Raw genomic sequence first — 57671 nt, 5'->3', positions numbered from 1 at the left:
CGGCCAAACCCGTGCCGGACCCCGACCGGCCGGGGGCGTTCCTGCCCAACGGGGCAGCGGCCAAGTCCGGACTGAACCGGTCCATCCTGGACAAGGGCTGGCACCGCATCGAGCTGGCCACCCGCAGCAAGGCCCGCTACACAGGCACCCGCGTGATCACCGTTGATCCGGCGTACACGAGTCAGACGTGCAACATGTGCAAGGCGGTGGACTCGAAGTCCCGCGAGAGCCAAGCGGTCTTCCGGTGCACTTCTTGCGGACACACCGAGCACGCCGACGTGAACGCCGCCAAGAACATCCTCACCGCCGGGAGGGCGGAGTTCGCGCAGCCCAGACCGGGGGCGTGGGCTGGGGCGCGCAAACCACGCAACCGCGTGGGCCGGAAGGCCAACCGCCAAGCAACAGCAGCCCAGGCCACCGCGCAGACGGAGCCCGAGCTGGCTGGAATCCCCCGACTCTAGTCGTGGGGAGCGCTTCAATGAAGGAGTGCGTCAAGTCGTGACAGAAAAGCAAGATCTCCCCATCATCGCCTTTCCCTCCCCGGCCGCGTTCGAGAAGTGGCTCGAAACCGAGCACGACGTGTCGCCGGGGCTTTGGCTGAAGATCGCGAAGAAGGAATCCGGCATTCCCTCTGTCAGTTACTCCGAGGCACTCGACGTGGCGCTGTGCTTCGGCTGGATCGACGGGCAGAAGGACAAGTTCGACGCCGAGCACTGGCTGCAGCGGTTCACCCCGCGCCGGCCCAAGAGCAAGTGGTCGAAGGTGAACTGCGGCCGGGTTGAGCAGCTCATCGCCGCCGGGGCGATGCGCCCGGCCGGCCTGACCCAGATCGAGAAGGCGAAGGCCGACGGCCGATGGGAGGCGGCCTACGCCTCGCAGAAGACCGCGACCGTGCCCGACGACCTCCAGGCGGCGCTCGACGCCGACCCGGCCGCAGCGGAGTTCTTCGCCACCCTTAACAGCACGAACCGCTACGCGATCCTCTACCGCGTCGGCGACGCCAAGAGGCCCGCGACCCGGGCGGCGCGGATTGAGAAGTTCGTCGCGATGCTGCGGGAGAACAAGAAGATCTATCCTTGAGTCGCAGAGTCCGGGTCCCGCGAGCGGGGGGAGATCATCCGATCAGCGGGAACTCGGCGCATTGGTGCCATCGGTCGCCGTCGCTGGCGAAGAGGCTGATCGACGCAACGTGGGCAGTGAGGGGTAGTCGTGTGGTCAGTACGGCTTCCACCTCGTCGTACACGTGCGCCTGCTGGCCGTGGGCGACGGTCAGATGCGGGATGATATCCGTGAATTGTCCCCCGTAGGGTGGCGCTTCGGGCCACCGCGCCGCGACGGCCTGGGTCAGCGCGCGAAATGGCTGGTCGGGCGTCGGCGCAAGGTAAAGCACGTCAGGGAAGCGCCGGCACTCGTCGAATCGGACGGTGAACGGCCCGTGCTCGCCGATCAGGGCTCTGAGATCGTCTGTCACCGCAGCGTCGACGCGATCGATGTCCAGGAACGGCACGAGCACCGTCACGTGTGCGGGAACCCCGGCCGAGGCGGCGGAGTCGAAACGTCGCCGCCAGCGCCCGACCAATGGCTCAGCTTCCTTCACCACGGCCAGCAAGGCTGTCTCGCCTGCTCGGTACTGTCCTGAAGTGCCGTCCGACATGGCCGGATGATCTCAAGCTTCGGGGCGGACCTGCTACCCGTTCATGCCGCGGTCGCGTCTCCATACCCCACGGCCCGGGCCGCTGCCGGCGCCCTCTGGCCCGGGATCGGCCTGGGCGACGTAGTGGTGGCGGCGGGCCATCCAAACGTTCCGTTCAGTCACGGGAGCGGCGGCGCCGTACAATAGCGTCGCTGATCTGCCGTGCCGCTTCGAGCTCGGGCGCCACCCAGCGCAGGCCGGTGTCCCCCACCTCCGCCGGCTCAGCGATTGCCTGCGGCAACGGCCTCTCATCCAGATCAGAACGCCACGTTGCCGGGTCCGGCCGCTCCGGCAGATACCGGAACCGATCGTTCTGCGCCTTATCGCTCATGTTATGAGAGACGCCCAATCCCCCGCCGAAGTTCCCCCCGCAATCACGACCCCGGTGGACGGCGAAGAGAGCGCTGGTTTCCTCCAGCCGAAGCCCTTCGGCACGGCCGGCGCGCGAGTCAGTCCCGACACGGCACTGTGAGGCGGTGCGTGCGCAGGAGGTTCGTCGCGATCGTGGCGGCCTCCTGCACTGCGGCGACCAACTCGCGCTGAGAGGTCCTGAACCGCGTCACGGGTACCGAGACCGTGTACGAGCCGGCGGGAGCGCCGGCATGCCGGCACCTGTGGGCCGCTACAGCCATCTGGCCGAAGTGCCCGAGGGCTGTGCGCTGGTTTTCGTATCAGGGCAGGTGGGCAATCCGCCGGACGGCTCGCTCGCAGGCCCAGACGCTTTGTCTCAGACCAAATATTCGCGAACCTGCAGGCGGCCTGCGAGGAGCTCAGAGCGACACCGCGTGATCTGGTCAAACTGTTGACCTTTGTGGCCGGCAGCCACCACCTGTCCGGCTTCTACGCCGCCCGGGAGGAGGTCTTCGCGGAATGGCATCCCGACGGCGACGTCCCGGCGCACTCCCTTGCCGTCGTCTCCGCACTCGCCACCCCCGAGCTCACCGTGGAGGTCGAGGCTGTCGTAGCCCTGGGGAAGGGTAACGCCTTCCAGATGATCTGAGCCATACGGAAGACCTGGTCCCGGCACATCCCCATAACGAGTTCCACAAGCGATCAGCCCCTCTCCGCCAAGCTGCTCGGCGCGCCTTCCACTGGCGCAGTCGCCGATTGCCTAGATGGCTCAGGAGTGCAGCCGTGCCGTGCGCCGCTCGATTTCCTTCTCGCTCGCGCCGGCGAAGGAAAGGATGTCGGCCAGCCGGAAGATATGGCCGGCGCCTCCCCAGTTGCCGTCGGCGATCTCGTTGATGATCACCCAGACGCGGAAGCCGTCTTCGGGCGACGGGTCCTGTCCATGTTTCTCGGCGCGCAGGACCTGCGCGGTCACCTCCGCGACCAGGCCCGCCTTGGCGTCGTCGTCGAGGGTCGCCTGTGGCACCCCGATCACGACCCGGTATCGGGGCCGTTGCGGGGGCCTGCCTGCCACGGTGACCAGCGCCGGCTCATGCAGGAACGTCCAGGCGATCGACTCGGCCGCCTTGTTCCCCGGCTCGGCGCCTTCCCACTTCAGGAGGGTGCGGGTGAGCGTCTCCATCAGCTCGGCCTTGGCGTCGTCCGAGAGTGCGCCGCTCGTCAGCGTGAGGTCGATCATCGGCATAGTCCGTGCTCCCTTGAGTCAGTGAGTTCACTAGAGATACTGACCATAGAGCGAGTCGGTTCAATAGAGCAACTAACATGGGCATCATGCGTCGTACCCGCTTCGACACCTGGCCCTGCTCGATCGCTCGCACCGTTGATCTCGTCGGCGACTGGTGGACTCCCCTCGTCATGCGCGAGGCGTTTTATGGCGCACGCCGATTCGCGGAATTCCAGCAAGGCCTCGGCCTCAGCCGTAATGTCCTCACCCAGCGACTCGACCGACTGGTGGAGGAGGGCATGTTCGAGCGCGTCCCCTACCAGAAACGCCCGGTACGCCACGAATACCGGCTGACAGACAAGGGCCGCGACTTCTTCACGGTCCTGGCGGCGATGATCCGATGGGGAGACCGCTGGCTCAGCGACTCCGGCGGACCTCCCATCGAACTCCGCGACCGCGAGACAGGCCTGCCGATCGACATCGACGTGGTCGACGCGAGAACAGGCCGCCCGATCGACGTCCGCCAGATCGTCGTGACACCAGGCCCAGGACTGCCCGAGGAACTGGGCGAACTGCTTCGAGAAACCATCGCCTCCCGTTCCCGAAAGGGTGAAGATTCGCGCTAGCCCGCGAGCCGGGCAAGCTCTTGTGGCGGGTCGAAGGGGCAGCCGCCGCGAGCGGTGGGCCGGCCGTGCGGTGTGGGGAAAGACTGGGTCATATCGGGTTGTCATCTTCTGGATGGGATGTCAGGTAAGGTCGCGACGCCTGAACGTGACCAGGCCGGCGCCGGCGAGCGCGGCCGCCAGGGCGGTCAGGATGATCAGGGGGACGGCGGTGAACTCGGCACCGGTGAGGATCTTCGGGACGTGATGCATGGGCACGACTGTGTTGGCGATCCAGTAGTCGATCCCGAGGGCCGGGCCGACCGACTCGCCGAAGACCTGCTGGAACAGGAACACCACCCATACGGCGGCAACGGCCAGCCGAGGGATGACGCCGAAGGCGAGCATCCCGATCGCGCCGATGACCCACACGGCGGGCACCAGGGCCAGGGCGGCGGCCAGCACCCGGGGAAGCTGCGTCCCGACGTCGCCGACGGCGAGGCCGTAGACGAGGCCGGACGCCAGGCCGCTGGCGCCCATGGTGGACACCGAGCCGATGGCGGCGATCATCAGATGGCCGGCGGCCCACTGAGTCCGCTGCACGGGCGTGGACAGGAGCAACTCGGCTCGGCCGCTGCTCTCCTCGCCGCGCAGGCGCAGGGTCGCCAGCATCGGATAGAGCGTCGCGATCCCGGCGAGGCTGAGGATGACCATCCAGATGAAGGTGTGTGACATGTTGGCGTCGGGCGATGCGGTGTAGCGGCGGAAGAACTCCTGGACCTGGGGTCCACCCTGCTTCGCCACCTCGGGCATGCCCTCGGCGATGCCGGCGGTGGCGGCCGAGAACGCGGCGTAGGCGGCGGTCCAGCCGAGGAGCTGACCGCGGTGCAGGCGCCAGGCCAGAGCGAAGGGGCTCCTGAGGTTCGGGGCCGCCACGTCGCGGCCGGCCCGTGCGGGAAGCGCCCCAGCGCCGAGGTCGCGTCTGGCCGCCAGGCGGTAGGCCACCGTGCCGAGCGCGGCGGCAAGGGCCAGGTGCAGGAGGGCCGGCCACCACCGGTCGCCGCCGAACGCCTCCATCAGGTGGCTCCACCCGAGGGGAGTGAGCCAGCGCAACCACAACATCGAGCCGCCGTCGGCCAGAAAGCGGATCAGGTAGGCGGCGCCGAGTGCGGCGAAGGCGATGGCATTGGCGGTGCGGGAGCGCTCTGTGAGCTGGGCGGCCACCGCGGCCACCATTCCGAAGACGAACCCGGGGCCGGCCATGGCCAGCATGAGGGTGAACGCTCCCCCGGCGTCCAACCCACTGGCCATCATGCCGAGTGCGGTGAGCAGACCGGTGGCCAGACTGACCGTGAATGTGACCAGCGAGGCAGCGGTGAGCTGGGCGAAACGGCCGATCACCCCTGCACCCACCAGTTCGGCCCGCCCGGACTCCTCCTCGGCCCGGGTGTGCCTGATCACCGACAGCACGGCCATCAGGGAGACCAAGGTGAAGCCGATGTCACCGATCTTCCATACGGCCAGGTTGCCCAGACCGTGGCCGGTGAGTTGGCCGCTGAACGCACTGAGCGCGTCGTTCATGCCGATCTCAGTGGCGAACTGCAGCCGGGCCTCCTCGGTGGTGAAGATTCCGCCGTAGTAGGGGACCATGCCCGCGACCAGAAGCGCCAAGAACAAGGCCCAGCTTGTCGCCGTGATCCGGTCGCGCCGCAGGTAGAGCCGGAAGAGTTGGCCGGTGCCGGCGAAGGCGCTCATCGAACGCTCCCCAACGCGTGCTCGCCGCCCTGCGCGGTCTCGTAGTGGCGCAGGAACAGCTCTTCCAGGGTGGGCGGCTGGGCGGTCATGCTATGGGCGCCCGCGCGGCCGAGAACCTCCAGCACGGCCGCCAGGGCGTCGGAATCGACCTGACAGCGGATCCGATCGCCGTGCACGAGGACATCGTGCACACCGGGCAGGCGGTTGAGGCCGGGCACGTGCCGGGAGACCTCGGCGGTGATGGAAGTGCGGCTCAGGTGGCGCAGGTCGGCCAAGGTGCCGGTCTCCACGATCCGGCCGCTGCGGATGATGCTCACCTGGTCGCACAGCGCTTCGACCTCGGACAGGATATGACTGGACAGCAGCACGGTCCGCCCACGAGAGCGTTCTTCGCTGATGCATTCCTGGAAGACCGCCTCCATCAGCGGGTCCAGGCCGGACGTGGGCTCGTCGAGGATGAGCAGCTCGGCGTTTGAGCTCAGCGCGGCGACCAGGGCGACCTTTTGCCGGTTGCCCTTGGAGTAGGCGCGGCCCTTCTTGCGCGGGTCGAGTTCGAATCGCTCCAGCAGCTCGGCACGTCGCTTGGCGTCATGACCGCCGCGCAGCCGGCCGAGCAGGTCGATCACCTCTCCCCCGGACAGGTTGGGCCACAGCGACACGTCGCCGGGAACGTAAGCCAGGCGGCGGTGCAACTCGGCCGCATCCTTCCAGGGGTCGCCGTCCAGGAGTCTGACCTGCCCTGAGTCGGCGCGCATCAGGCCGAGCAGGATGCGGATCGTCGTGGACTTGCCGGCCCCGTTGGGGCCGAGGAAGCCATGGACCTCACCGGTGTGCACGGACATGTTCAGGTCGTCCAGTGCGCGAGTCCGGCCGAAGGTCTTGACCAGACTACTGATCGTGATAGCCGTTGTCATGCTTCAGAACATACTCACGTTTCACGTAGTTGTGAAGCTAGTGAATCTTATAAAGTGGGCGACAGAGCGCGCAGGGACGGTACGCCAGCGAGGAGTGTGGATCCGTGGCCGATAGAGACGAGCAAGCCGTAGGCCAGTTCATCGAGAGCACCGCGAGACTGCTTGCGGACTGGGGCTTCCCCCGCATGTCCGCGCGCGTGCTGCTGACGATGATGAGCGCCGATGAGGACACCCTCACCGCAGGAGAACTGGCCGACCGGCTCGGGGTCAGCCCGTCGGCGATCTCAGGAGCGGTGCGCTACCTCATCCAGGTCGGCCTGCTGGAGCGGCGCCCGGTTCCCGGGTCACGCCGCGACCTCTATCGCATGCAGGGAAACGCCTGGTACCTCTCCTCCACCACCACGGGCGGGGTCTACAAGGTGATCGCCGATCTCGCCAACGACGGAGTCCAGGCACTCGGCGGCCCGGACACGCCCGCCGGCGCCCGGCTCAGCGAAATGCGAGACTTCTTCCGCTTCATCCAAGACGAGCTGAGCGGAATCCTCGACAAGTGGGAGAAGTCCAGAGAGGCTCTCGCGAAAGGCGAGCCGGGGAAGACCACCTGAACTAGCGGCGGCTCACCGCGATTCCTCATCACCAGCGTGTTCCTGCTGGTCTTGTCGATGGCCGGAGCGGCGATCGGCGAGGCCCCGCCCCCGAGTTCCACGTTCCCCTCGGTGTGCTGCTGTTCGGCGGGAGCGTCGTGTTGCTCTCGCAGGTCGGGTCGCCCGCGCCCGCTACTGTCTGAGGCTGCTGAACGGCTCCGACGCCCGGGCCGTACGAGCTGGCGCTGTCACCGGGCGGGACGATCGTGCAGATTTGCGGCGACGGCGGGTTGAAGACGCTGCATCAGCTGATCCCGGTAAGTTTGTCGGGATTGGTGACCGAGTAGATGCCGGCGATCCGGTCGCCGCCGGGCGTGAGATCCACGATGACCACGCCGCGCGGGCTGTCGCCGAAGAAGATGAGCGCGCACGGGTCACCACCCGCCCGCCGGTAGCGGATCTCCAGCCCGTCGGCGGGCAGCGTCGCGGCGACCGACATGAACAGCGCAGCCACCTGGTCGCGGCCGTGCACGGGCCGCCGGCTGGTGGCGGGTCCCTTGCCGCCGCCGTCGGTCCACAAGGTCACGTCCGGTGCCAGCACCTCGAGCAGGGCCCGCAGGTCGCCGCCGAGGGCGGCCGCGGCGAACCGCTCGGTGACCTGGGCGTGGATGTCCGGCTCGGCCCGGTGACGGGGGCGGCGCGCATGTACGTGGCGGCGCGCGCGGGCCGCGAGCTGACGGACCGCCGCCGGCGTACGGTCGAGGATGCCCGCGACCTCCGGATGGCCGAAACCGAACACCTCATGCAGCACGAACACCGCGCGTTCCAGCGGTGACAGGCTCTCCAGCACCACCAGCACCGCCATCGACAACGATTCGGCGCGCTCGACGGTGCCGGTGACGTTGTCCTCGGCCACGACCAGCGGTTCCGGCAGCCAGGAGCCGACGTAGGTCTCCTGGCGGCGGCTCAGGTCCGCGCGGCGGGCCAGCGCCTGGTTCACCGCGATCCGCACCAGATAGGCCCGGGCGTTCTCGACCGGGCCGGCGTCCTGCTTGCGGTGCCGGGCGGACCAGGCCAGCCACACCTCCTGCAGCGCGTCCTCCGTGTCGGCGACGCTGCCGAGCATGTTGTAGACCACCGAGAACAGCAGCTCGCGATAACCGAAGAACTGCTCGGTGGCGGCGTCGCCGGTCGCGTGCGGTGGGGTCGACGTCATGGCATGCCTCCTCATCTGTCGCGACCGAAGAGTCCCGTCACGTCGGGAGTGTGACATGAACGCCTGAGATGTGATCTATGCCACGGCTCCTCGGGACGATGTCACAGCCGGCGGCCGGCATCCCTCTTTGGTGGCGTCCAGGGATCTACAGCTTCAAGGGGAGAAATTCGATGCGTACACTGATCCGCGGCGTCCGCGTGTTCGACGGCGAGCAAATCGTCGCGAAGGCCGATGTGGTCATCGAGGACGATCTGATCGTCGCGGTCGGCGCCGACGGCGGCCGCCGGGCTGACGTCGAGGTCGCCGGGGCGGGCAAGACGCTGCTGCCCGGGCTGATCGACGCGCACACGCACGTGTTCGACGGCAGCCTCGCCCAGGCGCTGCGGTACGGGGTCACCACCGAACTCGACATGTTCTGCCTGCCGCAGATTCTCGCGGGGCAGCGGCGGCTGGCCGCCGAGAACGACGATGTGGCCGATCTTCGCAGCGCGGGCACCTTGGCCACCGCACCCGGCGGGCACCCGACCCAGCTGCTCGCGGCCCTGTCCGGCACCGTCCTCGACGGTTTCGACCCCGCGACGATCGACTTCGTCTCCGATCCCGCGCAGGCGCCGGCCTTCGTCCAGGCCCGGCTGGACGAAGGGGCCGACTATATCAAGATCGTCATCGACGACGGTGCGGTGCACGGCGCCGACCTTCCGGTCATGACGCCGGAAGCCGCCGCCGCCCTCGCCGCCGCGGCCCACGACGCCGGATTGCGGGTCATCGCCCATGCGATCACCGCATCCGAAGTGAAGATCGCACTCGATGCCGGCGTCGACGGTCTGGCCCACGTGTGGACCGACCTCGCCCCGGACGACCCGGCCTCCCATCAGTTGGCCGAGCGGGTCCGGGCCCAAGAGGTCTTCGTCGTGACCACGCTCGCCTACTTCGAGGCGATCACCGCTCACCACGTCGAGACCGCCGACTGCGCCCGCCCCGGCAGCTCCGTCAACGCCGTCGGAGCGGTGCAGGCCCTGCGCCAAGCCGGTGTGCCGCTGCTCGCCGGGACCGATGCCACCCCGTTCGTCCCCGCCCACGGCGCCGGGATGCACCGCGAGTTGCAGTTGCTCACGGAGGCCGGGATCAGCGCCGAAGAGGCGCTCGCCGCCGCGACCAGCCTGCCCGCTCGGCACTTCGGGCTGGCCGACCGCGGCCGCGTCATCCCGGGACTGCGCGCCGACCTGCTGCTGGTGGACGGTGACCCGACCCGGGACGTCACCGCCGTCGGCAACATCGCCGACGTGTGGCGGCGCGGCGTCCGGCAGACTGGCCATGCCCGTTCCCAGGAGATGGCGGCCACGTCAGCTCGGTAGAACAACCCCCGCCAGGATGGTCAGGGCGCGCTTCGGTTGAGCCGCGAGCTCATGGCCTCGCGCCCACGCCGGCGCTGCCACTCGCGAGACCCGCTTGGCACCAGCCGATCTACGCCCAGGGCCGGGGGAAGGTGTCGCCGTCCAACCTGTCGCCCACGGCGAGTCCGAGAGGATCGGTCACGATGTGCTCGGTCCCGCTGTAGCGGGTCGCCTCGTCCATGTAGATGGTGACGTGCGCGAGCCGGGCCTGGTCGGTGCGGTTGGGCAGCGCCATGTGGCCGGTGTAGCCGCTGTGGAAGGTGCAGTCGCCGGCACGGAGCGGCACGGTGACGCGGGGGATCCAGCGCAGGGACGGGTCCATCGCGAACAGGTCTTCCTCGCGGTGGAGGTCCTGCGGGCGCAGGCCGGTTCGCTGCTGGGTGCCGGGCAGGAAGGTCATGCAGCCCCGCTCCGGGGGAACGTCGACCAGCGCTATCCACGCCGACAGCGGGAGCCGGTCGCCCGCATGCGGCCAGTACGGGCGGTCCTGGTGGAACTCGGTGGCGGCGTTGTTGTGCGGCTCCTTGACCAGCATCTGGTCGTGCCAGAGCCGCAGCGAGAACCCGGCGAGCTGTTCGGCGATCCGGCCGAGCCGCGGGTCGAACGTGAGCTCCCGCAACGTCTGGTCGTGTTGCCAGACGTTGACCAGCTGGCTGAAGACGCCTTGCTTCTCCAGGCTCTCCGCGCGATGCGCTTCCAGGAACACCTCGGCGCTGGCCCGGAAGCGCTCGATCTGGTCGGGCTCGAGAACGCCTCGTACTCGAACGAAACCGTATTCGCGGTACGCCGCCACGAGCTCGTCCGGCACCCGGCCGTCGGGACCGACGTCGCTGCCGGACTGCCCGGTCGTGGTCGTTGTCATCGCTGACCTCCGAGGTTCTTGCCGTTGGGATACTGCAAGCGTCGTCGTGGTGTGCCGCCATGGGCTAGGCCGATCTCGGCGAGTAGTCGTACGATCCCGACATGCCTGCCACGCTGCACGAGCACGCGCTGTTCGCCGGGGACCCGGTGTTGGCAGGTGTCCACCACTTGGATCTCGACATCGAGCCGCACGCGCACGACTTCCTCGAGATCGCCGTGATCGGAACCGGTCACGGTCGGCACGTGACCAGCCGAGGCGAGCACCCGCTGCGGCGCGGGCAGGTCATCGTGCTCCGCCCCGGCGCCTGGCACGGGTTCCGGGACTGCACCGACCTGACCGTCGCCAACTGCTGCCTGTCCGCCCAGGCGCTACGAGCCGAACTGGCGGCGCTGTACGACATCCCGATGCTGCGCCGGATGCTGTGGACCGATCCGGTGGCATCCGGCACGCATGGTGTGGCGGTCACTGCCGTCGATCCGGCCGCCGCCGAGGAGGCCATCGCGGAGATCGGCTTGCTCGAACGGGACCTCGGAGCCGATCAGCGCCGGCCCGGCCGGGTGCTGGGCCGGCTGATCACCGTCCTCGGCGTCCTGGCCGACGGCCGTGACCCCGAACGGCAGACGATTGAGTCCACCATCCACCCCGCGGTCGCCGCCACCGTCGCCCGGCTCGAGGCGACGCCCGCCCATCCGTGGCGGCTGGATGATCTCGCCCGGGCGGTCAACCTGGATCCCGCCTATCTCGGCCGGCTGTTCAGGCGCTACGTCGGGTTGACGCCGTTGGGCTTCCTCGCCCGGCTGCGGGCCGAGCGCGCCGCCACGTTGCTGGCACACTCGGCCCTGCCGGCTGCTCGGGTCGGCGCCGCCGTCGGCTGGGACGACCCGACGTACTTCGCCCGCCGCTTCCGGACGCTGGTCGGGCTGACGCCCACCGAGTACCGGAGACGTAGCCGATCAGCCGCCCATACTCAGTTCAGCGCCCCGGCCGAGTCGACGGGCGAGCAGAAGAGCACCGTCGCAGTGTCGAAATAATCCACCCGCCTGTCGATATATGATCTTTTCATCTCATATTCGCCCGATTGTCGGAAAGGCCTTTATGACCCACCCCCTCAGTCGGCGGTCCGCCCTGCTGAGCGCCGCGGCCGTGGCCGGCCTCGCCCTGTGGGACAGACCGGCCGAGGCGGCCGGCACCGCCGCGTTCGACGCCGCGCGTGAGCGGTGGGTGAGCCTGCTGGCCAGCGGGTCGTACGACTCCGCCTACACCGACAAGACGCAGGCGGTCGAGGGCTCGGCCAATGCGGTGCTGCGCAAGCTGAAGCCCGCCCCCGGCCGCCCGAGCCTGTGGCCCGACCTGCCGCTTGATGACCCCCGGACGGGCAACTTCAACCGCGCCTACAACCGCATGCGCACACTAGCGCTGGGCTGGGCCACGCCGGGCACCGCCATGCACCGGGACAGTCAGGTCGCCGAGACCGCGGTCAGGGCGCTGGACTTCCTGTACGAGCACGCCTACCACGAGGGGCTCGACCGGCGGGGCAGCAACTGGTACTGGTGGGAAATCGGCGTTCCCCGCTCGCTGACCGACACCTGCGCCCTGCTGTACGACGGCCTGCCCAAGGACCGCCTCGAGCGCTGGCTGCGCCCATTGCGCCACTGGTGCCCCGACCCAGAGCGCCGCGTCAGCCACCCCGGCGTCGTCGAGACCGGCGCCAACCGGGCGGGCAAGGCCATGGCGGTGGCGATGCGCGGAGTGCTCACCCACGACGCACGCCTCATCAAGCGGGCCAGGAACGCGGTCTCCGACCTGCTGCGGCCGACCGCGGGCCCAGGCGACGGCTTCTACCGTGACGGGTCGTTCATCCAGCACGACGTGTACCCCTACACCGGCAGCTACGGCGTGGACTACCTGGAGAGCGTGGCCAAGCTGATCGCCATGCTCGCGAGGTCACCGTGGGAGATCACCGGAATCGAGAACGTCTACGACATCGTGGACCGCTCGTTCGTGCCGTTCGTCTTCGACGGGCTGATGATGGATTGTGTCCGCGGCCGGCAGATCTCGGTGCAGGGCCACCGTGACTACCACTCGGGGCAGAAAGCGGTCGAGGCCATCCTCACCTTGCTGGAGGCGGCACCCGAGCGCCATGCCCGGCGCTGGCGACCGCTGGTGAAAGGCTGGCTCACCCGCAACCAGGCCATCCCCTACGGCACGCTCGCACCGCTGGCGAGCGTCGCGAGGGCCAAGGCCCTGCTGGAGGACCCTTCGGTGCCGGTCGGCCCGCGCACGACGGGCACGTACGTCTTCGCCGACATGGACCGGATCGTGCACCGCCGTCCCACCTGGGCCTACGCGATCGCGATGAGCTCGGAGCGCATCGGCGCGGCCGAGGCCATGAACCGGGAGAACCTGCACGGCTGGTACACCGGCGACGGCATGACCTACCTCTACACCGGCGACCTCACCCACTGGAACGATGACCTGTGGCCCACGATCGACCCGTACCGGCTGCCGGGCACGACGGTCGACACCCGCAGACGCGCCAATCTCCCGCACGACAAGCGTCGCCTGCCACCCACCCCGTGGGCGGGCGGCGTGGCACTCGACGGCGAGTACGGCGTGGCAGCCATGAAGCTGATCGCCGACGGCTCCTCGCTGCGGGCCAAGAAGGCGTGGTTCCTTCTCGATGACGCGGTGATCGCCCTCGGCACCGGCATCGCCGCCTCCGATGGCCGCCGCATCGAGACCATCGTGGAGAACCGCAACACCCACGACAGGCATCCGCCGCTGACCCGGGGCGACGGCTGGGTCCACCTGTCCGGTGTGGCCGGCTACGCGCTGCTCGACGGCGCCGACGCGAAGGTGATCCGCAAGAAGCGCACCGGCCGCTGGCGGGACATCGACAAGGGTGCCACCACCGGAGGCGACAAGACCCCCGTCACCAGGCACTACACGACGATCCTCATCGACCACGGCGTCGATCCGCGCAAGGCACGCTACGCCTATGCCGTACTGCCCGACGCCTCCATCGCGCAGACCGCGGATTACGGCCGGCGGATCGAGATCCTCGCCAACTCCGGAGCGGTGCAGGCCATTTCCCGCAACAACGTGCTCGCCGCCGTCTTCTGGCGCGCGGGGACCGTCGAGACCGCGGATGGACCGCTCGCCGCCGACGGCCCATGCACGCTGCTGATCCGCCGCGACCACAAGCGGGTACGGCTCGCGGTCTCCGACCCGTCGAGGACCGCCGACGAGTTGAAGATCACGCTGCCCTGGCCAGTGAAATCGGTCGAGGAAAGCGACCGCAGCGTGCGCAAGGCCAAGCGCGCGGTCAAGGTGGAAGTCGGTGGCAGCCGCGGGCACGCCCACACCGCGGTGGTGCGCGTCTGAACTTGAGGCTTCCCGGGTGCGCCGCCAGGAACGAAACCCGGGACCCGCTTGTTAAGGGTCTCGCCCATGACGCCATGCCTGCTTCTGCCCACTGCCGCCGCGCGCCGCTCTGGTGTGTCCGCGATCTTGCCCCTACCACGTTCCGTGGTCAAACCGCGCATCAAGCACCCTGCGCTCAGTCATGGAGCGATACAGGGCGGCGGGACGGGTCTACTACCCGGCGTAGGTCTCGAACTCGGCGACCTTCGGCGTGCCGGTCGAGCTGGCGATCTTGAAGGTGATCTTGCTCAGCGAGGTCGGGGCGAAGGTGATGTCGCCCGCCCCGCTGCCGGATTTCAGGACGGCGCCAGTGCTGCCGTTGATGACCTGCCAGGACCCGATGGCGCCTGCCGAGCCTGACGCCTCACGGATGATGATCCTGGACACCGTCTTGGCGGAGCTCCACTTGATGGAAATGTCACCGGTCGAGCCGGCTGGTGACCAGTAGGTGCTCATGTTGCCGTCCCGCACGTTGCCGTAGCTCGTACCGTCGGCCTTGCTGGAGCCGTCGGAGCCGGCCCCGATGCTGAGGTTGCTCCCGCCGGGCGTGGGACTGTTCGTCGGGGTGGGGCTGGCCGTCGGGGTGGGGCTGGTTGGTGTCGCTGTCGGTGTCTGGGGCGAGCAGTTGCCGTTCGACACCTGCAGGCCCTTGTTGGCGCCCGCCGTCTGGCGGACGATGCTCGGCACGCAGCCGGCCCCGTCGAGGCTGTAGGAGTACGGGATGCTGACGGAGGTGTTGGACTGCGGGTTGGGGCCGGCGGGGTTGTTCTCGCTGCCGGGGCTGGACCAGGTCACGTTGTCGAAGATGTTGCCGCTGACCTGCCAGTAGCCGGCCTCGCTGGTGTAGAAGGTGCCCAGGACGTCCTTGGAGTCCTTGAAGTAGTTGTTCTCCACCTTGGCGCGAGCGCCGGCCCGGGAGTTGATGCCGGACTCGTGCAGGCTCACGTAGGAGTTGTTGTAGATGTGAGCGATGCCGCCACGCAGCAGGGGCGTGCGGGAGTCGATGTTCTCGTACAGGTTGTGGTGGAAGGTGATGAAGCCGTTCGAGAGGTCGCTCTCACTGGACCCGATGAGCCCGCCGCGGCCGGAGTTGCGCAGGATGCTGTAGGACAGGGTCACGTACTGGGTGTTGTTCTTCATGTCGAAGAGGCCGTCGAACCCCTCCGGCTCTCCACCGGAGGCTTCCAGGGTGACGTGATCGACCCAGACGTTGCGGACGTTGCTCTCCATGGAGATGGCGTCGCCACCGTTGGACGTGGACGAGCCAGACTTCTTGACGTTCCGGACGGTGACGTTCTGGATGATGATGTTGCTGGCCTCGCGGATGTGGATGCCCAGCTGGTCGAAGACGGCCCCGTTGCCGACACCGATGATCGTGACGTTGCTGATCTGCTTGAGTTCGATCAGGCCGTCGGCGGTGTTGCAGCTTGCGCCCGACACCTTGCTGGTGTTGCCGTGATTGATGGTCCCCTCGACCTCGATAGTGATCGGGGTGCTGCTGCTGGCTCGGCTGCACAGGGCCGCATGGATCGCGGTCCCCGTGGTGGCCCTCACCGTCTGCCCGCCCGCGCCGCCGGTGGTCCCACCGTTGCCGGTCGCGTAGCCGGTGGCGCTGCCGGACGCTGCCGACGCCTGGATTGCCGGTAGAGCCACCGCGACCGCGGCCGCAATGGCCGCCGCGGTCAGCGCCGCCTGGAGTCGCAATGCGACTGCTCGTCTCATGCTTGTCTCACCTTCGCCTTCGAATGCTGGGTGCTTTCTGCTCTGTCCGGTCGATGCGGCGGGCCTGCTGCAGGGCCCGCACCAGCGGGCTTGTTACGGGTCACGTCAGCGCCTGGGATACGGGCTCCGGCCGCCGACGGGATGGTGAACATCACCTACCGGCCGATCACGGTCAAGGGCGTGCCGGCGATGTTGTCTCTGGGGCGGTCGAGGAGCGAAGTCGTACTGAGAGATGTGGATCCGCAGAGGTTGAATCCGTGCGCCGGCGTCGGCGCCGTTGGACGGGCGCAGGAAGGCGGAGGACGGGATCGAGTCGTCTGCCGACGCGGCCGGCCACTCAAGCTCCCTTCGTCAGACAGGCGGGCCTGCCGGACACCAAATCGCTCACCTGCAACGGGTAAGCGCTTTCCCAAGTGCGCTTGGAGTGAAGCACAAGGTGGCGGAGATGAGAAGTCCCGGACAGGCGGAACACCCCCTCGGCTCGCCATCCGGGCAGGTCAAATCGCCCTCTTGAAGGCAGCCCGAGTTGCAGCGTCCTCTGAAACTTTCATTTGCGGCTTGGTGAAGCTCGAAGGTGGAACCGTTCCGATGGCTTTCAGTCAGCGGCGGCGTCGAGGTGTTCACCGCACCACAGCACTGGCGCAGAGGTATGCCGCCGGCGGAGGCTCAGGCCCACGCACTGGACGTGGCCGGCACGCGGGTGGCATCACATGCTGAGGCCTTGGCACCGCCCCTGGTCGACATGGTGACAGGCAAGGTGATCACACCGGCGACTCATACACGAGTATCTGCAGGTCGCACGACGTGACCGAGTTCTCGGCACCCACAGCCGTCGCAACAAGTTGCGACGACGTGCACGTCAGCCGCGCCGGCCGTCGTGCTGGTGGCCCGTAGTCAATGTCTTTGTATCGAATCCTCTTGTGATCAGCCACATGGCCAAGACCAAACTCTGTAGGGCCAGTGGTGCATTTATGGCTAGGTAGAGTGGCGTGACGACATCAGCCAGGCGAAACAGTACCAAGAAGCTTGCCAACATAGCTGATCCGACCCCGACAAGTCCCCACGCGGATAACCAACGAGGGACAAATCTCGACCGATATAGAATACAGAAAAACAGGAGATCCCCGAGGCTCAGCGAGATGATCAATGCGACATGATTAACCAAGTCGCGCGCTGTCCGCAGCAACTCACCCAAGGCCGCCAGGTGGGATGCACCCAAAGCGCCGGCTTGGGCATTTTCCTGACCCAACACAAGAAACAAAGGCAAGAAAATCACGCCTATGAAATGGAACGTCGCCGCGATCAGTCTGAATCCAAGGAAGCCCAGACTGAGCGCTTCATTCTCCATCCTCAATGTCGGATACAGGCACAGTGCAAACCCAACATAGGCGGGGATCATGATGAACTGAGAAATTGCACCGACGATGACCTGGCCCTCATGTGCAGAAATGGCATCGAGATAGTTCGGCTCCTCAAGAGCGGGAACCACACTTAGCACACCGGCGATCATGCCCACGATGACCAGTGCGCCCGCAATTGCGGTTGCCCGCCTGCTTGTATTCATGAACACTTTTCCCGTATCCGTCGGCGCGGGCCGGCCTCGCTCTCCCTTACGCCTGTAAGGACGCTGTCGACGCTACCCTTACAAGCGTAAGCCTGCAAGGGGTCTGCTGCAGAAAGAGGTCCGGGTGCCGGAGCGTCGACACCCCTCCCACCCACCGCTCAGCCGACAGCGCGTGATCAAGGCAGCGGTGGCCCACGCCGACGAGCGGGGCGTCACGGCGGTCAGCATGCGCAATGTCGCAGAGCGAGCAGGTCGGTGACGTTCCTGCTGTTCAGGCCGGTCCGCCTCGATCCAAAGTCGTCCGTACCAGCGGCTCCCCAGAACGGCCTTCCGTAGACGCCGACGAGAAGCCAGGACCAGGGCAAACAGGCACGACGGCCGGAAGCACGCGCTCCGAGGGCCCGGGCCTTACAAGTCATAACAGAATGCTTGCGTGGGCGGCTCCCGCCCTTGGTTGTGTGTAGACGCGGCTACGGGGTTCCCGGGCTTGTGATTGCATGATCACCCATGAACGCAGCAGCAACGACCGTGCGGAGAAGATGGCTCAAGCTTCTTGCGGCTCTTCTCGCCATCCTCCTCCTAGGAGCGATAGGCCTGTATCAGCTAATGAACGCGCGGACCTTACAACTGGCAGGAGACCTGATCGACCGCGTAGCCACCGACGAGAAGGTCGTCGCCCTGACATTCGACGACGGCCCTGACGAGCACACCCCCGAGATCATCGACATCCTTGCCGAGCAGCGTGTCCGCGCGACGTTCTTCGTCATCGGCTCCCAGGTCGAGGCTCGGCTGCAGGACGCGCAGGCGCTGGCCGGCAAAGGGCATGAGCTCGCCAACCACACCTACACTCATCGGCGGATGGTGTTCGTCTCCCCATCCACCGTGGCGAGCGAGATTGAGCGCACTGATGCGGCCATCCGGATGGCGGGGCAGCGCGGCGAGATCCTGTTCCGTCCGCCGACGGGCAAGAAATTGCTTGTCCTACCGCTGTATCTGGCCGACAACCAGAGGCACACGGTCATGTGGGACGTGGAGCCGGACTCCGGTACGACTCCCACCGCCGCCGAGATCGTCACAGCTGTGCGCGAGGAGACAAGGCCAGGATCGATCATCTTGCTCCACCCTTGGTACGCGAGCGGGCGGAACACTCGCGAGGCCATCAAAGGCCTAGTCGTGGGCCTCCGTGACCAGGGATACCGATTCGTCACGGTCTCAGAGCTGCTCGCTTTGCAACGTCGTTGATCTGCGATCTGGCCCTTCGTCTCGTTGCATGGCCTCGTTAAGGTCCTAATACAAAGATCAGCGAACGAGGCGGCGCCAGCAGATGATCGCGGCGGCGAGGGTCATGAAGGCTTCGTGGATGTCGTCGCGGACCTCCCAGCGGATACGCAGGCGGCGGAACAAGTGCAGGAGCGCGATCGTGCCAACCCAGCGGTGGCGCAGCCGCCGCCAGCAGGTCATCCCGGAGCCGAAGCCCAGCTCCTGGGGTCCGGCACGATCCACGGCAGCTGCTCGCCCTTCTTCACACGAAGATCAACGACCAGTGGCCGCACGAGACGGGGTCCCCGCAGCAAACGGCGAAAATCCAACGGATTAAGGTCTGACCTGCGGGTTCTCGCGTTCTACGATTCTTGTTGATCATCTCCGCTACGGGGACCGAGAGAAACACGTGAAGCGCTAGTCGAAGACGCGGTCGACGACGGCAGCTTGCTCGGCTGTGCCGGCGCGGAAATACCGAGCCGAGGTGTCGAGGGAGGCGTGGCCGAGGAGGGCCTGGACCTGAGCGACGTCGGCACCGCCTTCGCGGAGCCTGGGCGTCGATCTGCTCCAGCACGCGCCGCACGTCGACTCATCCGGTGGTTGCCAGTGCCCGCTCAGTGGGTCACGCCGGACTCCCCGGACGGCCATGACCTGGGCGGGTGCCTCGGCGATCCACTCGCCGATCGCGGCGAACGATCGCGATCCGGCCAGCACGGCCACCGAGGCGAGGGCCAAGAGCGAGGCCAGCGTGTGGCGGACACCGCGCGGGCCGCGAGGATCGGAGATGCGCTGGAAGGCGTTCCAGCAGGCTGACGCAGTCGGCGGCCGAGGCGGCCATCGGCGCCTGTTCGACAAGGTGGCAGAGGACATCACTGAACGGCGATGATGACGGAGCAGGTACGGTCTTCTCAGGTGATCATCTGGCGTAGAGAACCTCATGATCTCGAAGGTCGTGCATGTTCACTTACCCACCTGCACTCCCAAACGGCCCGCGGCATTGCCGGACTGCCACTCCTTGAACACGGACACCCATGCCGTCAACATCACCTCGCCGGGGCCCTGCTCCGTCAGCAGCTATCGCGATGCCCTGCCGCCAACTGGCCTGCTGATGCAGCGTGTGCGTACTGTGCGGTCCGGTGAGGAGCCCGGCCGACGATCCGTGCAGTCTCGTAGGGCGTCAGTGGAGGACGCGGTGGAGGGCGTCGGCGAGCTGAGCCCCAGGGTCGGCCGTAGCGCCCTCGGTGCGCCAGGCCACGTAGCCGTCCGGACGGACCAGGACCGCGGCGGCGTCGCCGTAGCGCTCCCGCCAGGCGTTCTCGAGGTCGATCAGGTCCGCGCCGACGCGGTACGCGCGCAGGCCCTCGACCTTGTCCGCTGCTCTCGCCCAGGCCTCGCCGCTTGCGGGCCCGCACAGCAGGACGAAGGAGTCGTGGAACAGGTCGTGCACGCCGATCCGACGCCCGTCCAGGTCGAGCCATAGGTGTGGGGCTCGGACCCCGGGCTGAGCGGGCTGCTCCACGGTGTCGCCGAACACCGTCTCGTGCTCCGCCCCGAGCGTCGCCGTGGACCGGTATCGCTGGCCCAGGATGCACAGGATCGCGTCCATCGGATCATGCTCGGGAGGGGAGCTCAGCCTAGCCGCCTGGCTGCGTACGGTCAGGTCGGCCAGTTCCAGCGCGACGGGACGACGCTCGGCCTCGTAGGTGTCGAGCAGTGCGTCGGAGGCTCGGCGGGCGAGCACGGCGGCGAGCTTCCACGCCAGGTTGTGCGCGTCCTGCACCGCGGAGTTCGCGCCCATGGCGCCTGCGGGCGGCCACACGTGGGCGGCGTCGCCGACGAGGAACACACGGCCGTCGCGGAACCGGTCGGCGACGCCCACCGACTCCGTCCACGCCGCCTTGCTGACGATCTCCACCGGCACGTCGCGCCCGATGAGGGCTTTGGCTGCGGCGGCGCAGCGCTCGTCGGAGAAATCGGCGGGCGACTCCTCGGCGGGGTCGTAGCTCAGGGCCACACCCCAGTGATTCGGCAGGGCATGGGAAATGAACCCGCCTGAGGCTGCGGTGCCGGGGCCGCCGATGATCCAGAACAGTGCTCGCTTGGTGATGATGCCGGACAGATCGGCGCGGATGACGAAGGAGATGTTGTCGCGCAGGCGACGGAAGCCGCCGCGGGGGATGCCGAGCCGTTCCCTGATCGTGCCGCTGTAGCCGTCGGCGGCGATCACGTAGCGGGCTCTGAACGTGTGCCGCTCTCCGGTGGCGCGGTCCTCCGCTTCTACCGTGACGCCGTCGGCGTCGGAGGCGACGGCTGTGCACTGGGTGTTGAACAGGAGCTCAGCGCCGCGGTCGCGAGCGGCCGCAGCCAGGATCGGCTCGACCGAGCTCTGGTCGGCCATGCAGAACTCGGCCGCTGTCAGCTCGGGCAGCGCCCTGGGGAAATCCTCGGTGATGATCCACTGCCACTCGTCTGCGAGCGTGGTGCAGCGGGCCACGCCGCCTTCCTCCGCGAAGGGGCGGCCCGCCTCCGTGACGGCCTGCTCCAGGCCGAGCGGCCGATAGATCTCCATGGTGCGCTGGTTGATGCCGCGGGCGCGGCCCAGGATCGACGCGCCTGGGTGGCGATCCACCAGCACACACCGCACGCCCTGGTGCGCCAGGAGCAGGGCGGAGGCCAGGCCGGCGTAGCCTCCGCCGACGATCAGAACGGGTGTCTCTTTCAAAGTCGCCATGGCGGCATAGTTGCATTGCAACTAGTCTCAGGTCAACTAGTTTCTGTGAGGCTAGAATCAGGCGCGTGGCTCTCGATCGCGGCTCGCCGCTCGCTCTGACCGTCCTGGCCCTGCTGCTGTCCCAGCCGCTGCATCCGTACGGCATCCAGCGGCTGCTCCGGCAATGGGGCAAGGATCAGGTCGTCAACGTGGGACAGCGAGCCGGGCTCTACCGCACCATCGACCGGCTGGTCGCGGAAGGCCTGGTCAAGGTCCGCGAGACCGGGCGCGACCAGCAGTACCCCGAGCGGACCACGTACGAGATCACCGACAAGGGCCGGGCGACGCTGCACAAATGGCTGGACGACATGCTCAGCACGCCGAAGCAGGAGTTCCCGCAGTTCCCCGCGGCCCTGTCGAGCGCGCTGATGCTCCTCCCCGGCGAGCTGAGCGACGCCCTTACCCGGCGCGAGCAGGCGCTTACCGAGACACTGGCGAGGCTCGACGCGAGCCTGGCGGCCGGTGCCGGGCTGCCGCGCATCACGATCCTGGAGATCGAATATCTGCGTGCGGTGACCGCTGCGGAGGCGCAGTGGGTCCGCGCGGTCGTCGACGACCTCTGCGCGGGACGCCTCACCTGGTCGCACGAGGAACTGGCCGCGCTCGCCGCCGTGCGTGACCGGTCAGGCGGGACCTCCATCCGTTAGGGATCGTGACGAACCGTAGCGGAGATGATCAACAAGAACCGTGGAACGCGAGAACCCGCAGGTCAGGCCTTAATCTGTTGGATTTCCGCCGTTTGCTACGGGGACCCGAGACACGACCCTAGATCATTTTGTTAGTAGCTCTTAGGCCTGTCTCGTGGGTCTTGCCGGCTGAAGAACCGCTCTTCCAGCAGATGGGAAGATCTGAAGATCGTCCCCGCTCAACGGAAGAGAATCCTCGGCATGGCCGTCATCCACCACACCGCCCTCAAGCCGACCAAGCTGGAACTGCTCACCTCCTGGCTCCCCTCCCGGCCGTGGTACCACGGCGGCACGGGCGGACCAGAATTGGCCAAGGCCGGCGGCTTCCGGCTGGACGACCCCCAGGGTGAGGTCGGGATCGAGTTCATGGTGGTCACCGACACCTCCGGCACTCACTCGACCAGCTACCTGGTGCCGCTCACCTATCGCGGTGCCCCGCTCGACGGGGCGGAGCACGCCCTCGTCGGCACCATGGAGCACGGGGTGCTGGGGCGGCGCTGGGCCTACGACGGCTGCCACGACCCGGTGCTGGTCGCCCAGTTGCCGGCCCTGATCGAGGGCCGGGTCCAGGCCCAGGACCAAAACACCAGCGACACCCCCGACCGGGAGGTCACCCGCTCCTACCTCGGTGACGGCCTCGCCCCCACGAACTTCACCACCACTGCCACCGACGACCAAGAGGGCACTGAGCTGCCTGCACCGCATGATACGGCCCTCCGCTTGCACCGGATCCTGCGTCCCGCCCCGGGCAACGCGCCACTCCTTCCACCGGAAGCGATTGGCCACGTCGCCGGCTCCTGGCACATGCCGGATGGCACCCGCGCGCGGGGGCTGTTCGTTGTCTTGCACACCGGCCCTCGTGCCTAGGTCTCAGCGAGGGGCGAGTCCATGGACCAGATGATGGACGGCTTCGCCACGGGCATTGGATAGCTGGTCCTACAGCATGTTCCTGATCGGCCCCGGCAGTGCGCCTGCCGGTAATTTCATCCGCCCAGGCCATGGCATTGTGAGAGCTTCGCGTGGCGTGCGCGAGCTCCAGCCACCAGGAGAGGCAAACGCAACCCCACTCCACCTGTACCGCGTCAGAACGCCATCGCGATCGCCACACCGGTGAGTTCCCCCGCGGCGCGGTCCGTGGCCAGCTCGGCAAGGGCGGATGGCAGGCCGCACGAACGGTGATTGACCAGGAAGTCGACCGACCGCCGTACCGTCGCCGAGACCTACTCAGCGCTCTAGGGAAGGGCTGGGACGGCGGGCTGGGAGTTGGTCCAGCCGACCTCGACCAGCGTCTCGTTGTAGGTTTTGCCCCCGAGCGTCTTGCCGTTGAACGTGACCGTCTGGTCCCGCGAGAGCAGCACCATCTTGCCGGTGTCGACGATCAGTCTGATCTTGGCCGAGCCCTTGTTCTTCTCCTTGCCCGTCCTGTCGATCAGGATGGCGGCGCCGGATCTGCCCAGGGTGTCCTTCGCGTTGCCGTCGGCGCGGACGTCCGGCATCGTCAGCAGCGCCTGGTAGGCGGCGGCGCGGACCTCCTTCGGCGCGGGAATGTCGTGCAGGATCTCCGGCAGGGTGTTCGTGACCCAGCCGTCGAGGGAGCCGACCGGCACGCGGCTGACCTGACCCGCCCTCTTGAGCCAGTCCTTCAAATTGTTCGGGTCGGCGGGCAGGCGCTGGACCTCGTCGTACGTCAGCCGCTGCATCGCGAGGTGGAACGAGTTCTCATTCCGTACGGGGCTCAAGCTGCCCTTGGAGGGTTCGGTGGACAGCTTCACGGTCTTGCCGTCGATCGATTCGCTCCACTTGGCCGGGGAGCCGTCACGCTGCCACGCCTTCTTGTCCGCCGCGGTCTTCGGCAGCGTCCCGAGCTCCCGGAACCCGACCCACGTCCTGCCGTCGGGCGCGGTCCAGCGTTCCAAGATCCGCCGCTGGACCAGCGAGTAGGGGTCCGGCTTGGAGCCGAACCGCCAAGGGTGGGTGGTCGTCATCAGCGCCCTGGAATGCCAGTAGGCGCCCTCGGGCGGAGCCGCCGCGGCCGCCGCCGGCGCGCCCAGGAGAGCGGTGGCGCCCACGACCAGGCCGATGCCCAGGGAGATCAGCGGCCGAATCGGTGCGATCGCGAACTTCATATGGTTCCTCCGTGGATTCGAAGTGACGATCTGCAATACGCCTGGGACCGCCGGATGGTTGCCCGCGAAATGTTCTTCGCCGGCGGGCAACGCTTGGGACGGCCGAGGCGTATTAGGAGGCGTGAAATCGGACAGACAGCCGTGAGCGGCGTGGAACACGACTTCGGCGCCTTCGTGGCCGCACGTGCCACGAGCCTGCTGCGGGTGGCCTATCTCGCCTGTGGTGACGAGACAGAGGCCGAAGACCTGCTGCAGACAGCGCTGGAGCGTACGTACAGGAACTGGGACAGGGTGCGCCACGACAGCCCCGAACCCTACGTGCGCCGTGTCATCGTCAACGCCGCCATCAGCCGCGCCCGACGCCGGGCGATCCTCAGCATCATCCCGATGAACAACCCGCCCGAGACGTCCGCCCACGCGACCGACGCCGACCTGCGCCACGTGCTCATGGAGGCACTGCGCGCCCTGCCTCCCAGGCAACGCGCGGTGATCGTCCTACGGTACTGGGAGGACCTCAGCGAGACGCAGACCGCCGAGGTGCTCGGATGCGCGGTCGGCACGGTCAAGAGTCAGGCGTCGAAGGCCATGGCCAAGCTCCGTTCGGCGCTCGGCCGGGAATCAGTGGAAGGAGTGATCAGGAATGCCCACGCTTGAGGAGGAGATCCGCCGGCTCATGGCGGACGAGACCGCGAGGCTGCACGCCGCGCCCGACCTGGCGGAGCGGGTGATGCGCTCCTCCCGCAGCAAGCGGAAGAGGGCCAAGGCCGCGGCGGTGGCGGCGTCGGTGGCCGTCGCCGCCGCCGCGCCCATCGGGTACCTGACCATCGGCTCGGTGGCCACGACCGGGCAGGAGCCCACGATCACCGCGGCACCGGAGCCCACGACCTCTACGGTGCTGGAGCCGCCCGCCATCGATGACACCCCGCCGGTGCCGTCCGACCCGCCAGAGCTCGGCGACCTGGGCGACGGGAAGGCGTTCGGGCACGTCAAGGTGGGGTACCTACCCGAGCGGCTGCAGTGGTCGAACTGGTCGGTGGACTTCGGCGACCGCTACTCGACCTCGTACAACTTCGATGGCGACAAGAACGGCTCCTACTGCGTCCAGATCTACATGTACGAGGAATCGGCCGTCCAGGAGGTCGACGACCGGATCCAGCAGTACCGCGACGAGGGTGACGGCGAGGAGGTGACCATCGGCGGCCAGACCGGCTACCTGGTCATCCAGAACGTGGGTGAGGACGGGATGAAGGGCACCCCCACGCTCTTCCTCAGGATGGGCGACAGGCAGCGCGCCGAGATCATGTTCAGCCCCACGTACGCCAAGGAGTTCTCCGGCGCCGAGGCCGTCAGCGCCGAGCTGAAGAAGATCGCGGAGGGGCTCACCTCCACCCTCTGACCTCCCTCAGAACGCCGGCCGTCTGCGCCTCGTGCCGCCGTCGCGCAGGTGGCCGTCTTCCCTACGCTCCTGGCCCATGACCAGATCTCGCCGAGGCACCGCAGCCGTCCGCCTGACCCGGACACCGTCTCCGTGGGGCGTGACGACCGTCGCGACATCGTCTCCGCCTCCCGGAGGACTCCGGCCAGACCTTCTCGATCCCCCGCCCCACCCGGCGGTACGCGGTCGGCCGGGACGTCTGCAGCTCTGCCGGCTCCGTGTCCGCGCCTCTGGTCAGTGCCGGCGCTCACGCCGGATCCACGGCCGATCGGCTGCCGTGGTGAGGTCACGGGTGTTCGAGATCGCTGATGCGGACGGGGCCGCTGGTGGTGACCGACTCGACGGCGGCCAGGGCGATGGACAGGGCAGCGCGGGCGTCCTCACCGGTGACCGAGGGGGTGCGCCCGCTGCGGACCGCATCGGTGAAGTCGGCGAGTTCGGCCACGTAGGCGTCGCGGAAGAGGTCCTGGTCGTAGGTGACGCACTCGGCGGCGACCCCGTCCGGGCCGTACGCGGTCAGGTGGCTCCTGCGGATGTCGCCCACGGTGAGCATGCCGGCCGACCCGAGGACCTCGCCGCGTACGTCGTAGCCGTAGACGGCCTGGAAGCTGGCCTCGGCGGTGGCAATGGCGCCGTTGTCGAAGCGGATGGTGACCACGGCGGTGTCGAGCAGGCCGCCGGCTTTGAAGTCCGGGCGGATCAGGGCGTCGGCCATGGCGAAGACCTCGACGGCCACGGCGCCGGGGTTGAGGTAACGCAGGGTGTCGAAGTCGTGGATGAGGGTCTCCAGGAAGATCGTCCACGGCGGGATGCGGGCGGGGTCGGCCAGCTTGGGGTCACGGGTGAGGGAACGCAGCAGTTGGGGCGTGCCGATGCCGCCAGTGGCGATCTTGTCGTGGGCGGCGCGGAAGCCGGGGTCGTAGCGGCGATTGAAGCCCACCTGCAGCGGCACGCCCGCCTTGGCGGCGGCGGTGATGGCGCGGTCGGCCTCGGCGAGGGTGACCGCCATGGGTTTCTCGCAGTAGACGGCCTTGCCCGCCTGAGCGGCCGCTTCGACGAGGCCGGCGTGGGTGCGGGCTGGGGTGACGATCACTACGGCGTCGATGTCCGGATCGCGGAGCAGCTCGCCTACGTCGGTCGTCGCCTTGGGGCAGCCGAGCCGGTCGCCGAGGCGCTGCGCGGCGCCGGGGACCGGGTCGGCCAGGGCGGCGAGCCGGACACCCGGGAGGCGGTGGGAGAGGGTCTCGGCGTGGAAGGAGCCCATCCGTCCGGTGCCGAGGAGGCCGACGGCGAGAGGCTGCCGGGTAGTCATGCGCATGTCTCCGTACTGTCGTCAGGGGTGAAGGCGGAGCGGAAGCGCTCCAGGGCGAGGTCGCTGTCGCCGGAGGCCCACGCCTCCATGGCGACCGTGCCGTCGTAGCCGAGGTCCGCCAGGGCACGGGCGACGGCCGGATAGTTGATCTCCCCGGTTCCCGGCTCGCGGCGGCCGGGCACGTCGGCCACCTGGATCTCGCCGATCAGGCCCGCGGCGTGGGCCCGGCGGACCAGCTCGATGAGGTTCCCCTCGCCGATCTGCGCGTGGTACAGGTCGAGGTTCATCCGCAGCCCCGGCCGGTCCACGGCCGCGACCAGGGCGAGGGTGTCTGCGGCCGTTGCGAACGGCACGCCGGGGTGGTCGACGGCGGTGTTGAGGTTCTCCAGCGTGAAAACCACTCCCGTCCGCTCGCCCAGCTCGGCAAGGCGGGTGAGCGTACGGTGGGCGGCGACCCACATCGGGCCGGTCGCCTCGGCCACCGGCACCACCGGCAGACCCTTGCCGTCGAGGCCCGTGCCGTGCAGGTTCAGCCGGGGGCAGCCCAGCCGCTCGGCGGCCTTGACCGACTCCTCCGCGGTGCGCAGCAGCTCCGCCGCCCCCTCCTCGTCGGTCAGGCTGCCGCGGAGGTAGCCCGTCATCGAGGAGAAGACCGCCCCGGTACGCTCCAGGGCCGCCAGGTCGTGCCGGCTCCAGTCCCAGATCTCGACCTGGAAGCCGACGTCGTGGATGCGCCGTGCCCGCTCCTGGATCGGCAGGTCGAGGAAGATCATCTCGGCGCAGGCCGCCAACGTGTACATCGTCACCCGCTCGTCTATAACGTTCTAGTCTTTCAGAAGTAGGCCAGCAGGCAGAACGCCTTGTCAAGGGGTGCGGCGCCGGTGATTAGAACGTTGCAGTATGCTGCAGCAGCGCCTTCATAGGACGGCTCCACCAAGGAGGGCAGCAGTGCCACGAACCCCCGCGCGCTCGGAGGGGAAACGACCAACCCTGGCCGACGTCGCGGCACGGGCGGACGTGTCCACGGCGCTGGTCTCCATCGTCATGCGCGGGGCCAAGGGCGCCAGCCCCGGCACGCGCGAGCGGGTGCTGCAGGCCGCGAGGGAGATCGGCTACCGGCCGGACGCGCGGGCGCGGCTGCTGCGCAGCAACCGCTCACGGCTGCTCGGAGTGCAGTTCGGGCTCCAGCACCCGTTCCACGCCGACCTGGTGGAGGGCATCTACGCCGCGGCCGAGCCGGCCGGCTACCAGGTCGCCCTCAGCGCCGTCACGGCCGCCCGCAACGAGCGGCACGCCGTCGAGACCCTGCTCGCCGATCGCTGCGAGGCCCTGATCCTCCTCGGCCCGCAGGTCCCGGCCGCGCAACTGGCCGAGCTCGCGGCCCAGCTGCCGGTCGTGTCCGTGGCCCGCCGGCTACGCGGGACGGCGGCGGAGGTGGACGTCGTACGGACCGCCGACGACGAAGGCGCCCGTCAGGCCGTCGACCACCTGGTGGCCCTCGGCCACCGCGACATCGCCCACATCGACGGCGGCCGGGCGCCGGGCGCCGCCGAGCGGCGCCGCGGCTATCGCACCGCCATGAGCCGTCACGGCCTGTTCGGCCAGGTCCGGCTCCTGCCCGGCGGGCTGACCGAGGAGGACGGTGCGGCGGCCGCCCGTGCCCTGCTCGACGGCAGTCCCCGGCCGACCGCCGTCCTGGCTTTCAACGACCGCTGCGCCACGGGCGTCCTGGACACGTTTCTCCGTGCCGGCCTGGCCGTTCCCGGCGAGATCTCGGTCGTCGGCTTCGACAACAGCCGCCTGGCCCGCCTGGCCCACATCGACCTCACCACCGTCGGGCAGGACATCCCGGGCCTGGCGAGACTGGCAGTGGAGCGAGCCATCGCGCGACTGGAGGGCGAGCCGGTGGCCGTCAAGGAAATCGTCATCGCCCCGCGTCTCATCGTCCGCGGCACCACAGCCGCCGCTCCCGGTGTCCCGGCGAGCAACGACCGCGTGTGATGGTCAACGGTCGTGATCAGCAGCCGTTCCCGGAAGCCGCCGGGAACGAACATGTGACCGCCGCCGCCATATGCGCGTGGGCTCCAGATCGCGAGCGGGCTACACCCCGTCCAGGTCGGCCGCGTCGTGCCGCCCGGCGACGACGAGACGCAGGCGGACGCCACCCCCGAGACGCCGAAACCCCGCGCAAGACCGGCAAAGACCGGACGGTCAACATGAGGTCGGGCGCCGCCGCGTCGGCGTCCGGGCCGACAGCATCGTCGGCGACATCAACATCCAGATGTGAGACGGACAGCATGCGCACATACCCGCATCCCGACGTGCTGACTAAAGGCGTCCGCGAGGCTGGGCTGACCCGTGCGACGACACCACCCAGATAGGTAACGCGTTCGAGGGCGTGCCCGGCTCCGATCTCAGGTGCTTACGTTGACGCGAAATAGCCGGTATATGCCCTCCTAGCGCCCTGTTCTCGGACTGCGTGCGGCATGAGGATGAAGCGCGTACGCCAAGCTGAAAGGCACAAAAGGAAGCGCAGTGGGCAAATTCACAAGGACTCTGGTTGTGGCAGCAGCCGGCGCGCTGGTCCTCACAGGTACTGCCACCTCGGCGCACGCCGAAGTATGGAATTGCGCAACGGATATCGCGGACAACAACGTGGCTTGGGGATCGTGCGGGAGCGGGTTCGGGACCTACCGCGTCGCCGCTAAGTGCAACTCCGCGCACTACCCCTACACGCGAACGATCGTTGGCCACTGGGTGAACAAGGTGTCTGGCTCGCCAGGACCAGCGTCTACCGCAAGCGGCGACGCTCAGGGCTGCCATGTCGTCAAGGCTTGGGTCCAGGTGGCGTAAAGCCCCACACGCCCGCACAATGCCGAGGGTGGCCGGGGCTAGTGTGGACCCGGGCAAACTGCGCTGACCGCGCCGAGCCCCGGCCGCGAATGAAAGCGGCGAGGGCTCATTGCGGCCTTCTGATCCCCCGTTCCTTTCCGGGCCGCTTGTCGATACCCCGCGCTCGGGGGCGCACGGGGGATCGCCGATCTTGGGCCTGGGCGTACAGGGAACGGGGGAGAGGATCGTTTCGCGCCGTATTGGAACGGTACGGGGCAATGGTGGCATATGGCTCGAATTTTAGAGCTCTTGTGCTCGTTGAAGTGCTGTCTCCACAAAGGCGTAGTGCTCTTCGAGGTCCATAGACCGTTCCTTGTGGGCTCGTGGGTCTGCCTGAGGAGTTGGTGCAGCTTGGTCTTCACGTCAGCGCGGCGACCGTACGGCGGATCCTGCGATGCCGAGGAGATGAAAGATCACTGTGAACATCCACGCCCTCGCCGGACGAACGACGATGCGCTGCCGCGCCGGTTTGTCGGTGGGGCGATCTATCGTCCCGGCCATGACTTCAGCGACGCAGGCGTACACGTACGCCGCGCCCTCCTCCCTTGTCGACGGTCGTCTCGGATTGGCGACCTCCGGTGGGCGGGCCCTGTCCGGCCCGGCCGTGGCCCCCCGGTTCTTCAGCGGCGTGGTGACCCAGGCGGCCCCCGCCGCGGCGGGCCTGCTGGGCATCGCCGATGTGGCGCTGGCCCGCTACCACCAGCCGCAGGCGCGGCCCGGCTGGGTGCGGGACCCGGTGGTGACGTGCAACGGAGACCGGTTGCGGTTTGAATCGTTCTCGGCCTGTGGCGGCGTGTATGCCCGGCTTGATCTGCTGAATGGCACGCTCGACGGCGAGGTGTTCGACCGGGGCACCACCAACGTCGACGTGAACGCGCCGCTCCGGGAGGCGCTGGCGCGCATCGGCGCGCGTGACCCGTTGCACCTGGGGGTAGGCCTCGACGAGCTGGTCGTGACCACGATGGACGGCGCGGTGGTGGAGAAGAAGGTGCCGCTGCCCGAACGCTGGTTACGCGGATTCGCCGAGGTGCAGGTCATCGCCTCGGGCATGGACCAGCGCGGTGAGCTGACTGGCATGGCGGCGGTGCGGTTCCTGCGCGGGCTGCCCAAGAAGGGCACGGTGTGGGTGGCGCAGGCGGGGCGGGAGCTGAAGGTCTCCGCTCGTCAGGTTCCGGGCTCGGTCCAGCTCGCCGGCCCCAACCGGCTCGGCACCCTCCTGCCGCTGCTTCGCTTCGCGAAGTCCCTCCGGGTGTACGGCCCGGCCGACGCCGCCTCCAGCGCCTGGGAGCTGGAGCTTCCGGGCATGCGCTACACGCTCACCCTCTCGCCCGAGCGCTGGCGCGGCTTCTCCGGCGAGGGCGCGGTGCTCGACGACCTGGCCACCGACGAGGCCGAGAACGACGCCGACGTGGTGGGGATGCTGCTCAACTTCGAGCCCGAGGTCGAGATCGGCCTGCTGGCCGGCCGAGCGGGCATCCCCGCCGACCGGGTGCGGGCCGCGCTGACGCAGCTCGGCGTCGCCGGCCGGGTCGGCTACGACCTGTCGGAGGCCGCTCACTTCCACCGTGAGCTGCCCTATGACAAGGACAACGTGTTCCTGCTCAACCCGCGGCTGGCCAAGGCGCGCAAGCTCGTCGACGCGGGCGCCGTGCGCCTCGAAGGCGAGTTGGCCACCGTCCGCACCTCGGGCGGCGCGCGCCGGGTCTCGCTGACCGACGGCTCCTGCACCTGCGAGTGGTGGTGGGACCATCGCGGCTCCCGTGGGCCGTGCAAACACGTGCTGGCCGCCCGGATCGTCGCCCGCGCCGCCGTGGAGGTCTCCCGATGACCCTCTGGACGGAGATCTGCGACCTGGTCACTCGCAACCAGGTCACCCGCCTGGCCGACCGGCTGGTCAGGCTCACCGAGGAGGAGCGCGCCGACCTGGGCGGGCGGTTGCCCGGCCTCGTCAAGGAGGTGCGCCGCGCCCGCACCGAGCAGGTGCGCGCCCAGCATCCCGACGACTTCGAGGAGATGGCCTCCTGGGAGGTCGGCGACCTGCTCGACGAACTGGCCGGCGCGCTGCTGCTGACCGGTGTCGGCGTCATCACCGGCCCGGCGGCCGCCGTGACGTGGATGACCGGCCGCGACGTCAACCGCCGCTGGGCCGAGGACCCCGACGTCGCCCAGGTGTGCCGGGTGGCGGCCACCCGCCCCTTGGAGTGGCGTCGCGATGTCGCGGTCCGGCTGGCCCGGCGGGTGCGCCGTCCCGCCGACCGCATCGCGCCGCTGGCCGTGGCGCTGCTGCGCGAGTCCGGCGCCGTGCCGCCCGACCACGATCCGCTGGTGGCCGCTTGGCTGGCCGCGCCGAGCGTGTCCGGTGACCCGCTGACCCCCGTGCTGCTGCCTCGTGTCTTCGACGCCGATGGCGCGGGCCGCGCCCTCCGTGACGAGCGGCTGGAGCCTCAGCCAACCCGCTGGCTGGCCGCCGCCGCCCGCGAGCTGCCCAGGGAGCAGGTGCTCGACGGTTGCGTGGGGCGTTTCCTGCGTGGCGGCGAGGCGCAGGACCTGCGTTTCTTCGTCCGGCTGCACACGCTCCTCGACCCCACGCCCGCGGAGTCCGCGCCTCGCCTGCGTGACTACCTGCGACTGTTGCCGTCGGCTCCGGGCACGGTCGCCGAGCTGGCCGCCGGGCAGGTGCGCGGGGCGATGCCGCTCGACCACGCGGACCTGGTCGAGGCGGTCGACGCGCTCACCTTCCGGGACGAGGCCAAGCTCGCCGCCACGGGCCTGCGCTGGCTCGACCAGGCGATCCTGGCCACGCCCAAGGCGGCCGCCGACTTCGTGACCGCGCTGACCACGGCGTACGCGCACAAGTCCTTCGACGTGCGCAACCGCGCGGTCGAGCTGACCCTGAAATACGCCGATCTGTTCGCCGACCACGCCGAGGCGATCCTCGACGGCGTCCGCCACCTCCCCGCCGGCCTGGGCGCGAAGCTGGCCGAGCGGTTCGGCGGGGAGATCCCGGTCGAGGAACTGCTGGAGCAGAAGGACTTCCCGCCGCTGCCCGAGGTTCCGGAGGCGCGGCGGTTCCCCGAGCCGTCGATCTTCCCTGGCTACCACGAGCGCTGGATCGGCCAGGAGCGCTGGCTGGCGGCCTTCGTCGCCGGGATCGCCGGCGACCGGTCGGAACTGCGCCGCAAGCTCAAGCCCCACGTCGAGCAGGACCAGGGTTACTGGCGGTCCAGGGAGGTGCGCCTCGACCCCGACGACTGGCAGTCGGCGCTGTCCGCCGAGCTCGTCACCCCCGGCAGCGTGCCGGAGCTACCGCCGATCGGGCCGGAGAAGTTCTGGGACGACGGGAGCCACTCCGTGCGAGTACGCGTCCTCACGCGTGGTGAGGAGCCCGCCCCGGAGCCGTCGCCCCGGCGGATCATGGTGGGCGGCGCCTACCGGCCGGGCCGCTATCTCGACGACGACACCCCGCTGCGCGCCTTCTTCATCACCTGGACCAGCGACGACGGCCCGGACGGGGCGGTGGCCCAGGAGGGCGACCGGCAGATCCCCTTCGCCAGGGGCCGGATCCACCTGTACGGCTCCCCCACCGACGTCGAGCAGCCGCGGTATTACGGCGCCGACGACGAGGACGAGGAGATCTACGACGACAGACTGCCGGATCGCCTCCGTCCGGCGCGGACGAGGCCTGGCGTCTTGTACGACGACTCCGTAGAGGCCATGCCGTCCTTCATCCTCGACCGTGCCTACGAGCGCATGGCCGAGCTCGGCGTGGACCCCGCCCGGATCGCGGCGATGCGGGCGGAGGAGCGGGTACCCCCGCCACGCCCAGGCGAGCCGCTCGTGGAGGTGACCGTCGTCTTCGTCCCACCCCGGCTGCGTTCCTTCATGCCCAAGGAGTTGCCCGAGCACGACGAGTGGCGGCGGCGTAACCAGCTGCCCCACCCCAATCGCGTCTCCCCGCCCCACGATTTCCTGCTGCACCGCTACGCGGAACTCGCCGAGGCCCTCCGAAACGGCACCCTGCCGCCCGTGCTGCTGGCCACGCCGACCTGGATGAGCGGCCACCTCGACCCCGATGTGCTGGTCGACCGGCTGGAGACCTGCGCCGCCGCCGGAGTGGAGCCGCCCCTGGCCGACCTGGCGCAGGCGCTGCTGCGATTGCCCCGGGGCAGCCACCAGGCCGCTGCCGACCGGGCCGCCAAGGTCCACTCGGAGGCGGCGCGCTCGGCCGTCCGCTGGCTCGCCGGTGACGGCATGGCCGACCCTGAGTGCGGCCACGTATGGCGCCACATGGTGGACGCGTCCATGGTCGAGTTCGGCGACGGCGAACCGGAGCACTTCACCGAGGTCAGGCTGCAGCCGGTGTTGCGCGTGACGGCCCCGACCGGCCATCGGCTGATCGACGAGGTGCTGCTGCGTCAGCCGTTCGATTGGACGGTCGACGAGTTCGGCAGCACGCTCCGGGCGTGGCCCGCCATGCTGCCCTCGCACCGCGAGGTCGTGGCCGTCAACTTCCTGCCCTTCCTGCTGCGCGGCCGCTGGGGCGCGGGAGTGACGCCCACGGAGATCACCGGCCTGGAGATCGCCCAGGGTCCGATGGGCGAGTCCACGGCAGTGATCCTCGCCTTCCTCCTGGCCGACAGCGTGCCCGGCATGATCCCGCTGGTCCTGAGCATGGCCGCAAGGGGCGAGCTGCCCGCCGAGGCGATCGGCCGCCAGCTCCCGCTGGTGCTGCGCCGCACCTGGCGGGAGACCCGCCCCGCCATCGCGGCCCTGACCGAGCTGGCCGACGCCGGCGGCCACCACGAGGTGTGGCGCATCCTGCGCGCCCTGCTGCCCGGGATGTTGCCGGGCGAGGGGCAGCGCATCACCGTGACCCACGCCGAACTCGTCGCCTTCGCCGCCGACGTGGCACGCTGGACCGGCGCGCGCGGGGAGATCCCGGTCGTCGCCGAGTTCGCGCGCAGCCGCCGGACGATCCGCTTCGTCCACGAGTGCAAGCGCCTTCACGCCCAGCTCACCGGAGCCACGTCATGAGCCTGCAGCCTGCCGTGGCTGATCGTCGGCGGGGAACGGGTGAGTGCTATCTGACACCCACACATCCTTTCTGTGCGGCTCGCCGCCGCCTTGACGAGCGGCGGCGAGCAGAGTCGTTACCAAAGAGGCCTTGATTACTGAGTGAACCTTTCCCTGTAACTGCTCATGGCGGTACGTGATTGCCTTACACGGTCCGTCCGTACTCCAGTTGAAGCAGGACGAGGGCTGCGGCGGCGATCTGGGTGATCCGGCTCGGGTCGAGGCCGACTCGGCGCAGGGCTTTGAATGTGGTCTTGAGCAGGGTGTTCGCCCGTTCGCCGATTCCATGGATGCCTCGCAGGAGCTGGTTGAACGCGCGCTGCGGCTCGGTGAGCCGGCCGTCCTTGGGCTTCTTGAACGGCATCCTGAACATCTCCCGGGCACCCTCGTATCCCAGGTCGGTGAGCGTGATCAGAGCGGTGCGGCGCTGCCGCAGCAGGTGCCTCACCACCCGTTACGCACAAAAGGAGAGGGCGGGATACCCTGCCTGCGGTGCCTCGAACCACGTGACCGGAGGAGTCGATGCTGGGATGACGGCAGGGCGACCGATGCCCACACAGGACGACGTGCTCAGCTACTTCAACACGCTGTCGAACTGGGGACGGTGGGGCGACGACGACGAGCTCGGCACTCTGAACCACATCACTGACGACGTCCGGCTGGCGGCGGCGCGGGCCGTGCGCCACGGCAGGAGCGTGTCGTGCGCATGGGAGGTTGCCGTACCGGAAGACATGGAGCGGTCGACGACGACGTGCCCGTGCGCCGCCGACATGCCGGGTGCCGAGGACATGCCGGTACCCGGATTCCGCAACGACCGGCGCTGGGGCTTTTCGTCCGAGCGGCTCGGCATCACGTTCCACGGCAACACCCTCACCCACGTCGACTCGCCGTGCCACATCTTCTGGGACGGCACGATGTACAACGGGCGGTCGCACTCGTTGGTCGACGCCGCAACGGGATCGGCGTGGGCGGCCGTCACGGCGGCGGCGAACGGGATCATCACGCGTGGTGTCCTGCTGGACATCGCGAGGGTCCGCGATGTGCCGTGGTTGGAACCGGGGCAGGGGGTGTTTCCCGACGATCTCGAGGAGGCCGAGCGTCGCCAGGGTGTGCGGGTGCGATCCGGCGATGCGGTACTCCTGCGGACCGGCTATGGCCGCGTCCGGCACGAGGCCGGTGAGGCCGGCGGTTTCACGCAGGCCGGCTGGCACGCGTCCTGCCTGCCGTGGCTGCATGAACGGGAGGTTGCGCTGATCGGCGCTGACACCCCCCAGGACGTTCAGCCGTCGGGGTACGAAGACGTGTTGATGCCGGTTCACGCCGTGAGCCTCGTCGCGATGGGTCTGTGGCTGCTCGACAACTGCGACCTGGAGGTGTGCGCGACGACGGCTGCCGAGCTCGGCCAGTGGGACTTCCACCTCGCAGTCGCGCCGGTCCGCTTCGCCGGTACGTCCGGCAGCCCGGTCAACCCGATCGCCACATTCTGACCGCGGTTCACGAGGGGGTGCGATGCCATGAAGGACCCGGCCCGCACCTGGAACGCGGTCGTGGTCGGTGAGGACACGCCGTGCCGCCCGCGCAGGAGGTCCTGGCCCTCGACGTTGCCGAGCTCGACCAGCGCAACCGGCGCGCCAAGGTGCGGCGCGGTCGACGCCATCGTGCTGGAGGAGCTCCACCGGTTGCTGAAGGAGAAGGACCAGCAGACGGCCACCATCAACGCTCGGGCCATTCCGGTGCTTGGCGCCGGCATCTTCCTCAACGGTGTCCCCGAGGCGCTGGCCGAGATTCCGTGGCATCTCGGGTGGCTCCTTCCATTCCTCGGCTTCGGCGCGATGGTGGCGGCCCTGCTCGGTTCAAGACGCTCACGCACGTGACCTGATGGCGCCCGAGGCGTGGGCCTGCAGGAAGATCGTCTGCTGGTTCATCCGGGCAGTGCGGGTTCGTCGATCTCCAGTCGGATGGCGTTCCACCGCCGCGTCGGTGAGCTGTTCGAGCAGGCCACCGCCGATCTGCCCGCTGCCGGGCGACCAACTCGCGTTCTTCAGGCGTGGGCCGCTCTGAGGGGGCCTCGGTGCAGCAATGCACCGGGGCTACCCGGCGAGCGAAGGGCCTAAATCCGTGGCGCGGGCGGAGCGTGCCGCACTACGGTTGGATACGCCTTCACCTCGCGGCTGCTGACCCACGAGGCCTGTGGCGACGGTCCTGTTCCGTCGTCTTCTGTGGCGCGCCCTCCACCGCGCGCCCCTCTTGCCATTCATTTCAGCAGCCCGAAGGACTTCACCATCATGCGTATCCGTCAGGATCGCCGTCTCGTCCGCCGTGACGAGCAGTGGCTCACTCTCCCGAACTCCTGGAACGTCCCCGTCGACATCTGCGCTGACGAGCGCGTCCCCCTCGAACCGGCGGCCGTCGACGAAGTGCTGTCCGTCCTGGAGACCGCCGATACCCTCGCCCGCCTCGCCGAGGCCGTACCCGGCCACGACGGCCCGCCGCCCCGCCTGACCCGCCTCGTCCTCACACCCGACTTCCACAAGGGCGCGGGCATCCCGATCGGCACGGTCATCGAGACCGAGGGCGCGCTACTCCCGCAGGCGGTCGGCAACGACGTCAACTGCGGTATGCGGCTGGAGGTCACCTCGCTCACCCTGGAGCAGGTACGGCCGCGCCTGGACGCCCTGGAACGGCGGCTGCGGCACTTGTTCTTCGAGGGCGGCCGCCGCATCGCCCTCACACCCGCCCAGCGGGAGGCCCTCCTGCGCGACGGGCTCCCGGGGCTCTTGCTCACCGGCGACGCCCCCTGGCAGGGCCACCAGCCGACCGACACCGAGGACTGCCTGGACCGCATGCACGCTCCGGCGCACCCGACCGGCACCGCCGAGGCGTTCGCCGACTGGATCACCAGCGCGGGCGGCACCGCGGCCGCCAGCCACGACAGCCTCATCGGCAGCATCGGCGGCGGCAACCACTTCGCCGAGCTGCAGTACGTGGCACGGATCCACGACCCCGCCGCCGCGTACGCGTGGGGCCTGACAGCGGGCGCGGTCGTGCTGATGGTGCACAGCGGTTCACTGTCGCTGGGGCACCAGGCCAACGCCACAGCGCTGGATCGGCTGCGCCAGACCTGGCCGCCGGGGTTGTCGCGGCCCCGCAACCAGATCCTGCCGTTCCTGCTGGACGAGCGTACGGCCGCCGCCCGGCGCCGTTATCTGGACGCGTTCGGCAACGCCGCCAACTTCGCCTCAGGCAACCGGTTCTTCCTCGCCCTCACCATGCGGGCCGGGCTCGCCGCCGAATGCGGTCAGACGACAGCGCGGCTGATCTACGACGCGCCGCACAACCTGTTCTGGCAGGAGGAGGACCGCGTCATCCACCGCAAAGGCGCGACGCCAGCGGGTGGTCTCGAGCAGATGACCGGCGGCCCGTACGCGATGTGGGGCGAGCCCGTGATCGTGCCCGGGTCGATGGGATCGTCCAGCTACCTGCTGCGGGGCCACGGCAACGCCCGCACGCTGGCCAGCGCCTGCCACGGCGCCGGACGGCGCGTCCCGCGCGGCGCCACCGCACGGGCCGGCGACCGTGACCTCGACGCGTTCCTGCGGGATTTCCACGTGGTCACGCCGCTGGACCACCGCGATCCGACCGTGGCGCGCCGCGCGGACGTGATCGCGGCCTGGCGGCGTGACCTCAAGCAGGAAGCCCCGTGGGCGTACAAGGACATCGGACCCGTGGTGTCGAGCCTGCACGCGGGAGGGGTGGCGGACCCGGTGGCCGAGCTGCGCCCGCTCCTCACCGTCAAGGGCTGACCGCCTACGGGTGGGCTGCCCTCACCGCGAGTACCAGTGACGGAGGGGTGATCAGCATGAGGCTGATGCCGTGCCTTGGAGAGCCGCTATGACGATCTGTTCCATCGAGGCCCTTCTGGCACGGCACGCCGCCGCTCGCGTACGGACCGTCGACAATCACATGTTCGCCGTCGAACGGCCTGGGTACGCTCCGGCGACCTTCCGCCTCCAGTTGTTGGACGGCCGCCGGGGTTCGCCCCGTTGTGGTGGTCACCCAGACCGAGCAGGAAGGAACCTCCCTGGTCAACGTTGCGGAGAGCTACGCCACGACGGTTTGGCGGCAGCTGTGTCCCGATGCGAGCGGGCCGCCCATCTGGATCCAGCGCCGGCTGGTGCCCGACGACAGCTTCAACCGGTTGGCGCTGGTCACCTTCACCAAGACCGCGCCGTTGAGCTATCGGAGCCTGAGCGGGCCGAGATCACTGCCGACGAGCTGAGGCGGCTCGTCGGCGCCGCGGTTGATCCCGGGCGCGGCGATGGGTACGCGTCGCGGCCGCCCGAGCTGGAAGCCCAACCGCGCTAGATCCGCCAGCAGAAGAACGGACACCTGGTGATCGACCGGGCCAAGGTCAAGGCCGAAGAGCGCCTGGACGGCAAGTATCTGCTGGCCACCAGCGATCCCGACATCAGCACCGAAGATGCCGCGTTGGGCTACAAGAACTTGCTGGAGGCCGAGCGAGGATTCCGGGACATGAAGTCCGAGCTGCTGCTCCGCCCGGTCTTCCACCGGCTCGAACACCGCATCCGCGCGCATGTGCTGATCTGCTGGCTCGCCCTGCTGCTGACCCGCGTCGCCGAACGCGGATGCGGGCAAAGATGGCCCCGGACCAACCGCGAACTGTCCCGTCTGTCCCAAGTCACCCTCGCCGGCCCGGCCGGAACGGTCGTCCACACCACCCCGCTACGACCCGCACAACGAGCCATCTACCAGGCGCTTTCCATCACACCACCGGCCCGGGTCTCGGTCTTCGAACCCGCCTGACCCGATCGGCAACCGGCCGCGGAGGGCGTAGACACACGACCCTCCCCGGCCCTACACGCGTTCCCCCAGGTCAACACTCAGATCCGGACTCACGTGTGACTACCGACTGCGGAACCCCGGCGATGCTGGCCTGCGGTTACGGTGGCGCTCGGGGCGGTTGACGATCTTTGCCGCGACGGTTCTTCCTGGTGGTGCTTCCGTTCTTCACGCTGACACGGAAGGACCTGGGTTCATCGACAACCTGCGCCGCGGCGGCGGCCGCAGCCGTTTGCAGCGCGGCGAACGCCACGCGCCGCGCGAAAGCGACGACATACCGCCGACATACCAGGCTGAACTACCATCGCTCCGCGTCCGCAGAGGCGCACGAGCAAGGTGAGAAACGAACCGGGTCAGCGCTCCTGTGGTAGGCACGGTCGGCCTTAGCGCTCCGCAGGTCTGCCGCTTCCGCCGTCACAGGGAGAAAGTAATTACAAGCATGCGTGAGATTGCGCACCGCGTCGCGTCCTGGGCGATCGGTGGTCTGCGATGGCCAGAAGGGGCTGCCCCAGGCCATCGAGCCGTTCTGGCAGCAAGCCGTGGTTGCGGATCGGCGTGGTGCACCTGCTCCATGCGTCGTTCCGGCGCGCCGCGCTCCAGCGCCGGGATGCCATGGGCAAGGCGCTCATGAGCTTGGCCCAGGAGGCAGGGGCCGCGAACGCCGGTCACCCGCCGGAAAACCCGCCCCGAACGCCTTTCACCTCCAAGGCCGTCTGACTCCGACCACCCGTAAGCCTCAGCTACGCCGTTCTCTGTCCAGCCAGCCCCCTTTGGGAAGGAATCCCGTGCGTCTCGCTCGTCCTGTTGCTGCCGCAATGCTCGTGGCCGCCGCGTTAGCCGTGCCGCAACCCGCGCAGGCTGCTGTGTTCAAGCATCCAGGGGTCCTGGTCAGCCGGGCTCAGCTCGACTTCGTCAGAGCCAACCTGGACAAGGAGCCGTGGCGAGCCGCCTGGAGGAAACTGCAACGCCACTCCTACGCCTCGCTGTCCTACATGGCCAAGCCCCGCGCGGACGTGAACTGCGGCGGGAATTCCATTCCGGACAATGGCTGCTCGGACGAGCGCGAGGACGCCATGGCGGCCTACACGCACGCCCTGCAGTGGTACCTCACCAAGGATGACCGCTACGCGAAGAAGGCGATCCAGATCATGGACGCCTGGTCAGCTGTGATCACCAAGCACACCGGGAGCAACGCACCGCTGCAGACCGGCTGGGCGGGGGCCAACTTCTCCCGCGCCGCCGAGCTCATCAAGCACACCTACGGCGGCTGGAGCCAGGCCGCCCGCTTCGCCGGCAAACTGCGCACCGTGTACCTCCCGACCCTGATCGCCGGGCGGCCGAACAACAACGGCAACTGGGAACTGATCATGACCGATGCCGCCATCGGCATCGCCGTGCACCTGGACGACCGCGCCTCGTTCGACCGAGCTGTCGCGACCTGGCGCGGCAGGCTGCCTGCCTACATCTACCTGAAGACGGACGGCTCGCTGCCCAAGGCGCCGCCTAACAGCGAGCACAACACCAAGGCCGAGATCATCGACTACTGGCACGGGCAGACCACGTTTGTGGACGGCCTGACCCAGGAGACGTGCCGCGACTTCTGGCACACCGGATGGGGCATCGCGGCCATCTCCCACGTCGCGGAGACCGCCCGTATCCAGGGCATCGACCTGTACGCCAAGGCCAAGCATCGGCTGCGGTTCGCGATGGACTTCCACGCCAAATTGCAACTGGGCGGGACGATCCCGTCGTGGCTGTGCAAGGGAAAGGTCACCCGCGACCTCGGGGACCACTTCGAGGTCGGCTACAACGCCTTGCACCACGGACTCGGCTACGACATGCCGTACGCCAAGCAGTGGGTCGAGCAGAAAAGGCCCTCCGGGGTGTCGCACTTCCTGGGCTGGGAGACCCTCACCCACGCGCAGAACCCCGCCTCCTCCTCCGTGGAGAGCGCCTCAGTTTACGGGGCGATGCCGGACGGGAAGTTGACCTACACCGCCATTGATGCCGCTACCGGACAGCGCACGCGCGGCGCTCTGGTGTCCACGACCACTCTGGGTTTCACTCCCAAGGCGATGGCGACGCTGGACTTCAATACCCTCCTGGTCACCGAGAAGGGGCCGGAGGGCCGGCTCTACCGGGTCGATATACAGACCAATCGTGACAGCCTCATCTTCGAGCGGCCTGTCTATCTCGGCAGCGGTTACACCCACGACCTCCTCGCCTACGACGGCAACGGCTACCTGTTCGGCATCGCCGACGGGACCCTGCGCCGCTACACCGTCAATGCGGTCAAGCCGACGATCGACAACATCAGCGGCGGCTCCGCCATCGGCGACGGCTTCACCCTCAAGACCCTGACCGCGACCGGCCCCGGCTGGATTCTCGCCACAACGGCTGACGGCAAGCTGATCTCTTACCAGATCAACGGCCCCGGCTCCTGGAAGAGGTACCAGCTTCGCGACGCCACCTGGCAGGTCTTCGACCATCTCCTGTCGCCTGGCGGGGGCGTGTACTACGGCCACCGGAGCGACGGCTCCCTCCTCCGCTACGCTGATCAGAATCCCTACGACGGCCAAGGCGACGACCTCAGCAGCCAGAGCGCCGTCGGCACCGAAGGCTGGACCCAAACCCTTCTGTCCGCCCAACCCGCCACCGTCAGCTGACCGAACAACCGACAGCCGCTGGAGGACCCCGGGTACCTTCCGAGGTCCTCCAGCGTGGCCTGGCCCTCGATGCCTGACTCCACAGTGGCGGCCTAGGCGACAACGAGTTGTACCCGATCGGGGATGTGGCACGCCGGACCAGTCTGAGTGTCAGCGCCATTCGGTTCTACTCCGCTCCACCTGCCGTTGGTCCCGGGATCTCCCACAGCACCGCCACCAGATACTCCGCCGTCGCCGAGCACCTGCTCGCCGACGAACTCGACCAGGCGCCCCAGCAGTGATCCCTTTTGGGGCTGTGCCTCCGGATCCTGACGAACCCTCCGCGTTTTCAGACCTCACCAACCGAACTGGCGCATGTTCGCGATGAAAGTCCTTCAGTCTGGCTGAACTCACGGCGGACGGCGGACCAAGAAACGTGTCATGAGCCCCAGTGCGCCACGAGGCGCTGAATGTCCGTACGGAGGTGAAAGACCCCGTCGTCCTTGCCGTCGTAGCGGCGGGACGAAGCTGGAGGCAGCCTGAGCCGGGGATCGCCGGGGAGGGCGGGAGCAGCCTCGACAAAGTCGTGACGGCCCAGTACTACCGGATGGGCCGGGCACGGTGAGCGAGACGGGAAGGTATACGCGAGGAACCGGTGTCGTTACGCCTCTTGACGTGACGCCAGCTCTAAATCCGGTGGATCTGGGCTGGTCAGCGGTGCGTACCCGCCTGCGTGTGACGGGGGTGGGGAACTCTTGCTCCGGCATTGGGTCGTCGGGGTGGGAGGCCACGATGAAGGGCTACGGCGTAGTCGTGGCGAGACCGCAGGGGTATAGCCGGGTGCCTAACTCGTCGAGCGGACAGCAGTGAACGTGGGAACCGTCCGGGTCCATTCCCCGGGTGCCGCCCAGCCAGGGCGGCGGCCGGGGATAGGTGCGATGTCAGCCGAAGGATGCGGGTGGGACGGAGCCGCCGTAGTACTCCGCGCCGGGGAGAGCCCGGCACATGGGGAAGGGCGGCAGCGTGTCGGTCAAGGAGAAGAGTGCAATGTCCGAAGATGCGGCGGTGAATACCGACGCTGGGAGATGGCCGGATGCCGATTCGGCTTCACACCGGTCGAAGTGCGGCAGGTGATGATCCCCAAAGCGAGCGGCAAGCTGCGCAAGCTGGGGATCCCCACCGTCGCCGACCGGGTGGTGCAGGCCGCTCTCAAGGCGGTGCTCGAACCCATCTTCGAAGCGGATTTCCTGCCGTGCTCGTATGGGTTCCGCCCCAACCGGCGGGCGCACGATGCGATTGCCGAGATCCACCACCTGGCCTCGGCCCCCTCGAATTACACCTGGGTGCTGGAGGCGGACATCGCCGCGTGCTTCGACGAGGTCGATCACACGGCGCTGATGAACCGCCTGCGGGTGAAGATCAAGGACAAGCGGGTCTGCGCGCTGGTGAAGGCGTTCTTGAAGTCCGGGGTCATGACGACCGCCGGAGATCGAGAAGAGACACCGGCTGGCACTCCGCAAGGCGGGATCCTCTCCCCGCTGCTGGCCAACATCGCCCTGTCGGCGCTGGATGAGTACTTCGACCAGCAATGGCAGGACCTGATGGGCACCAAGTACAAGCGGGAGAGACGCACCAAGCACCGCTTGGGCAATTGGAAACTCGTTCGTTTCGCCGACGACTTCGTCGTCATGGTGAAGGGCGAGCGCCACCGTGCCGAGGTGCTGCGCGAACAGGTGGCAGCCGTACTCGCCCTGTTGGGGTTGCGGCTGTCGCCAGAGAAGACCCGCGTGGTCCACATCGACGAGGGCTTCGACTTCCTCAGCTTTCACATCCGGCGGATGCGTAAGCGGGGCACGGATAAGCACTACGTCTACACCTTGGTGTCCAAGAAGGCGATCCAGTCGATCAAGGACAAGGTGAAGACGAAGACCTACAGGTCAACCCGCCACATGAGCCTCGCCGAGCTGATCATCAGCCTCAACAGGCTCCTGCGCGGGTGGGCGAACTACTTCCGGCATGCGGTGGCGAAAGACGTCTTCAACGCGATCGACTCCTTCACCTGGCGTCGCGTCGCGAACTGGATCTTTCGCAAACACTCGCTGCTCAGCCGACAGGAAATGCGCCGCAGATTCTGCCGGCCGGGCTCCTGGAAGATCGCCCAGGACGGAGCCGAGTTCACCGGCGCTGCCAGCGTGAAGGTGATCCGATACCGCTACCGGGGGCACGAAATTCCAACCCCCTGGACCCCGATACCGGCAGCCGCTTGAAGCGACTGACCACGGCAACGACACGTGGAGCGCCCGGTGCGTGGAGACGCGCACGCCGGGTGCGGCGGGCGGGCCGGGGAAACCCACCGTGAGCAATCACGGCAGGGCGCCCCGGTCCGACCCAACAACGGCGTTGATCTTGTGGCTCCTTGATCCAGGACTGCCGGGCGGTAGACGTCAGGTGTGACGGGCTGTCTGATCTCGGTGTCGGCGGGCAGCGCGGATGTCGGCGTCTGGGATCTTGTCATCGAGCAGCGCATACAGCTGGGCGGTCTCGGCGGGGGTGTGGCCGAGGCGGCGGCGGATGGCCTCGATGGAGACGCCGACGTTGATGAGTTCGGTGGCGTGGGCGTGGCTCAGTAGGTCTGCCAGCGGTGGTGGGCGGTGTCGTAGGACAGCGGCCCGCCGGTGCCGTTGATGCTGGCGCCAGGACGCCGACATAACGCTCAGTTCTCTGGCCCTCGCCGATAGCCGCGAGAGATCATGACTGGCGCCCGACGTTCCGGTCGGCCTGGCTCTGCTGCCACTGCTCCATGACCTGCCCGAGGCTCGCGTTCACGAGGAGCAGGAACTCAGCAGCGACGCCGAAGCGCGCCGGCCGGGGTCGCGGGCCCGAGGACATCCGCCGCGCGCTACGACGCGGCGATCAGGGTGTCGTTCATTTGCAGAGTCGCAAGGGTGGAGCGGACCCAGAGCTCGTCGTCCACCCCTCCCGCGAGTGCGACTTCTCGATCACGCTCGGCGTGCCGTACCGGGAATCCCGCTGGTTCCGCGGCCGCGAGACCGTCAGCCGCACCAGGTCGTCCTGCCCCGGCGTCGACGAGGCGGACGTCTATTCCTCCTTGAACGGCGCGCCACCGCCCGCGGTCGTTCGGATATACCGCGTACATACCGCCGCAAGTTACTTTCGAGTACGCATCGACCCGGCACGACGGAGATCCCTCCGCGTGTCGGGCCTTTCTTCGAACCCCCTATGAAACGGAACGGAACGACGTGTTCAAAAGACGCTTAGCCGGCGGTGCCTTACTGCTCACGATCGTGGCCGGCGGCCCGGTCGCGACCTCGACCGCCGCCACCGCAGCCGCAGCCGCAGCCGCAGCCGCACCGAACCTCCAGCTCCCCTTCCCCTGCGGACAGAAGTGGCGGCTGGACACCTGGGGTCACGCCCCCGCTCTCGACATGGTGAAGGAGCCCGACCAGCACGGCACCGAGGGCGCCACCTTGGTCGCCGCGGCCGCCGGGAGGGTGGACAAGGCCTTTTACCACGAGAACGGCGGCAACGTCGTACAGATCGATCACGGTGGCGGCTACTTCACCACGTACATCCATCTGCAGTCCCGTGGCGTCTCGGCCGGAGACAGGGTGCAGCAGGGAACGGTGATCGGCAAGGTCGGCAAGACCGGAGGGGAGTCCAACGGCCACCCGCACCTGCACTTCGAACTCGCCTACGACGCCGACGGCAATGGGGACGCCTCTTGGGGATTCGCCGGCTCCGAGCGGATCAAGCCAACCTTCAACGGCGTCACCTACGGACAATCGAACGCCCAGACCTGGCGCAACGTCGAAAGCTTCAACTGCCCGTCACGTTCCCCTGAGGGGCCTGCGTCGGTGTACGGGGTGCTGCCGAACGGGCAGCTGACGTACACCGAGATCGACGCGGCAACCGCGAAGCGTACGCGTGGCGCCGAGGTCTCGACCGCCACCCTGGGGTTCAAGCCCAAGGCGATGGCCACGCTCAACTACAACACCCTGCTGGTCACCCAGGACGACTCCGGCGGCAAGCTGTATCGGGTCGACATCATCTCCAACCGAGGCACTGTCACGTTCGAACCACCGGTATTGCTCGGCAGCGGCTACACCCACGAGCTGCTCGCCTACGACGGCAAGAGCCACCTGTACGGCATCGCCAACGGCGTGCTACGCCGCTACAACCTCACCAAAACGAAGCCAACCCTGGCCGACATCACCGGCAACACCCTCATCGGCAGCGGCTTCGCCCTGAAGACACTCACGACGACCGGGCCGGACTGGATCCTCGGCACCACCGCCGCCGGACAACTGATCTCCTACAAGATCAACGGCGCCGACTCCTGGCAGCGCTACCAGTTGCGCGACACCACCTGGCAAGTCTTCGATCATCTGCTCTCACCGGGCGGAGGCGTCTACTACGGCCACCGCCCCGAAGGATCCCTCCACGGCTACTTCGACGCCAACCCCTACGACGGCCGAGACGACGACCTCGGCGGCCAGGGCGCCATCGACCCCGACGGCTGGACCCAGACCCTCCTGTCCGCCCAACCCGGCACCGTGACCAGCTCGTGAACGGGCGACTCTACGCGTTCCTGTCACACGCTGCCGTCGCGGCCACGGCCGTGATCTCCTTGTGCGCCATCGCCTCCCCCTCGGCCGCGGCCCTCGATCCGCAGCCGGAGGTAGACGCGTCTGACGTCACCGCCGCCTACCAACTCGCCGCGTGCGATCCCGGCGGCACGACATCGACCGACGCGGCCCTGGCCACCCAGCTCAACAGCACCCTCGACGACAAGATGCGCGGCTACATGTCCGCATACCGCGTGTCCTGCGCCCGCATGGTGATCAAAGCCGTGCACGACCGCGGACTGGAGCCGCGGGCGGCCGTGATCGCGGTGACCACGACCATCGTGGAGACCAGCATCCAGAACATCAGCGAGGAAGTCGACCACGACAGCCTGGGGCTTTTCCAGCAGCGCGCCTCCTGGGGCAGCAGGTCCCAGCGGCTCAACCCGACGTGGGCCACCAACGCCTTCCTCGACAAAATGCTCCGGGTCTACCCGAACAACAGCTGGCGGACCGCGCCGATCGGAGAGGTGTGCCAGGCCGTCCAGGTGTCCGCCTATCCCGACCGCTACCAGGCCCAGGCCGCTGACGCGCAGCTCATCGTCAACGCCATCTGGCCCTATGTCAGCGGGCCGAAGGGGCCGGCGTCGGTGTACGGGGTGCTGCCGAACGGGCAGCTGACGTACACCGAGATCGACGCGGCAACCGCGAAGCGTACGCGTGGCGCCGAGGTCTCGACCGCCACCCTGGGGTTCAAGCCCAAGGCGATGGCCACGCTCAACTACAACACCCTGCTGGTCACCCAGGACGACTCCGGCGGCAAGCTGTATCGGGTCGACATCATCTCCAACCGAGGCACTGTCACGTTCGAACCACCGGTATTGCTCGGCAGCGGCTACACCCACGAGCTGCTCGCCTACGACGGCAAGAGCCACCTGTACGGCATCGCCAACGGCGTGCTACGCCGCTACAACCTCACCAAAACGAAGCCAACCCTGGCCGACATCACCGGCAACACCCTCATCGGCAGCGGCTTCGCCCTGAAGACACTCACGACGACCGGGCCGGACTGGATCCTCGGCACCACCGCCGCCGGACAACTGATCTCCTACAAGATCAACGGCGCCGACTCCTGGCAGCGCTACCAGTTGCGCGACACCACCTGGCAAGTCTTCGATCATCTGCTCTCACCGGGCGGAGGCGTCTACTACGGCCACCGCCCCGAAGGATCCCTCCACGGCTACTTCGACGCCAACCCCTACGACGGCCGAGACGACGACCTCGGCGGCCAGGGCGCCATCGACCCCGACGGCTGGACCCAGACCCTCCTGTCCGCCCAACCGGGAACTGTCACCTGAGAAACGCCATGATGGGCCCCGGCGCCGACCGGGGTCCATCATGGGCCCGCCCTCCTAAGCGGGTCGTGTGGGCAGCGGGGAGGGTTTGACAATGGCTCGCTATCGCCACTGGACGAGTGGTTGCTGCTCAGGGGCCATCACCACGCTGTCGGCGCGGGGCATGATCGAAGCGCATATCGCCGGAGAACGCGACCCGCGTAAGCTGGCCGGCCTGGCCCGCGGCAAGATGAAAGCCAAGCACGCCGAGTTGATCGAGGCACTGACTGGCCGGTTCGATGACCACCACGCCGAGCTGGCCCGGATGCTGCTGGACCAGATCGATGGCCTGGATCGTCAGATCGTCACGCTCACCCACCCGGATCGAAGAGTTAATCGCTGCCATGCCCGACGCCCAGCCCCCAACCGGCGGCTCCGGTTCCAGCGGGTGCGATTGCGGCGAACCAGACTGCGACTCCTGCCGGGTCCGGCAGTCCCTGTTGCCCGCGCTGGAGCGGCTGGATGAGATCCCGGGCATCGGCTTGCGGATCGCACAGGTCATCCTCGCCGAGGTGGGGCTCGACATGAGTCGCTTCCCCACTGCCGACGACCTGGTGTCCTGGGCCAAACTCTGCCCACGCACCATCCAGTCCGGAGCCAAGCACCGCTCCAGCAAAGCGGGAAGGGCAACCCCTACCTCAAGGGCGTGCTCGGCGAGGCCGCCGCCGCGGCCAGCAAGACCGACACCTTCCTCGGCGAACGCTTCCGCCGTATCGTCAAACGCCGGGCAAACTCAAAGCCTTGGTCGCCGTCGCCCGTTCCATCCTGGTCATCGTCTGGCACCTGCTGGCCGACCCGACTGCCCACTACCAGGACCTCGGCTCCAGTTACCACAGCAGCCGTATCGACACCGGCCGGAAGATCCGCAACCACGTCCGGCAACTCGAAGCTCTCGGCTTTACCGTCACCCTCGCCACCGCCTGACCCAGGCTGCACCGCGGGTCTGTCCAGTGATCGGTTCTGGCCCACTTTCGGTGGTGACGGACTGTGATAGTTCGTGTCGGTACATGGCTATCTCGGGGTGCTGTGTCAACGTGACGCCGGTGTGATGTAAAGGATCTTTCGGGGCTGGTGTTCCCGCAATTGGCCGGCTTGGTCATCGGCAGCGTTCAGGCGAGGGCCGGGGCGATCGTGGTGCATGTCACGTCTCCGGGCGCGCCGGTGGCGTGTCCCGGCTGCGGGGCAGTCGGGCGGGCGCATGGCTATGTGGATCGGCAGCTGGCTGACCTTCCGGTTGGCGGGCAGCGGGTGCTGGTGCGGCTGAGGTTTCGGCGGCTGAGGTGCGCGACGGTGGGGTGCAGCGGCCCGCGATCTTCCCCAAGCGCTTGGCCAGCCTTCTCCTCACCGAACCGAGCAAGCTCACGGGCCACCACACCGAGCGACTGGATGCCGCCATCGCCGCCTGCCACGAGATGGCCATGCTCGCGGGACTCGTTCGGGACTTCGCCGCTCTCCTCGACCCCAAGCCGTGCAACGACCAGCTACTGACCGCCTGGATCGACCAAGCACGTCAGGTCGACCTGCCCCACATGCACGCCTTCACCCGCAGGCTGGACTACGACCGAGCCGCCGTCAACGCCGCCCTCACCCTCCACAATGGCGGCACCGAAGGCGTCAACACCAAAACAAAAATGATCAAGAGGCAGATGTACGGACGAGCCGGCTTCGCGCTCCTCCGCCATCGCATCCTGCTCGGCTGACCACCGTCCGTCACCACCGAAAGTGGGCCAGAGCCGGTCACTGGACAGACCCGTAGTCGCCGTCGCCGAACGCGGCGGCCAGCGACGTGCGCAGGCCCAGCCGGCTCGTTGCGATGGCCGCCCGTCTGCGCAGCCGCCAGTGTTTGAGCACCAGCACCTATCCTTGCTTGCATGGGTGACGTACTGAAGGGGCGAGGTTGCGCGTGGGAGTTCGAGGACGGAGGGCTGCGCATTACGCCTGAGCCGGGTAAGGCGTCGAAACTGAGCATGGAGCTCGGTGAGCGGTTCGTGCCGTACGACGCGCTGGCCGATGTCATGCTGGAGCCTGGTGCACGCGGCAGGGTTGTGTTGCGGGTGGTTCCCCGGGAGGGAGCCGACCCGGTCATGTCCGCGGCAACGGGGCAGCTCCAGGAGTCGCTCGATCCGTACCGGCTGGTGCTGCCCGCCGCCACGAAGACGCTGGCCGACCAGTATGCCGATGAGATGCGCGCGGCCCTGTCCGAGCGCGGTCCGGCTGAGCGGTTCCTGATCGCCGGTCCTTCGGTGCCGCGTAGTTTCAAGGCATGGGACGGTGAGGCCGCCTTCGACGGGCAGGCTGTCACCTTCACCTGGTTCTCGTCCGGAGCTTCTCCGGCCAAGTACACGGCAGGTGACCAGCGTTACCCGATCACCGAGATCGAGGGCGTCGATTGGCATGCGCTGGAGGACGCTCGCGGGTCGTTGCGGCTGCGCATCCGTGGGCACCATGCCCTCTCCAATCCCAACAACGATCCCGCCTCCGTGGTGTTCGGCATTGGCTGGGGAGCCACGCATCACTCCCTGCCCTTCGCCGCCGCCGTGCTGGCCGCCGTACAAGGTCCCATGATCGAACAGGTCGCGGCGGAAGGCTGAGCTGCTGTCCCGTATGTGACTTTTGTGCGCGTTGGCGCCTTGGAACTCAAGGCACCCGAGGCGCGCTTCCGTCCGGGAAGAACCGCACCATCAGCACGGTCTCGATGTTGGTCGTAGCGGTTGACGCCTGGATAGACGTTGTTCGGGCGTTTGCCCAGGGCGAGGTGGAGGTGCGTGGGAATGCCGCCGATCCTGTCCCGCTCGAAAACACGGTTTCGTGCTCTGAACTGGGGTTTCGCTGCGCGATCAGAGCGGCGGCTGCGACCATCGCAAGGTGTTGTTACCCCTGGTCTACCGGTTGGTGAGGTGCCTGTTCGGCCTGCTGACGGTGCTGATCCGCGCTGATCTGTCCAAGGACGTTGAGCTGCTGGTGCTCCGTCACGAGAACCAGGTGCTCCGCCGGTCAACTCGGTGGCCGGCCACGGTGGGGTCACGCCGACCGGCTATGGCTCACGCTGTTGTCGCGGCTGATCCACCGCCGCCTGTGCGCGGAGGTGTTCCCGGTTACCCCGGCGACGATCTTGCGTTGGCGTCGTCATCTCATAGCGCGTAAGTGGACCTTCACCGACAGGCGACGCCCGGGACGGCTCTGTACCCGCCAGCCCGTCAAGGCACTGATTGTTGGGATGGCGCGGGAGAACCCAACCTGGGGGCACCGGAGCATCCAGGGCGAGCTGGCTCGCCTGGGCTACCCGATCGCGGCCTCCACGGTGTGGGAGATCCTGCACACGGCCGGTTTCGAGCGGTACACCTGCGCGCACGGGTCGCTTGCCATGGGACGCCCAATATGCTCGGCCCTGATCGTCATGGTAGGCGGGTCAGCCGGGGTCGGTCAGTACCTCGCCGCCTTCCACCGCGCCGGTGAGCAGGGGACGAGGCTCCGTCGCGGTAGGGTTCTGGCTGACTTTCTTTAAGGTGGACGGCACGTGTGAGTAAGGCTAATGAGCTGATCGGCGCGGCGATGGAGGCCCTTGCCCGCGAGGATGAGGCAGCCTTCGACTCCGCCGCCGCCTTCTTGGCCGACCGGGACGACGCCGATCGCGTGCTGGTGGAGGTTGTGACCCGTGCGATCTCGGGGTTGTGGCGGAACGGCTGGCAGCCCGCCGACGTGGCCAGGATCGCGGCCAGGCGGCTGACCGACTGGCACGGGCGGGCGACGGCCGACCTCATCGCCTGGGAGATGCGGGCCTACGCGCCGGCCACGGTGGATGAGCGCTGGCGCGACCAACTCGCCGGCCTGGAGGCCACGGTGTGGTGGAAGGGCGGCTACCTGGCGGCGCGGCAGGCACGCGACGGGGCCAGCCGACTGGTGACCGTCTCGGGTGGACTGGAGCTGCTGGGGTTGCTGACCGGGCTGCCGCGGCTGGAGTCGTTGAGCCCGCCGCCCGGGGCCGCTCGCCGTACGGTCCAGGCACGCTCGCACGCGGTCAGCGAGAAGACGTTCGCGCGGGTGCGGGCGCTGCTTGCCAAGGCGGAGTCGACGACGTACGAGGCGGAGGCGGAGACGTTCACGTCGGCGGCGCAGAGCTTGATGGCGAAGTACAGCATCGACGCGGCGATGCTGGACGCGCAGCCAGGCGGAGGTGAGGCCCCGGCGGGCATCCGCGTCGGCATCGACGCGCCGTACGAGCAGCCCAAGGCCGTGCTGCTCGACCTCATTGCCGAGGCCAACAGGTGCCGGGTGATCTGGTCGAAGGAGCTGGGGTTCGCCACTGTGCTGGGGTTCTGGGCGGACCTGTCCTGGGTGGAGGTGCTGTTCACCTCGCTGCTGGTGCAGGCGCAGACCGCGCTGGTGAACTCGGGCACCAAGAAGCACGGCACTGGCCGGTCGAGGAACAAGACGTTCCGCCAGTCGTTCCTGTCGGCGTTCGCCGCCAGGATCGGGGAGCGGCTCGCCGAGGCCACGGCGGGTGCGGTCTCGCAGGAGAGCGCCAGCCGCGGCACCGACCTGGTGCCGGTGCTGGTGGCCCGCGAACAGGAGGTGGAGCAGGCGGTCGAGCGCATGTTCCCGAACCTGGTCTCGCACGCGGTCCGCACGTCCTGGGATCGGGAGGGCTGGGCGGCCGGCCGTACCGCCGCCGATCAGGCCAGCCTCGGGGCGCGAGACCGATAGCGCCTGTATCCCTAATGCTGAGGATATCTTTTCCCCAGCGGCAGCCATCCAAGAACGCGACGACACGGATCCGACAAGACAAGGCTGAATGCTGAGCTTGAGAAGCTCTCGCGCCTGCTCCTGCCGTCGTTGACGGTGGGATGTGGAGGTGGCGCAGACGGCAATGGCTCATGTGTAGGTCAGCAGGAGATGCGGTTGCGTCGATCCCGAGACTGGACGTCAGCGAAGGACGCGGTGTTCGCACCTGTCGGTGGATGACAAGCACGGCAGCTGGCATTTCGCGGTGCAGCTACGCAGCCTGGACGGCAGCGGCAGCGCATCCGCCAGGGCAGTTACGCCGACCGCGAGGAAGCCGAGACCGCCGACAAGGCGCTGGTCAGCGCTGACCGCGACGGCGCAGGGGCCGGATGCACCCTCGAGCAGTGGCTGACACAGTGGCTGACCAGTACCGCGTCAAAACGCAACCACGACGGCTCTGACCTGTGGTTTGACGGGGTTCGTACCCGCAGGAAAGATCACGTCTTGTGCCTATTCGCCTGCTCTACCTAATCACGCTCCGGGTGTTCGGCTGGCTGATGTTGCTGGGCCGCGGCCAGGCGTCGAAGGACGCAGAGATCAGTGCTGTTGCGTCACGAGGTGGCGGTGCTGCGGCGACAGGTCGGACGGCCGAAGCCGAACTGGGCCGATCGGGCCGTTCTCGCGGCGCTGGCCCGATGGTTGCCGGCGGTGCTGCACGCTCATCGTCTGGTCACTCCGGCAACATTGCTGGCATGGCATCGTCGCCTATTGCGACGGGCCTGGACCTACCCGCATCGGCCCGGGCGTCCAGGAACGACTCCAGAGATTCGGGACCTGATTATCCGCCTGGCGCGGGAGAACCCGGCGTGGGGCCATCGACGGGTGCACGGCGAGGTGGTGCGGCTTGGCCTCCAGGTCAGCGAGGCGACCGTGCGGCGCGTCATGCGCTCCTACCGTTTCCGCCCGGCGCCCCGAGACCTCGACACCTCCTGGCGAGTCTTCTTACGATCAGAGGCCAAAGGGCTCCTAGCCTGCGACTTCTTCCATATTGACACGATCTTTCTGAAGCGCTTGTACGTGTTGTTCGTGATGGAGGTCCGCACGCGACACGTGCACGTCCTTGGCGTGACCAGCCATCCGACCGGCGCATGGACTATTCAGCAGGCCCGCGATCTCCTGATCGACCTCGGCGAGCGGACAAGGTCGTTTCGCTTCCTCATCCGCGATCGGGACGCCAAGTTCACCGCCTTCTTCGACGAGGTGTTCGCCGCTGTGGGCATCACGGTGCTGAAGACTCCGCCGCGGACCCCGAGGGCAAACTGCCATGCCGAGCGCTGGATCCGAACGGTGCGCGCCGAGTGCACCGACCGCATGCTGATCTACGGCGAACGTCACCTTCACTCGGTCCTGAACGAATATCTCGATCACTACAACGCGCATCGGCCGCATCAGGCTCGTGGGCAGCGACCACCTGATCACGATGAGCATGTGGCGGTGCCGATGGAAGGTCGGATTGAGCGCCACGAAATACTGGGAGGAGTGATCAAAGAGTACCGCCGAGCCGCTTAGCTCAATTGGAGAAACCCCAGCTCAAACCAGATGCGCAGGTTTTGACGCCCTACACGACCTGCGCGATCAGGTTGGACAAGCCTTCGCCTTCCCGACGCACATTTGCGGAACCCAAGCCGTCCCCATCAGTTTTGATATCGGACGATATCGGCATTGGCTGCACTGAGATCGCTTCCGCGATGTCCGTTGGACGACGAGCTTGAATAAGGAGCCGACGAGCACAGGGTTACGCCTGTGCTCGTCGGCCTCTGAGGCGGGGGCTGTTCGAGGCGAAGAGATTACTTGCAGGCCCTACAAGTTCTTTTAGGCGTTCTCGACACAACCTTGATCCCGCCCCAAGCCAGATGGCCGCGGCACTTCACTCCAATCGGAGAATATCATGTCAGCGCCACTCAGGCGATATCGCTTATGCGTGGTACACAATGCGATACAGGGAATTCCTGCTGCCCGAGCAGCCGCAATGCCATGCGGCGCGTCTTCGATGACGAGGCAATCAGCCGACTCGAAGCCCAGCTTGGATGCCGCGTACAAGAAAATGTCCGGCGCGGGTTTGGCAACACCGTTCACATCTGCCGATGTGAATATCGGTCCAGGGAAACCCGCCCGCAGGTCTGTTGCAGATAGTGCTATATCGAGCAGGCTGGGGTCCATGGATGTTGCTGCGCATATGTCGACTACGACAGCAGCATGGCGGACGAAATCCAGGGCCCCCGGAATGTAGTTTACTCCTTGACTCAGAAGTTCGGCCATGATCTCCCAGCGCTCAAGCAGTAGAGACGACGGGTCATCAGGAAGCCGGTAATGAGCAACTAGCGCGGCAATGGCCTGCTGTGCACCGAGCCCCGTAAGCTGGTGCTTGAGTGCTGCACGATTGTAATCGTGACCCCGGCGCGAAAGTAGTATCCTCTGTGCTTCGTCCCAGATGGTCTCGGTGTCCAAGACGACGCCTTCGAGGTCGAAAATGAACGCCGAAGCGCCGTTGATCAAATCCTTCATGCGATCTGTAGGGCGAGTTGTCGAATAGCTGCGGTCGCGTACGAGCCGGATGGCAGAAAGAAGCTGAGCTCGACCCTTTTCCGCCCCTGAAAGTACTCGTCGTCTGCGCGGCCAGCCACTTCGATAACCGTCTGTGCCACGGTCGCACGCACGGACGCGGAGCGTGCCACGGCATGGTCTTCGAATGTGTATCGCTTGATTGGCAACTCATACTTTGCCGAAAGTATGCCTGCAGTCGCGCTGGTATTGTCCAAATAAGTGAAGTCAATTCCGTCGACGGTCATCCGGTGGATTCCCTCCATCGCAGTCGCATCGACAAGCCCGGCGAGCTCGTTGTTCCACATGAATGAAGCATAGGCAGCCGGAAAGAACGATCTTACTCGATCGTCCAGCTGGAAGAAGAAGTCTCGACTGGCACCAGACCAATTCACTGCAAGTCGACTCTCCGGCGAGTTAAGCTCGATCAACTTCTGCCTCGCGTCGTCCCAGTCGCCATTCGTCATGGCGGCACCAACGAGGTGTGAATGATGCGGGCCCCCCGGCACGCCGAAACGCTGGGTGTCGAAATAGTTCAGGAACATGAAGTTAATTTTCTTGCGCGCAAAAAAGCCGTCGAGGCGGCGGCCTTCTAGGTTGCGCAGTATGATCTTGAAGCTGTTTCCCTCCATCTGGCCGACCCGCAGGGCGGCGTTGCCGAATCCGTAGGGCTGTACGTAATACCAGCGACGGTTTTCGCGGACCGCCAAACGCTTGACGGCGTCAACCGGGATCGCGCTTGGAATCGATATCAGTTGCTCTGTGACACCGTCTTCATCCTTGAGACCGCAATAGCCCACCGATCCCTCAGGGACGCCGAGTTCGTCAGCAATCCCGCGTACTGCCTCCATCGTTGTATAACCACATTTGCGGAGCAACCAAAACTGATGTGTCGCAGCTTCTTGTTGGACGAGCCGGACCGCAACGCACTCGCGAACTAGAAAGTCTTCTGGAACATGCTTTACCTCAAATCTGTTCAACGAACCTCTCTCTCTGTGTGATTCCGGAAAGCGATCTGGCCCGATGCTCGCCGATCATGATGCAGGTCAAGATGGTGTTGGCCGTACAGGAAAAAAGTGATCGACGCGTCCGCAACGCGGAGGCGCTCCATGCCGAAAGCTTTGGTCGTCGACTCTGCCGAAGCCGGCATGCTGACAAGCTCCAAGGAACGCCCGGGACAGCGGAGTCACCTGCTCGCTTGCCACTCGAGCAATCGAAAGCGGACTGTGGCCACCGTGGTAGCTGCCGACATAGTCGAGATAGCTTTCTATGGCGACGAAGCTTCTGAGCACAGCATGACCAGGTCATATGGCCAGACGGCAAGTTGTCGAAGTCTCCGGGTTCCAGCGGAAGCGCGATGCATGTGTTCTTGACAGAGCAGCCGCCGACGATTTTACCGCGGGGCAGCCAGAATTCATGCTCACCGGGACCCTGGGCGATATACCCCCGTTCATGGGACCCTAATGACGGTGTCCGCCCATCCGCGAGCTTCGACGGGAGGGCATACCTGTGATATTCCGGTCCGGCCTCGGTCAATAGGACGTGACGGTCAGTCCACTCAGCCAGTCGAGCAGCCATCACTGTGCCTGCTGAGCCAGCACCAGCGATTATGTGCTCAAAGAATGTTGACGGGTCTGTGGCCACCCGCATGCCTCGCTCCCTCAACCGCTGGTGGATTAAGGCAACTCTATTCGAGGTCTAACACAATCCGGCTCCTGACAGCCGCCAGGGTCGCGTCAGGCTCGGCTAATCATGCGCGTCGACACGCGTCAGGGCCCCGACGTTCCCGGGTTCTGATGCGGCATGGAGCGACTGTCCAGCGTTTCAAATCGGGACCGGCGTGGCTCGCGACTGTGGTGTCTCGACCGAGCTGAGTGCCGGCACGGTCGCGTGAAAGCTGTGCCGCGCAGGCTTGACGCCCAGGTCAAATTAGCTAGTGCTTTGACCGGAAACGATCACCGGGTTGGCGCGTAGGACGCCTATGCCGGTTGGATAGTGCTGATCACGTTC

Annotated in this window: 48 protein-coding genes and 6 pseudogenes (1 of these 54 running past the window's edge); 35 read left to right on the top strand and 19 right to left on the bottom strand. The window is 67.6% G+C overall.

Annotation, left to right across the window (positions count from 1 at the left end):
- Both ACTMTI_RS50830 and ACTMTI_RS50825 read left to right on the top strand, forming a co-directional pair.
- On the top strand, nt 1–461 hold the end of the coding sequence (locus ACTMTI_RS50830; RefSeq protein ID WP_441128108.1) for an RNA-guided endonuclease InsQ/TnpB family protein. It extends 829 nt beyond the left edge of the window; only the last 461 of its 1290 coding nucleotides appear in the window; its start codon lies beyond the left edge, outside the window; its stop codon occupies nt 459–461.
- 37 nt (nt 462–498) lie between these two features.
- Complete coding sequence (locus tag ACTMTI_RS50825; RefSeq protein WP_441128107.1) at nt 499–1080, top strand: YdeI/OmpD-associated family protein; 582 nt, start codon at nt 499–501, stop codon at nt 1078–1080.
- A 34-nt stretch (nt 1081–1114) separates the two neighbouring features.
- On the opposite strand, the gene ACTMTI_RS50820 is transcribed toward ACTMTI_RS50825, so the two are convergent.
- Together ACTMTI_RS50820 and ACTMTI_RS50815 are read right to left on the bottom strand one after the other, a co-directional pair.
- Complete coding sequence (locus ACTMTI_RS50820) at nt 1115–1654, bottom strand: 2'-5' RNA ligase family protein (RefSeq protein WP_441128106.1); 540 nt, start codon at nt 1652–1654, stop codon at nt 1115–1117.
- 154 nt (nt 1655–1808) lie between these two features.
- Nucleotides 1809–2024, bottom strand: coding sequence for a hypothetical protein (locus ACTMTI_RS50815; RefSeq protein WP_441128105.1), 216 nt, complete (start codon nt 2022–2024; stop codon nt 1809–1811).
- Between the two features lie 321 nt (nt 2025–2345).
- Between ACTMTI_RS50815 and ACTMTI_RS50810 the strand changes: the two genes are divergently transcribed.
- A complete protein-coding gene (locus ACTMTI_RS50810; protein ID WP_441128115.1) occupies nt 2346–2693 on the top strand; it encodes a RidA family protein in 348 nt (115 codons plus the stop codon).
- Between the two features lie 120 nt (nt 2694–2813).
- Here ACTMTI_RS50810 and ACTMTI_RS50805 read toward each other — a convergent pair whose 3' ends face one another.
- Nucleotides 2814–3287: a tautomerase family protein gene (locus tag ACTMTI_RS50805; RefSeq protein WP_441128104.1), complete on the bottom strand. Its 474-nt coding sequence runs from the start codon at nt 3285–3287 to the stop codon at nt 2814–2816.
- 86 nt (nt 3288–3373) lie between these two features.
- On the opposite strand from ACTMTI_RS50805, the gene ACTMTI_RS50800 reads away from it, so the two are divergent.
- Nucleotides 3374–3892 (top strand): winged helix-turn-helix transcriptional regulator, encoded by a 519-nt coding sequence (locus ACTMTI_RS50800; protein WP_441128103.1) that lies wholly within the window; start codon nt 3374–3376, stop codon nt 3890–3892.
- A gap of 120 nt (nt 3893–4012) precedes the next feature.
- Here ACTMTI_RS50800 and ACTMTI_RS50795 read toward each other — a convergent pair whose 3' ends face one another.
- Together ACTMTI_RS50795 and ACTMTI_RS50790 are read right to left on the bottom strand one after the other, a co-directional pair.
- Complete coding sequence (locus ACTMTI_RS50795) at nt 4013–5623, bottom strand: ABC transporter permease (protein ID WP_441128102.1); 1611 nt, start codon at nt 5621–5623, stop codon at nt 4013–4015.
- Complete coding sequence (locus tag ACTMTI_RS50790; protein WP_441128101.1) at nt 5620–6537, bottom strand: ATP-binding cassette domain-containing protein; 918 nt, start codon at nt 6535–6537, stop codon at nt 5620–5622. The genes ACTMTI_RS50795 and ACTMTI_RS50790 overlap by 4 nt, the downstream gene beginning before the upstream one ends.
- A gap of 104 nt (nt 6538–6641) precedes the next feature.
- Between ACTMTI_RS50790 and ACTMTI_RS50785 the strand changes: the two genes are divergently transcribed.
- Entirely contained in the window at nt 6642–7142 is a 501-nt protein-coding gene (locus ACTMTI_RS50785) for a GbsR/MarR family transcriptional regulator (RefSeq protein ID WP_441128100.1), read from the top strand.
- Nucleotides 7143–7425: 283 nt separating this feature from the next.
- Here ACTMTI_RS50785 and ACTMTI_RS50780 read toward each other — a convergent pair whose 3' ends face one another.
- A complete protein-coding gene (locus tag ACTMTI_RS50780; protein WP_441128099.1) occupies nt 7426–8337 on the bottom strand; it encodes a sigma-70 family RNA polymerase sigma factor in 912 nt (303 codons plus the stop codon).
- 170 nt (nt 8338–8507) lie between these two features.
- Here ACTMTI_RS50780 and ACTMTI_RS50775 point away from each other — a divergent pair, with 170 nt between their 5' ends.
- Nucleotides 8508–9692, top strand: coding sequence for an amidohydrolase family protein (locus ACTMTI_RS50775; RefSeq protein ID WP_441128098.1), 1185 nt, complete (start codon nt 8508–8510; stop codon nt 9690–9692).
- Between the two features lie 109 nt (nt 9693–9801).
- On the opposite strand, the gene ACTMTI_RS50770 is transcribed toward ACTMTI_RS50775, so the two are convergent.
- Nucleotides 9802–10593: a phytanoyl-CoA dioxygenase family protein gene (locus tag ACTMTI_RS50770; protein ID WP_441128097.1), complete on the bottom strand. Its 792-nt coding sequence runs from the start codon at nt 10591–10593 to the stop codon at nt 9802–9804.
- Nucleotides 10594–10694: 101 nt separating this feature from the next.
- Here ACTMTI_RS50770 and ACTMTI_RS50765 point away from each other — a divergent pair, with 101 nt between their 5' ends.
- The gene (locus ACTMTI_RS50765; protein ID WP_441128096.1) at nt 10695–11624 is read left to right on the top strand and encodes an AraC family transcriptional regulator; all 930 of its coding nucleotides are present in this window, start codon (nt 10695–10697) and stop codon (nt 11622–11624) included.
- Between the two features lie 64 nt (nt 11625–11688).
- A complete protein-coding gene (locus tag ACTMTI_RS50760) occupies nt 11689–13977 on the top strand; it encodes a polysaccharide lyase 8 family protein (RefSeq protein ID WP_441128095.1) in 2289 nt (762 codons plus the stop codon).
- Between the two features lie 213 nt (nt 13978–14190).
- Here ACTMTI_RS50760 and ACTMTI_RS50755 read toward each other — a convergent pair whose 3' ends face one another.
- A complete protein-coding gene (locus ACTMTI_RS50755) occupies nt 14191–15738 on the bottom strand; it encodes a pectate lyase family protein (RefSeq protein ID WP_441128094.1) in 1548 nt (515 codons plus the stop codon).
- An 859-nt stretch (nt 15739–16597) separates the two neighbouring features.
- The gene (locus ACTMTI_RS50750; protein WP_441128093.1) at nt 16598–17302 is read right to left on the bottom strand and encodes a DUF4386 domain-containing protein; all 705 of its coding nucleotides are present in this window, start codon (nt 17300–17302) and stop codon (nt 16598–16600) included.
- 507 nt (nt 17303–17809) lie between these two features.
- Here ACTMTI_RS50750 and ACTMTI_RS50745 point away from each other — a divergent pair.
- Nucleotides 17810–18544: a polysaccharide deacetylase family protein gene (locus ACTMTI_RS50745; protein ID WP_441128092.1), complete on the top strand. Its 735-nt coding sequence runs from the start codon at nt 17810–17812 to the stop codon at nt 18542–18544.
- 138 nt (nt 18545–18682) lie between these two features.
- On the opposite strand, the pseudogene ACTMTI_RS50740 reads toward ACTMTI_RS50745, so the two are convergent.
- From ACTMTI_RS50740 to ACTMTI_RS50730, 3 genes and pseudogenes are all read right to left on the bottom strand, one after another.
- Nucleotides 18683–18790: pseudogene (locus ACTMTI_RS50740) on the bottom strand (IS5/IS1182 family transposase); the annotation flags it as partial.
- A 189-nt stretch (nt 18791–18979) separates the two neighbouring features.
- The gene (locus tag ACTMTI_RS50735) at nt 18980–19432 is read right to left on the bottom strand and encodes a transposase family protein (RefSeq protein ID WP_441128091.1); all 453 of its coding nucleotides are present in this window, start codon (nt 19430–19432) and stop codon (nt 18980–18982) included.
- A gap of 307 nt (nt 19433–19739) precedes the next feature.
- Nucleotides 19740–21293 (bottom strand): FAD-dependent monooxygenase, encoded by a 1554-nt coding sequence (locus ACTMTI_RS50730; protein WP_441128090.1) that lies wholly within the window; start codon nt 21291–21293, stop codon nt 19740–19742.
- A 65-nt stretch (nt 21294–21358) separates the two neighbouring features.
- Here ACTMTI_RS50730 and ACTMTI_RS50725 point away from each other — a divergent pair, with 65 nt between their 5' ends.
- Nucleotides 21359–21979 (top strand): PadR family transcriptional regulator, encoded by a 621-nt coding sequence (locus tag ACTMTI_RS50725; protein ID WP_441128089.1) that lies wholly within the window; start codon nt 21359–21361, stop codon nt 21977–21979.
- A 240-nt stretch (nt 21980–22219) separates the two neighbouring features.
- Nucleotides 22220–22885, top strand: a complete 666-nt coding sequence (locus ACTMTI_RS50720; RefSeq protein ID WP_441128088.1) for a maltokinase N-terminal cap-like domain-containing protein — start codon at nt 22220–22222, stop codon at nt 22883–22885.
- A 365-nt stretch (nt 22886–23250) separates the two neighbouring features.
- Here ACTMTI_RS50720 and ACTMTI_RS50715 read toward each other — a convergent pair whose 3' ends face one another.
- Nucleotides 23251–24144 (bottom strand): hypothetical protein, encoded by an 894-nt coding sequence (locus ACTMTI_RS50715; RefSeq protein WP_441128087.1) that lies wholly within the window; start codon nt 24142–24144, stop codon nt 23251–23253.
- 141 nt (nt 24145–24285) lie between these two features.
- On the opposite strand from ACTMTI_RS50715, the gene ACTMTI_RS50710 reads away from it, so the two are divergent.
- Nucleotides 24286–24798 carry a SigE family RNA polymerase sigma factor gene (locus tag ACTMTI_RS50710; protein ID WP_441128086.1) on the top strand — a complete coding sequence of 171 codons (513 nt, stop codon included), beginning with the start codon at nt 24286–24288 and terminating at the stop codon, nt 24796–24798.
- Nucleotides 24785–25540 carry a hypothetical protein gene (locus tag ACTMTI_RS50705; RefSeq protein WP_441128085.1) on the top strand — a complete coding sequence of 252 codons (756 nt, stop codon included), beginning with the start codon at nt 24785–24787 and terminating at the stop codon, nt 25538–25540. The genes ACTMTI_RS50710 and ACTMTI_RS50705 overlap by 14 nt, the downstream gene beginning before the upstream one ends.
- A gap of 325 nt (nt 25541–25865) precedes the next feature.
- Here ACTMTI_RS50705 and ACTMTI_RS50700 read toward each other — a convergent pair whose 3' ends face one another.
- Complete coding sequence (locus ACTMTI_RS50700; RefSeq protein WP_441128084.1) at nt 25866–26891, bottom strand: Gfo/Idh/MocA family oxidoreductase; 1026 nt, start codon at nt 26889–26891, stop codon at nt 25866–25868.
- A complete protein-coding gene (locus ACTMTI_RS50695; RefSeq protein ID WP_441128114.1) occupies nt 26888–27691 on the bottom strand; it encodes a TIM barrel protein in 804 nt (267 codons plus the stop codon). The genes ACTMTI_RS50700 and ACTMTI_RS50695 overlap by 4 nt, the downstream gene beginning before the upstream one ends.
- A gap of 148 nt (nt 27692–27839) precedes the next feature.
- Between ACTMTI_RS50695 and ACTMTI_RS50690 the strand changes: the two genes are divergently transcribed.
- From ACTMTI_RS50690 to ACTMTI_RS50680, 3 genes are all read left to right on the top strand, one after another.
- Complete coding sequence (locus tag ACTMTI_RS50690; RefSeq protein ID WP_441128083.1) at nt 27840–28892, top strand: LacI family DNA-binding transcriptional regulator; 1053 nt, start codon at nt 27840–27842, stop codon at nt 28890–28892.
- Between the two features lie 1390 nt (nt 28893–30282).
- On the top strand, nt 30283–31611 hold the full coding sequence (locus ACTMTI_RS50685; RefSeq protein WP_441128082.1) for an SWIM zinc finger family protein: 1329 nt from the start codon (nt 30283–30285) through the stop codon (nt 31609–31611).
- Nucleotides 31608–34817: a DUF7824 domain-containing protein gene (locus ACTMTI_RS50680; protein ID WP_441128081.1), complete on the top strand. Its 3210-nt coding sequence runs from the start codon at nt 31608–31610 to the stop codon at nt 34815–34817. The genes ACTMTI_RS50685 and ACTMTI_RS50680 overlap by 4 nt, the downstream gene beginning before the upstream one ends.
- 184 nt (nt 34818–35001) lie before the next feature.
- Here the strand turns inward: ACTMTI_RS50680 and ACTMTI_RS50675 are convergent.
- Nucleotides 35002–35265 (bottom strand): annotated as a pseudogene (locus ACTMTI_RS50675) (transposase family protein); the annotation flags it as partial.
- A gap of 157 nt (nt 35266–35422) precedes the next feature.
- On the opposite strand from ACTMTI_RS50675, the gene ACTMTI_RS50670 reads away from it, so the two are divergent.
- From ACTMTI_RS50670 to ACTMTI_RS50615, 12 genes and pseudogenes are all read left to right on the top strand, one after another.
- A complete protein-coding gene (locus ACTMTI_RS50670; RefSeq protein WP_441128080.1) occupies nt 35423–36343 on the top strand; it encodes a cyclase family protein in 921 nt (306 codons plus the stop codon).
- Between the two features lie 27 nt (nt 36344–36370).
- A complete protein-coding gene (locus ACTMTI_RS50665) occupies nt 36371–36730 on the top strand; it encodes a hypothetical protein (RefSeq protein ID WP_441128079.1) in 360 nt (119 codons plus the stop codon).
- A 411-nt stretch (nt 36731–37141) separates the two neighbouring features.
- Entirely contained in the window at nt 37142–38659 is a 1518-nt protein-coding gene (locus ACTMTI_RS50660) for an RtcB family protein (protein ID WP_441128078.1), read from the top strand.
- Nucleotides 38660–38904: 245 nt separating this feature from the next.
- Nucleotides 38905–39135, top strand: coding sequence for a hypothetical protein (locus ACTMTI_RS50655; protein WP_441128077.1), 231 nt, complete (start codon nt 38905–38907; stop codon nt 39133–39135).
- 86 nt (nt 39136–39221) lie between these two features.
- Nucleotides 39222–39680 (top strand): annotated as a pseudogene (locus tag ACTMTI_RS50650) (IS1634 family transposase); the annotation flags it as partial.
- Nucleotides 39681–40259: 579 nt separating this feature from the next.
- On the top strand, nt 40260–40433 hold the full coding sequence (locus tag ACTMTI_RS50645) for a hypothetical protein (RefSeq protein WP_441128076.1): 174 nt from the start codon (nt 40260–40262) through the stop codon (nt 40431–40433).
- Between the two features lie 68 nt (nt 40434–40501).
- On the top strand, nt 40502–42382 hold the full coding sequence (locus ACTMTI_RS50640; RefSeq protein WP_441128075.1) for an alginate lyase family protein: 1881 nt from the start codon (nt 40502–40504) through the stop codon (nt 42380–42382).
- A gap of 125 nt (nt 42383–42507) precedes the next feature.
- Entirely contained in the window at nt 42508–42663 is a 156-nt protein-coding gene (locus ACTMTI_RS50635; RefSeq protein ID WP_441128074.1) for a hypothetical protein, read from the top strand.
- 636 nt (nt 42664–43299) lie between these two features.
- A complete protein-coding gene (gene ltrA / locus ACTMTI_RS50630; RefSeq protein ID WP_441128073.1) occupies nt 43300–44628 on the top strand; it encodes a group II intron reverse transcriptase/maturase in 1329 nt (442 codons plus the stop codon).
- Between the two features lie 183 nt (nt 44629–44811).
- A complete protein-coding gene (locus tag ACTMTI_RS50625) occupies nt 44812–44991 on the top strand; it encodes a hypothetical protein (RefSeq protein WP_441128072.1) in 180 nt (59 codons plus the stop codon).
- Between the two features lie 630 nt (nt 44992–45621).
- Nucleotides 45622–46950 (top strand): M23 family metallopeptidase, encoded by a 1329-nt coding sequence (locus ACTMTI_RS50620; RefSeq protein ID WP_441128071.1) that lies wholly within the window; start codon nt 45622–45624, stop codon nt 46948–46950.
- The gene (locus tag ACTMTI_RS50615; RefSeq protein ID WP_441128070.1) at nt 46947–48302 is read left to right on the top strand and encodes a hypothetical protein; all 1356 of its coding nucleotides are present in this window, start codon (nt 46947–46949) and stop codon (nt 48300–48302) included. Before ACTMTI_RS50620 ends, ACTMTI_RS50615 begins: the two co-directional genes overlap by 4 nt.
- Nucleotides 48303–48429: 127 nt before the next feature.
- On the opposite strand, the gene ACTMTI_RS50610 is transcribed toward ACTMTI_RS50615, so the two are convergent.
- The gene (locus tag ACTMTI_RS50610) at nt 48430–48864 is read right to left on the bottom strand and encodes a hypothetical protein (protein WP_441128117.1); all 435 of its coding nucleotides are present in this window, start codon (nt 48862–48864) and stop codon (nt 48430–48432) included.
- On the opposite strand from ACTMTI_RS50610, the pseudogene ACTMTI_RS50605 reads away from it, so the two are divergent.
- From ACTMTI_RS50605 to ACTMTI_RS50575, 7 genes and pseudogenes are all read left to right on the top strand, one after another.
- Nucleotides 48851–48904: pseudogene (locus ACTMTI_RS50605) on the top strand (hypothetical protein); the annotation flags it as partial. The gene ACTMTI_RS50610 and the pseudogene ACTMTI_RS50605 sit on opposite strands and share 14 nt — an antisense overlap.
- A 175-nt stretch (nt 48905–49079) precedes the next feature.
- Nucleotides 49080–49262: a hypothetical protein gene (locus ACTMTI_RS50600; RefSeq protein WP_441128116.1), complete on the top strand. Its 183-nt coding sequence runs from the start codon at nt 49080–49082 to the stop codon at nt 49260–49262.
- A 147-nt stretch (nt 49263–49409) separates the two neighbouring features.
- Nucleotides 49410–49565 (top strand): annotated as a pseudogene (locus ACTMTI_RS50595) (hypothetical protein); the annotation flags it as partial.
- Between the two features lie 74 nt (nt 49566–49639).
- A pseudogene (locus tag ACTMTI_RS50590) lies at nt 49640–50038 on the top strand (transposase); the annotation flags it as partial.
- Between the two features lie 171 nt (nt 50039–50209).
- Nucleotides 50210–50929 carry a DUF4429 domain-containing protein gene (locus ACTMTI_RS50585; protein WP_397126573.1) on the top strand — a complete coding sequence of 240 codons (720 nt, stop codon included), beginning with the start codon at nt 50210–50212 and terminating at the stop codon, nt 50927–50929.
- A gap of 928 nt (nt 50930–51857) precedes the next feature.
- Nucleotides 51858–53042, top strand: a complete 1185-nt coding sequence (locus tag ACTMTI_RS50580) for a DUF2786 domain-containing protein (RefSeq protein ID WP_441128069.1) — start codon at nt 51858–51860, stop codon at nt 53040–53042.
- A gap of 618 nt (nt 53043–53660) precedes the next feature.
- Nucleotides 53661–54629 (top strand): integrase core domain-containing protein, encoded by a 969-nt coding sequence (locus ACTMTI_RS50575; RefSeq protein WP_441128068.1) that lies wholly within the window; start codon nt 53661–53663, stop codon nt 54627–54629.
- A 303-nt stretch (nt 54630–54932) separates the two neighbouring features.
- Here ACTMTI_RS50575 and ACTMTI_RS50570 read toward each other — a convergent pair whose 3' ends face one another.
- Complete coding sequence (locus ACTMTI_RS50570) at nt 54933–55625, bottom strand: HAD family hydrolase (protein WP_441128067.1); 693 nt, start codon at nt 55623–55625, stop codon at nt 54933–54935.
- On the bottom strand, nt 55622–56641 hold the full coding sequence (gene truD / locus ACTMTI_RS50565; RefSeq protein WP_441128066.1) for a tRNA pseudouridine(13) synthase TruD: 1020 nt from the start codon (nt 56639–56641) through the stop codon (nt 55622–55624). The genes ACTMTI_RS50570 and truD overlap by 4 nt, the downstream gene beginning before the upstream one ends.
- Nucleotides 56642–57671 lie beyond the last annotated feature (1030 nt).

It is taken from the genome of Nonomuraea sp. H19 (assembly GCF_052068215.1).
GTDB lineage: Bacteria > Actinomycetota > Actinomycetes > Streptosporangiales > Streptosporangiaceae > Nonomuraea.
The sequence above is the reverse complement of the archived record's forward strand: the minus strand, read 5'-3'. Positions and strand labels throughout refer to the sequence as shown.

Excerpts from the sequence above, each read along its gene's own strand:
- ACTMTI_RS50820 (WP_441128106.1), bottom strand. The coding sequence starts at position 1,654 with ATGTCGGACGGCACTTCAGGACAGTACCGAGCAGGCGAGACAGCCTTG.
- ACTMTI_RS50815 (WP_441128105.1), bottom strand. The coding sequence starts at position 2,024 with ATGAGCGATAAGGCGCAGAACGATCGGTTCCGGTATCTGCCGGAGCGG.
- ACTMTI_RS50805 (WP_441128104.1), bottom strand. The coding sequence starts at position 3,287 with ATGCCGATGATCGACCTCACGCTGACGAGCGGCGCACTCTCGGACGAC.
- ACTMTI_RS50800 (WP_441128103.1), top strand. The coding sequence starts at position 3,374 with ATGCGTCGTACCCGCTTCGACACCTGGCCCTGCTCGATCGCTCGCACC.
- ACTMTI_RS50795 (WP_441128102.1), bottom strand. The coding sequence starts at position 5,623 with ATGAGCGCCTTCGCCGGCACCGGCCAACTCTTCCGGCTCTACCTGCGG.
- ACTMTI_RS50790 (WP_441128101.1), bottom strand. The coding sequence starts at position 6,537 with ATGACAACGGCTATCACGATCAGTAGTCTGGTCAAGACCTTCGGCCGG.
- ACTMTI_RS50780 (WP_441128099.1), bottom strand. The coding sequence starts at position 8,337 with ATGACGTCGACCCCACCGCACGCGACCGGCGACGCCGCCACCGAGCAG.
- ACTMTI_RS50775 (WP_441128098.1), top strand. The coding sequence starts at position 8,508 with ATGCGTACACTGATCCGCGGCGTCCGCGTGTTCGACGGCGAGCAAATC.
- ACTMTI_RS50770 (WP_441128097.1), bottom strand. The coding sequence starts at position 10,593 with ATGACAACGACCACGACCGGGCAGTCCGGCAGCGACGTCGGTCCCGAC.
- ACTMTI_RS50765 (WP_441128096.1), top strand. The coding sequence starts at position 10,695 with ATGCCTGCCACGCTGCACGAGCACGCGCTGTTCGCCGGGGACCCGGTG.
- ACTMTI_RS50760 (WP_441128095.1), top strand. The coding sequence starts at position 11,689 with ATGACCCACCCCCTCAGTCGGCGGTCCGCCCTGCTGAGCGCCGCGGCC.
- ACTMTI_RS50755 (WP_441128094.1), bottom strand. The coding sequence starts at position 15,738 with ATGAGACGAGCAGTCGCATTGCGACTCCAGGCGGCGCTGACCGCGGCG.
- ACTMTI_RS50750 (WP_441128093.1), bottom strand. The coding sequence starts at position 17,302 with ATGAATACAAGCAGGCGGGCAACCGCAATTGCGGGCGCACTGGTCATC.
- ACTMTI_RS50745 (WP_441128092.1), top strand. The coding sequence starts at position 17,810 with ATGAACGCAGCAGCAACGACCGTGCGGAGAAGATGGCTCAAGCTTCTT.
- ACTMTI_RS50735 (WP_441128091.1), bottom strand. The coding sequence starts at position 19,432 with ATGTCCTCTGCCACCTTGTCGAACAGGCGCCGATGGCCGCCTCGGCCG.
- ACTMTI_RS50730 (WP_441128090.1), bottom strand. The coding sequence starts at position 21,293 with ATGGCGACTTTGAAAGAGACACCCGTTCTGATCGTCGGCGGAGGCTAC.
- ACTMTI_RS50720 (WP_441128088.1), top strand. The coding sequence starts at position 22,220 with ATGGCCGTCATCCACCACACCGCCCTCAAGCCGACCAAGCTGGAACTG.
- ACTMTI_RS50715 (WP_441128087.1), bottom strand. The coding sequence starts at position 24,144 with ATGAAGTTCGCGATCGCACCGATTCGGCCGCTGATCTCCCTGGGCATC.
- ACTMTI_RS50705 (WP_441128085.1), top strand. The coding sequence starts at position 24,785 with ATGCCCACGCTTGAGGAGGAGATCCGCCGGCTCATGGCGGACGAGACC.
- ACTMTI_RS50700 (WP_441128084.1), bottom strand. The coding sequence starts at position 26,891 with ATGACTACCCGGCAGCCTCTCGCCGTCGGCCTCCTCGGCACCGGACGG.
- ACTMTI_RS50695 (WP_441128114.1), bottom strand. The coding sequence starts at position 27,691 with ATGTACACGTTGGCGGCCTGCGCCGAGATGATCTTCCTCGACCTGCCG.
- ACTMTI_RS50685 (WP_441128082.1), top strand. The coding sequence starts at position 30,283 with ATGACTTCAGCGACGCAGGCGTACACGTACGCCGCGCCCTCCTCCCTT.
- ACTMTI_RS50680 (WP_441128081.1), top strand. The coding sequence starts at position 31,608 with ATGACCCTCTGGACGGAGATCTGCGACCTGGTCACTCGCAACCAGGTC.
- ACTMTI_RS50665 (WP_441128079.1), top strand. The coding sequence starts at position 36,371 with ATGAAGGACCCGGCCCGCACCTGGAACGCGGTCGTGGTCGGTGAGGAC.
- ACTMTI_RS50660 (WP_441128078.1), top strand. The coding sequence starts at position 37,142 with ATGCGTATCCGTCAGGATCGCCGTCTCGTCCGCCGTGACGAGCAGTGG.
- ltrA (WP_441128073.1), top strand. The coding sequence starts at position 43,300 with ATGTCAGCCGAAGGATGCGGGTGGGACGGAGCCGCCGTAGTACTCCGC.
- ACTMTI_RS50610 (WP_441128117.1), bottom strand. The coding sequence starts at position 48,864 with ATGTCGAGCCCCACCTCGGCGAGGATGACCTGTGCGATCCGCAAGCCG.
- ACTMTI_RS50585 (WP_397126573.1), top strand. The coding sequence starts at position 50,210 with ATGGGTGACGTACTGAAGGGGCGAGGTTGCGCGTGGGAGTTCGAGGAC.
- ACTMTI_RS50570 (WP_441128067.1), bottom strand. The coding sequence starts at position 55,625 with ATGAAGGATTTGATCAACGGCGCTTCGGCGTTCATTTTCGACCTCGAA.